The organism is Curtobacterium sp. BNK-1, from assembly GCF_048685235.1.
Classification (GTDB): domain Bacteria; phylum Pseudomonadota; class Gammaproteobacteria; order Enterobacterales; family Enterobacteriaceae; genus Pantoea; species Pantoea agglomerans.
This window is the reverse complement of sequence record NZ_JBLQTJ010000001.1, coordinates 3,034,311-3,090,397: the sequence shown is the minus strand read 5'-3', so window position 1 is coordinate 3,090,397 and position 56,087 is coordinate 3,034,311. Positions and strand designations below refer to the sequence as shown.

Below are 56,087 nucleotides of genomic sequence, written 5' to 3'. Positions count from 1 at the left end.
TGTTCCGCGCCGCGGAGTTCCCGCCGGTCAGGGTGAATCCGCAGGATGCGCATCAGGCTTATATTCGCGGCGAAGTGGAGCTGGTGCCGATAGCCGAAGCGCAAGGCCGGGTTGCCGCGGAAGGTGCACTGCCTTATCCACCGGGTGTGCTGTGCGTCGTCCCGGGGGAAGTCTGGGGCGGCGCGGTGCAGCGTTACTTCCTGGCGCTGGAAGAGGGGCTTAATCTGCTGCCTGGCTTCTCACCAGAGCTGCAGGGCGTTTACACCGAAGAGGATGACCAGGGACGGAAGTATCTGGTGGCCAATATGATAGTGGGGCGCTGAACTGAGCGTGGGCAGAGGCGGGTAGCGGCCCGCCTGCCTTTTTGTTCGCTGCGCGAACGGGCTATGAGAAGGTTTCATTCGCTTAGCAGCGGGCTAATACTGAGCGGGTTCCGCCCGCCAGGCGATGGGGAGTTTCAGGTTGCCTGAGCAGGCGGACGCGTCAAGGGGCGGACGCCCGCCCCTTAACAATCCCGGCGTCCGGCTGCCTGCGCGCCCCGCTGTGCGGGGTGCCTTCGTCACGCCCTGCGGCCGACGGACCGTCCGGACTCGCCATCCCTGGCTCGTACCGTCCTTTCGCCGACGTCCTGTCGGCTCATCCTGGCCTGCGGTTGTTCCTCAGCGCTTCGGACGCCTCTGGGAAACCCCCGCCTGTTATTTCTTTATGTTTTCTTTGGTGCACAGTTTTCTGGTGGTCTGAAAGCCAGTCTCAATTCCTGAAGTTCACCGCAACAATCTTAGTTACCTGAAAACGAGATAACAGCGGGTAGGGTTGAATGCCATTCTGTGTGCTGAGCCAAAAGTCAGAGGCAATCCCAAAAAAATACAGCGATAAAGTACCCGACATAACAAGATGAGATAACAGCGGGTGGGTTGAATAACATTCGGTCTGCTGAGCCAAAAGTCAGAGGCAATCCCAAAAAAACTACAGCGAAAAAGCACTCAACATAAAAGCAGAAATAACAGCGGGCGAGTTGAATGCCATTCTGTTTGCTGAGCCGAAAGTCAGAGGCAATCCCAAACTCACAGCGACAGCGAACCCAACATAAAAAGAAGAGATAACAGCGAGGGGGTGGGGAGGCCGTCAGAGCCGCTGAGCGGATGAGGGATTTCAGGACGAGCGACAGGGATGTCGCGAAGAGGCGGGTTCGCGCCAGGGATGGCGCGTCCCGCCGTTCCGTGAGAAATCCTGAAGTAGCGAAGGAACCGCGAAGCGGCGGTGAAGCAGGCCGGAGCCCGGGGTCAAGGGGGCGCGGCGACTGGCGCCCCCTTGTCGGTCGCCTGCAGAGGCGAATCTGAAACTGCCCGGCTTACCAGGCGAACGAAACCTTCTCATAGCCTGTTCGCGCAGCGAGCAATCCCAGCTTCAGCGTTGCACTCCTGATCGCCTGGCGGGCGGAACCCGCTCAGTGCATACCCGCGGCTAAGCGAACGAAACCTTCTCATAGCCTGTTCGCGCAGCGAACAATCCCAGCTTCAGGCGCTTCACTCCTGATCGCCTGGCGGGCGGAACCCGCTCGGTGCATACCCGCTGCTAAGCGAACGAAACCTTCTCATAGCCTGTTCGCGCAGCGAACAATCCCAGCTTCAGGCGCTGCACCCAAGCCTGTTCGCGCAGCGAACACTCCCCCCGGCTTTAGCGCTGAGCCAATCAGAATCCCCGATAACTCTTCTGCGCGGTACTCACCTTATAAAGATAACGACGCGATTCCGCCGATGGATGCTGGTTCGCCAGGGTCGAATAAACCTTGCTCGGTGACATGCCGTTAATCATCGAAAACGCTCGGTCTTTATCGCTGGAGAAGACGCGCAGCACGCTGCCTGCGCCGCCGTTATAGGCGGTGATCACCGCATAACGGCGTGACACCGGATCCTGAATGCCGCCCAGATAGCTACGCTGCAACAGCGACAGATAAGCGGTACCCGCATCAATATTGTTCTCTGGATCCAGCAGGTAGCTGCGGCTCGGCTTGCCCCATTTACCCTTCATGCGGAACACGTCAACACCGGCAGTATGCTGCACCACCTGCATCAGACCCAGCGCATCAGAATGGCTCACGGCGTAGGGGTTAAAGCTCGACTCGGTCTGCATAATCGCCAGAATCAACGAGGCATCAACACCATACTGATCGGCGGCTTTACGCACCATCGGCAGGTATTTGTGCGCACGCTTATCCAGGTGGTTCGGCACCATCGGAATCGAAATGGTGTAAATCACATGCAGACCCGAGGTGCGGCGCTGCAATTTATTCTGAATCAGATAGTCAGCAAAGGCTTCCGCGCGACCCTGCCAGCGAATCGGCTGACCGGTATTATCCAGCACCTGCCCATACAGCAACGGCTCTTTACTGATTTCAATATCGTTGGCGTCAGAGTAGAGATCGACATTACCCGGATCTTCACCAATCAACAGGGTGGTCACGATCGCCTGACGCAGGCTGGCCATAGGATCGGTGCCAGAAATCGTCTCGATGGTCAGCTTACCGCTTTCAAAGTTAATGTGGCTGCGGGTGTAATAGTTGTCGCTATATTTGACGTAATCTTTGGGTCCGGCGATCAGGACCTCATTGATACCCCAGATATTCTCAATATTATGAGCAAACTGCCCCATCAGAATATCAAAGGCGTTGGTATCTTTTACCCACTCCTCGTGGGACTGCTGTTTCTTTGACCCGGAACAGGAAACCAAAAGTGGTGCTATCACCAGCAGGGCGATTAATTTTTTATTCATTGGGAATGCAAGCCTGACCTGGATAACCGGCCTCAGCGATGAGGCCCGGAATGTTTACGCTTCTGGCGGTGTATAGCCTTCGATATGAACGTCTTTACCTTCGAACAGGAAATTGATCATCTCCTTCTCCAGCACTTTACGATCTTCGGGATTCATCATGTTGAGCTTCTTCTCGTTGATCAACATGGTCTGTTTCGTCATCCACTTCTGCCAGGCTTCTTTAGAAATGTCGTTGTAAATGCGCTTACCCAGATCGCCCGGGTAGAGCTGAAAATCCTGTCCTTCCGCGTCGCGCTGTAAAAAAGTACAAAAAATAGTGCGGCTCATTATTCTTCCTCATTAATCTCACAACTGTTCAAAGCCAGTTGTCGGGGATGGCGCAGCTCGTGTAACAGGCGCTCAACGGGTGCGGCTAATCCCACAGATGGTGGCAGCGCTAAGTTATACCAGAGACCGCCTGCTTCATCCATCGCCGCCCCGACAGAAGGCCACGTCAGCCACATTGGCACGATATCGAGATGGAAATGGCTGAAGGTGTGACGAAACGCAGTAAGCTGCTGCGGTTTTGCATGGATGCCGCGGGCCGCCAGCCAGTCGGTCATCGCCGCTTCCGTTGTGAACTGCGGGAAGCAGAACAGGCCGCCCCACAAGCCCACAGGCGGGCGCTGCTCCAGCCAGACATCATCACCATCCTGCATCATCAGGAACCAGCCGCTGCGCTCTGGCAGCACCTGCTTAGGCTTCTTACCGGGATAGCTCGCCCAGCTGCTGCTGGCATACGCCTCACAACCGCTGTTCAGCGGGCAGATTTCGCACTTCGGCTTCGATCGGGTACAGACGATAGCACCCAGATCCATCATCGCCTGATTAAACTGGCTGACGCCCTCGGCGGGTGTGACCTCTTCGCTGATCTGCCAGAGCCGCTTTTCGACCTCTTTCTTACCCGGCCAGCCGCTGACGGCATAGCAACGGGCCAGCACGCGCTTGACGTTGCCATCCAGAATCGGGAAATGCTGCCCCAGTGACAGCGACAGGATCGCGCCCGCCGTGGAGCGGCCTACGCCGGGCAGGGCAGAGACATCATCGAAATTACGCGGGAACTCGCCCTGATGAACCTCGACAATCTGCTTCGCGGCTTTATGCAGATTACGCGCACGGGCGTAGTAGCCGAGGCCGGTCCAGAGATGTAACACCTCATCCAGCGGAGCCGCAGCCAGATCGATGACCGTGGGGAAGCGCGCCATAAAGCGTTCAAAATAGGGAATAACCGTGGCAACCTGGGTTTGCTGTAGCATCACTTCGGAGAGCCACACCTTGTAAGGCGTTTTCTCCAGCTGCCACGGCAGGGTTTTGCGACCAAAGCGCTGATACCAGTCCAGCACCTGTTGCGCGAACTGCGGCGCTTGCATCATAAGAAGGAAATTTTCCGTGTTTACTCTACACTCAGGCAGGAATTCCAGCACATGCGCACCTGGGTGTAAACCGGAAGATTGCAAAGGCTTGCTTCTGCTTATGAACTTTGCATAATGCCCGTTTCCCGGAACAGGCTAACCAGCAGGCTTTTACATGATTAATGACGTCATCACCCCAGAATTTGATGAGAACGGGCGGCCATTACGCCGGATCCGCAGCTTTGTGCGCCGCCAGGGCCGCTTAACCAAAGGCCAGCAGCAGGCGCTGGACACCCTGTGGCCGGTCATGGGGGTGGAATATCAGCCGGAGCCTGTCGATCTGCCCGCGCTGTTTGGCCGCGAAGCCCCGGTGACGCTGGAAATTGGCTTTGGCATGGGCGCTTCGCTGGTAACGATGGCGCAGAACACGCCGCATCAGAACTTCCTGGGTATTGAAGTGCATGCGCCGGGCGTGGGTGCCTGTCTGGCCGCCGCCAAAGAAGCCGATGTGCAGAACCTTCGGGTGATGTGCCATGACGCGGTGGAAGTGCTGGAGAAGATGATTCCGGATAACTCGCTGCGCATGGTTCAGCTCTTCTTCCCCGATCCGTGGCATAAAGCGCGTCACAATAAACGCCGTATTGTCCAGGTGCCTTTTGCCGAGCTGGTGATGCGTAAACTGAAGCTGGGCGGCGTTTTCCACATGGCGACCGACTGGGAAGCCTACGCGGAGCATATGCTGGAAGTGATGAACAGCATCGATGGTTACCGCAACCAGTCAGAACAACAGAATTATGTGCCGCGTCCTGAGACGCGTCCACTGACCAAGTTTGAGCAGCGCGGGCAGCGTTTAGGCCACGGCGTATGGGATTTAATGTTTGAGAGGGTGAAATAATGGCCACACAACGCAGCCGCCGTTTACGTAAAAAACTGCACATCGATGAGTTTCAGGAACTGGGCTTCTCGGTTGCCTGGCGCTTCCCGGAAGGCACCAGCGAAAGCGAAATTGATGAGACGCTGAACCAGTTCATCAATGAAGCGATCGACCCTAACGGCCTGGCCTTCGATGGCAGCGGTTACCTGGTGTGGGAAGGTCTGGTTTGCCTGCAGAAAACCGGCAAATGCACCGATGAGCATCGTGCTCTGGTTCGTAAATGGCTGGAAGATCGCAAGCTGCAGGACGTTCAGATGACTGAACTCTTTGACGTCTGGTGGGACTAAGTCGTCACACAGTGTCGGGCTGAGGCCCGATCAAAGGGTTTAAGACCCGATCTTAGGGAGTAGATATGATGCGTAAAGCGCTTCTTGCTGTGCTGCTGGTAGCAGCAACCCAGGCTCAGGCAGCCTATGAATGCAGCGTTAAGCCGCAGGACGATGTGGTGATTAAGCCGCAGAGCGTGCAGGTGGTCGGTGCCAACGGCAATATGGAAATCTCGCCGCAGGGCGACGTGCAGTTCAATGGACAGAAGGTCACGCTCGATACGGCCGGACGCCAGAAAGCGATCGACTATCAGAACGCGCTGCGTCGCGATCTGCCGTGGATCGACAGTGGGGCGACATCACGTCTGGAGAAAGGGCGTGCGGCACTGGATCAGGTCATCGTCGAAAAACTGGGCACCGACAGCAACGTGCGTAATCGCCTGACCACGCTGAATGGTCAGCTGAAACAGCAGATGAACCGCATCATTGAACACCGTGAAGATGGGCTGACGTTCCACCATCAGGCGATTGATCAGGTTCGCGCCGAAGGTGAAAGGCTGGTGCAGTCGACCCTTGGCGGCGTGATGCAGGATAGCCTGAACGAGATGGGCAGTAAGCAGGGCAGCGGCGGCAGTAATCCGCTGCAGGCGATTATGGGTAATCTGGGCGGGTTGCAGCAGTCGATTCAGGCTGAGTGGAGCAAGCAGGAGCAGGATTTCCAGAACTTCGGTCACGAGGTGTGTAATCGCGTTATTTCGCTGGAAGATCAGCGTAAACAGCTTACCGGCGCACTGAAAAAATAGGTCAACGCCTCAGCCTGTCGGGCTGAGGCGCTTTTGTTACTCTTCCGCTAAGAACAGCTCCAGCAGCGAATTCAGGAACAGTTTCCCTTTCTCCGTAATCTGCCACTGCTCCGCGGTTTCAGTCACGTAACCCGCGGCAATCGCGGCATCCATCTGCGGACGGATCACCTGCTCTGATAAACCGGTATAGCGGCTGAACTCGTCGCGCGGCGCGGCTTCCAGCAGGCGAAAGCGGTTCATGAAATATTCAAACGGCTTGTCGCTATCGGCAACGTCATACTGCTTTTCGCGGTAGTTCCCCTGCATAAATCCACGCGGATGACGGGTTTTCACCGTGCGGACTATGCGGCCATCCGGTTGCGTCAGCTTGCCGTGTGCGCCACACCCAATCCCCAGATAGTCGCCAAAGCGCCAGTAATTGAGGTTGTGCTCACAGCGATAACCCGGCTTCGCGTAGGCAGAGGTCTCATACTGCTGATAACCGGCAGCCTGCAGCAGCTGATCGCCCTGTTCGAAAATATCCCATAGCGCATCATCATCCGGCAGCACCGGCGGGCGTGAGCCAAAAAGGGTGTTGGGTTCAATCGTGAGCTGATACCAGGAGAGATGCGGTGGATTAAGCGCAATCGCCTGACGTAAATCATCGAGCGCCTCTTCCAGCGACTGATCGGGCAGGCCATGCATCAGGTCAAGGTTAAAACTGCGCAGCGAGAGCGACTCGGCCAGTTCAGCGGCGCGGACCGCCTCTTCCGGGCCGTGAATGCGGCCAAGGCGCTGCAGCTTTTGCGGACTGAAACTCTGTACGCCAATCGAAATACGGTTGATACCGGCGCGCTGATAGGCGCTGAACCGGTCCGCTTCCACGGTGCCCGGATTGGCTTCCATGGTCACTTCCGCATCGGGCGAGAGCGTCAGACGCTCCCGCACACCATCCATCAGCATCTGCATCGCGCTGCTGCTCAGCAGGCTGGGCGTGCCGCCACCGATGAAGATCGTGCGCACTTCCCGGCCATTGATCAGCGGTAAATCGATCTCCAGATCGCGCAGCAGGTGCTGCACGTATTCAACGTGCGGCACCTCATCTTTCAGCGCGTGGGAATTAAAATCACAGTAGGGACATTTCTGTACGCACCACGGAATGTGGATATAGAGACTTAACGGCGGCAGATTAGGCATTACGCATCGCTTCCAGCAACAGCGTCAATGCTTTACCCCGGTGAGAAACTGCACCTTTTTCCGCTTTACTCAGTTCGGCCGCGGTTTTACCCAGTGCCGGGACAAAGAAAATCGGGTCGTAACCAAAACCACCGGCACCAGCGGCGGCGCGGGTGATCTCACCCTGCCAGCTGCCATGGAACACCAGCGGGGTCGGATCTTCCGCATGACGCAGATAGACCAGCACGCAGTGAAATTGTGCCTGGCGCTGACCGTCCGGCACGTTTTCCAGCGCCTGCAGCAGCTTCTCCAGGTTCTGTTGATCGCTGGCCTCTTCACCGGCGTAGCGCGCCGAGTAGATGCCGGGCGCGCCGCCCAGCGCATCCACGGCCAGGCCGGAATCATCGGCAATGGCCGGTAATCCGGTGATCTGTGCCGCGTGACGCGCCTTGAGAATCGCGTTCTCAATAAAGGTCAGGCCGGTCTCTTCCGCCGATTCAACCCCAAGGTCGGTCTGTGCGACGATATCCAGACCAAAGGCGGAGAGTAACTCCGCCAGTTCACGCACTTTGCCGGGATTGCCGGTTGCGAGGACAACTTTTTGCATAACAGTTCCAGTTTGATTCATTTACAGCAGATACCAGAGACCCGGGAACAGGTCCATGCCGAGAAAGTTCAGGGCATACAGCACCAGGATGACGATCATCGCTGAGAAATCGATGCCGCCCATCGCAGGCAGAATACGGCGAACAGGTGCCATCATCGGCTCGGTTAACTGCACCAGCAGATAGTCGACAGGCCCCCGGCCCTGGCTGATCCAGCTCATCAGGGAGCGAATAATAATCACCCAGAAGACCAGATAGCCGGCGGATTTAACCAGCGACAGCAGGCCGACCAGCAGATTGGTTGGGTCGACCGAGAAGACGCCCACCTGAATCAGCAATAAAATCGGGTATTTCAGCGTAGTCAGCACAAATGCCAGCAGCAGCGAGGCGGTATCAATCGGTCCCAGTGCCGGCAGTATACGGCGCAGCGGCTTAACAATCGGCTGTGTCACTTTTACGACAAACTGCGCCACTGGATTGTAAAAATCGCAGCGGGACCACTGCATCCAGATGCGTAACAGCAGCACCATGACGTAGAGATCGATCAGCGTTTTTACTAAAAACGTCAGTGTTAACATGAAGTTCCTCTGTTATTGTTGTGAGTTGTGCGCATAATCTCGTGCGCCAAAAATGGCGGTGCCGATACGCACCATCGTACTGCCTGCGGCGATTGCCGCCTCCATGTCATCGCTCATTCCCAGCGAAAGCGTGTCTGCATGCGGATAGTGCTGTTGCAGCTGCCGGAAGGCTTCCGCCATCTGCTGACACACCGCCAGCTGCCGCGCGTAATCACTCTCTGCTGCCGGAATCGCCATTAATCCGCGCAGCCGCAGTTGCGGCAGGGCAGCGATCTGCTCCGCCAGCCCGGAAACGGCCTCCAGCATGATGCCAGATTTGCTGTTCTCGTCACTGATATTTACCTGAATTAACACATTCAGTGGTGGCAGCGAAGCAGGCCGCTGATCGTTGAGCCGCTGCGCGATGCGCTGACGGTCAATGGTGTGACACCAGGCGAAATGTTCTGCCACCAGACGGCTTTTATTGGACTGCAGCGGGCCGATGAAGTGCCACTCCAGCTCAGGATGTGCGGCCAGTGCCTGGACCTTTTCAACCCCTTCCTGAACGTAATTTTCACCAAAGGCAATCTGGCCAGCGGCAAAGGCTTCTTCGACCGCGCTCGCAGGTTTGGTTTTACTGACTGCAAGCAGGGTAATTTCTTCTGGTGCGCGGCCGCAACTCGCGGCAGCAGCAGCGATTCGCTGCCGCACTTGCTGTAGGTTCTGCTGGATTGAGGTCATAGTCAGGAGAAATTATGAATCTGGATGAAATGGTGGGGCTTAGTGTAAAGCATAATGCCGCCGATCTGCACCTTTGCAGCGGACATTTGCCCTACTGGCGGCGGCAGGGAAGGCTGGAGGCGATGCCGCAGCAGTGCCCGCTTTCTGGCGCATGGATGGCGCAGTTTATGGCCCGCTGGCTCAGTGACCCGCAGCGTCAGGAGCTGGAGCGCGCAGGGCAGCTCGATTTCGCCCTGAGCCTGGCCGATGGTCAGCGTCTGCGCGCCAATCTCTTTATGCAGCGCAACGGCCTGTCACTGGCACTGCGCATCATCGCCACGGCATGTCCGACGCTTGCGAGCCTGCAACTGCCCGCCATTGTCCCGACGCTGCTGGAGCAGCAGGATGGGCTGATTCTGGTGACGGGTGCGACCGGCAGCGGTAAATCAACCACGCTGGCGGCGCTGGTCGATGCGCTGAACCGCCAGCAGGCGCGGCATATCATCACGCTGGAAGATCCGATTGAATTTATCCATCACAGCCAGCAGTCGCTGATACAGCAGCGGGAAATCGGCCTGCACTGCGGTTCGTTCTCGCTGGGGGTAAAGGCAGCACTGCGTGAAGATCCCGACGTCATCCTGCTGGGCGAACTGCGCGACAGCGACACTATTCGTCAGGCACTGACGGCTGCGGAGACCGGCCATCTGGTGCTGGCGACGCTGCACACGCGTGGCGCAGCGCAGGCGGTGGATCGGCTGGTTGATGTCTTTCCGGCAGAGGAGAAACAGCTGGTGCGTACTCAGCTGGCGGGCAGCCTGAAAGCGGTAATTGCACAGCGGCTGGTGCCATCAGTTGCCGGTTCGCGCATCGGACTGTTTGAGGTACTGATCGCCACACCGGGCATCACCAATCTGATCAGAGAAGGCAAGATGCACCAGATCCCTGCGCTGTTACAAACCGGCGCACAGGCCGGTATGCAGACGTTTGAGCAGAGCAGGCTGGCGCGTCAGGCAGCCGGACTGATTGAGTGAGGATGTCAGTAATGGTTTTCGAACCAGTCCTGCAAAATGATGGCAGCAGACTGTGAGTCGACCGATCCTTTATTGAGCGCGCGATAGCCGCCGCGTTCAAACAGGCCAGCACGCGCTTCTACCGTGCTGAGTCGTTCATCCTGCAGCTCCACGCGGATGCCAAAGCGCCCGTGCAGGCGGTTGGCAAATTTACGTGCGCGATCGGTCAGCGGCTGCTCGGTGCCATCCATATTCAGCGGTAATCCCACCACCACAAAATCGGGCTGCCACTCTTTCAGCAGTTTTTCAATTACCAGCCAGTCCGGGATGCCATCCTGCGCTTTCAGGGCGGTCAGCGGACGGGCGCTGCCAGTGAGTTGCTGACCTACGGCGACACCAATACTTTTGGTGCCGAAGTCGAATCCTAACAGAGTTTGAGTTGACATCAGGCGTGTCCGGCGTCGCTGGCCATGTTGTGAATATCGACGCCAATACTGCGCGCCGCTTCGCGCCAGCGCTCTGAAATCGGCGTCTGGAACAGGATGTTGCTGTTAGCGGGCGTGGTCAGCCAGGCATTTTCCATCAGCTCATTCTCCAGCTGATCTTTTTCCCAGGCGCAGTAACCCAGAGCAACCAGCACGTTAGTGGGCTGAGACGCCGTACCGATCGACTCCAGCACGTCACGGGACGTGGTGATGATCGTGTTATCTGAAACACGAATACTGGAGGTAAAGGTGCGTTGCGCGGAGTGCAGGATAAAGCCACGATCTTCCGCCAGCGGGCCGCCGGTAAACACCGGTTTATCCAGCTTGATCGCCGGATCGCGATCGTCAGCAGAGATTTTGAGCTTCTTCAGAATGCCTTCAACCGTCAGGTTTTCCATGGGTTTATTGATGATCAGTCCCATTGCACCCTCTTCATTATGTTCGCAGAGATAGACCACGGAACGTTTGAAGAAAGGATCCTGCAATGAAGGCATGGCAATCAAAAAGTGATGTTGTAAATTCATTCTCACACGATGTACCAAAAAAATAACCGGCACGCGACGGCCGCACCGGTATTGGGTTGATCACGGAGCTTCGCCCCGGCGTCATGCTCAGCCCAGGCGCTTCTCAATGGCATCCATCAACATGCCGGTGATGGAGATCGGGAACGCAGCCTCAATTTCACGAATGCAGGTTGGGCTGGTCACGTTAACTTCAGTCAGTTTATCACCGATGATGTCCAGACCGACAAAAATCAGCCCTTTTGCTTTCAGCGTCGGGCCAACACGGCGCGCGATTTCCCAGTCGCTTTCGCTCAGCGGACGCGCTTCACCGCGACCACCGGCAGCGAGGTTACCACGCGTTTCACCGCCCTGCGGGATACGCGCCAGGCAGTAAGGCACCGGCTCGCCATCGACGACCAGCACGCGTTTGTCACCCTCGGTGATCGCCGCAATATAATTCTGCGCCATGCAGAAACGGCTCTCATGCTCGGTCAGGGTTTCGGTAATCACGCCAAAGTTAGGATCATCTTTCTTCACGCGGAAAATCGACGCACCACCCATGCCATCCAGCGGCTTCATGATGATGTCGCCATGCTCCTGCCAGAAAGCGCGCAGCTGCGCTTTGCTGCGGGTCACCAGGGTGTCAGGCGTAAACTCGGCAAACCAGGCGGTGTAGAGCTTTTCGTTACAGTCACGCAGGCTCTGCGGTTTGTTCACGATCAGCGTCCCCAGCTCTTCAGCGCGCTCCAGAATATAGGTCGCATAGATGAACTCGGTATCGAATGGCGGATCTTTGCGCATCAGCACCACATTCAGGTCAGCCAGCGGGATCACCTGCTCGCTACCGAACTGATACCAGTTCTCAGGATTCTGCTCAACGGTCAGCAGGCGGGTGCGGGCAGAGGCCACGCCACCGCGCAGGGAGAGATCGTGCATCTCCATGTAGTGAATTTCATAACCACGGCGCTGTGCTTCCAGCAGCATAGCGAAGCTGGAGTCTTTTTTAATATTGATGGACGAAATAGGGTCCATCACGATGCCAAGTTTAATCATTATTATCTCCTCGGTGAGGCGGTATTTACCGCCTCGTCTGGTTCGGTCTGCAGTGGGCCGATCGGTCAGGACATCATGCCTGCTCTCTTTCCGCTGAAAGTATCGCTTAACCCAGGTCGCCAAACCTCACCTGAAGTGCCGTAATGGCCGTCAGCGCGGTAGTTTCGGTACGCAATACCCGTGGGCCAAGCAGAATGTCAGTAAAATCGTGCTGCGCCGTCATCGCAATCTCGTCCGCAGACAAACCGCCTTCAGGGCCAATCAGCAACCTTACCCGCTCAACAGGCTGGGGCAGCGTGTTGATGCTGTGGCTGGCGCGCGGATGCAGATTAAGCTTCAGACCGCTATCTGCTTCTGCGCACCAGGCTTCCAGCGTCATCGCTTCACGAATCTCCGGCACGCGATTACGGCCGCACTGCTCGCAGGCGGCAATAGCAATTTTCTGCCACTGCTGGATCTTCTTCGCCAGACGCTCAGCATCAAGCTTTACGCCACAGCGCTCGGAAAACAAGGGTGTAATGACATTCACGCCCAGTTCGATCGATTTCTGGATAGTGAATTCCATTTTTTCACCGCGCGACATCACCTGACCTAAATGCAGATGTAACGGTGACTCGCGATCGTCCGGCTGGCTCTCTGTGACCGATACTTTTACACGCTTTTTATCAACATGCGTGATCTCTGCTGCAAAAGTCAGATTAGTGCCATCAAAGAGTTCCAGACGCTGACCTGCCGTCATCCGGAGCACCCGGCCCACATGATTGGATGCATCTTCATCCAGGGTAATTTCACTGCCGATGCTTAATGGCCCGGCGTGATAGATGCGAGGTATACGCATAAGGTTCCTGAGACCGGACGCCGCGCTGCAGCGGCGTCATTGGAAAAAGAGCTAGTGTAGGGCAGGGATTTTAGCGCTGGCAAGCCTGCTGCACATAAGGATTGTGATTGCCCTGAACCTTTGCAATGCGCTGGTCGCGTTCGCACTCCCAAATTGTCACGGGATAGAGCTTGTTCCAGGCGGTAAACAGCTGCGTCTGCTGGCGCGAAATACGCAGATGATACTGGTCGCGCATATAGAAATAGGTGCGGGCAATGGCACCACGCGCCCGCGCAGGTGGCTCCGCCTGTTTGAGTTTAAAGTCGATCTTCATCTCACACTGGCCGTACTGCTGCTCGCTGCCGTTCCATTGACTGTAGGCGAAGTTGCCACGGTCGCCATTCACTTCACCCACCGCAGGCTGCAGGTTGTGCAGGTCGGTTTCGATGCGGCGGTAGTCGGGATCTTTGCTGCAGTTTTTACGACCGCCATCCTGCCAGCACTGACGCTGATGGCCAAACTCCCAGGCGGGCATCACATGTTCCCACTCAATGCGTGCGGCGCGATTGGCGTTTTTGCGCACCTGATAGCCACAGCTGTTGAGATCGGGAATCCCCTTTTTTCCCTGCCACTGAATCTTACAGCCACAGTAAAAAGAACCCGGCGCATCGGCGTTGATCGCCGCCGCAAAGGTTTTGGCCTGCTGAAAGTTATTTTGATGATAGTTATTCAGGTTAAGGGCGTCAGAGGCGGGCGCAAACAGCAGCGCAACCGCCAGACTTAGTATGCGAGACATATTCCAGATTTCTACTCAGTACGAAAAAGGGCGGCAGGGTAACAGAATGTGGAATAGGGCGGAATGGGGATTCTTCTCAGGACGCGACAAATTCACCCGCGGTCAGCAGGCTGCCACAGTGCACGCAGCGATATTCACTCTCTTTGCGCAGTATTCGATTGTGGCGGCGCACGGTCAGCTGATGCTGCTGGCACTGACAGCGGTAGGCAAAGGTGTTGCTGCGCACGGATGCGATCTCAAACTGGTGAGTACGCCGTGCCGGAACGCCTAGCACCTGCTCCATCATCCACTTCCACTCTTTGCCGTGCGGCGCGACGCGACCAAATTGCTTCCAGACCAGCAGATGCGCCAGCTCATGCGGCACCACTTCATCGATAAATGCCTGCTGGTTTTCCAGCAGCAGCACCGGATTGATGCGAATTTCCCAGGACGTCAGCCAGGCGGTGCCCGCCGCCGTACCACGCTGCTGGTAGAGCAGCTTCGGTTCCGGATAACGGGTTTTCAGCGCCTGATTCGCACGTTCAAGCGACTGGCGCAGCGAGCGCATTACGGCCTGCTGCAGGGCAATGGGGAGACGAGGCGTTTTCATGGCGCTCAGAATAATCGCCGCCGCGCAGGAACTCAACGTCGCCAGCGACAAGTGTGGTTCTGGCTGGGGGAAAATTTCTGGTTTAAATATTGTTATGGGCTTTTTTAGAATATTCTATTAATGACATTCACCGCAGAGTGGATGGATGAAAAGCGAACGGCACAGGGCATGGATAAACCAATGAAAAATAATGATAACGTCAGGAAACAACGGATTGTGCTGGTGACGGATCTGATGGCCGGTCGTGGTGGGATGGAAAATGTGACCGGTCAGTTGATCACGGCCCTGAATGCGGAACCCGGTACCGAAGCAGGGCTGTTTATTATCAACAGCGGAGAGGAGAGCCACTCCCGCGCCTGGACCGCCAATGCTGTTCTGGCTGAGAGCGTCTGCACGCTGCGGAATAAGAAAATAAAAAATCTTATTCATACGCTGAGAATGGCCGCCTTCTTTCGTCGTTATCAGCCCGATCATGTCCTGACCCTCAACACCATTCCCTGCCTGATGACGCGCCGGGCAATCACGCTTTCAGGACGTAAAATCGTGTTGTCGAGCTGGATGCACCTGCCTCCGCGTGAACGTTATCGTCCCCATTATCTGCTGCGGGCCGATCACCATTTTGCGATCAGTAATCAGATTAAAGAGCAGCTGGTGGAACTGGGCGCACGCGCCACTGACGTTGACGTGATCTATAACCCGATCAAACGCAATGACACGGTAATCGGCAGACCCCAGGCGCTGAAGTTTCTCTATATTGGTCGCGTCCATTATCAGCGGCAAAAACAGCTTAAAGATCTGTTTGATGCCCTGCAGCAACTGGATGCGCCCTGGACGCTGGAGATAGTGGGTGACGGGGAAGATCTGACGCAATGTCAGCACTACGTGACGCAACTCGGCATTCAGGATCGCATCACCTGGCATGGCTGGCAGGAGAATGCCTGGGAGTATGTCATCCGCCATATCAGACAGGTCACCTGCCTGGTCATGACCTCTAACTTCGAAGGCTTCCCGCTGATCCTGCTGGAGGCGATGTCGCGCGGCGTCTACTGTGTTTCATCCGACTGTATCAGCGGCCCGGCGGAAATTATTCAGAACGGTATTAATGGTCAGCTCTATCCCACCCATGACAGCATGGCGCTGGCCGCGATTCTCAACGCCATGAGCGGGGATTTCTACTTCCCCGATCATCAGGCTATTAAAGCGAGCATCACCGGTTTTTATGAGGAAAATTATATGAAGCACCTGATGAGTGTGTTTAACCGCCTTACTGAGGTTAAGCATGACGAATAAAATCAGTCGCAATGGATTAACGTTAATGGTTAATTTTTCAGTTATTGCGCTCTGCCTGGCGCTGTCGCTGAATATGTTTGTTACCGGCCTGCCGCAAAAAATATTCTATCTGGTCTCTTATCTCTCTGTCGCGTCCGTGCTGTATGGCCTGGTGCGCAGGCGGGTGGAGTTTAAAGAGAACGGTTTTTATATCGCCCTGTTTGCTGTGCTGATTATCTTTGCCCTGATTCGGCTGTTCTGGGCGATTCACGTGAAGGGGATCGAAACCGCGCCCTCAGGCGATGCCATCACTAATATGGGCAACTATCTGCTGGGCGCGAAGCGGCTGTTGATGGGTGCCTTTGTGCTGCTCAGTCTGGCTGTTTATGGGGATCGTGTCTCCCTGACTACGCTACGCGTCGGAAAAGGGCTCATCCTTCTTGGCCTGCTGATTACGCTGGGCTTTGGTATCCACGAGCATCTCTACACTGAGAATATCCGCATCAAGCTCACCACCGAAGCCGCCTCCATGTCTTCTTACATGATTCTGTTTATCTATTGTGCCTGGCTGTGGCTAAGCCGCTATGAGACGCACGCTTACTGGAAGGTGGCAGATATCGCTGTGCTGGCAGTGACCTTTGCCTTGCTCTACCTGTGCGGCACCCGTGTGACCCTGATTGCGCTGATTGCCGTGGGGCTGCTGTTCCTGGTGCAGACCTACCGGCTGTCGCTGCTGACCAACTGGCGGATTAGCGCTCTGCTGGTGGGCGTAATGGCGGTGCTGATTCTGATGACCAGCAACCGCTGGGTAGAGGGAGTGCAGGATATTGAGAACTTTGGTTCAAACAGTTCGACCTCGCTGGGCGCACGTGTCGCCATCTGGGGCGGGGCGGTCAACTTTATTGAGCACCATGGCGGTTTTGCGACGCCGGATGCGCGCACCACTGAGGCGCGTCAGTTCATCACTGCGCACTATCCTCTCAATGTTGAAGGCTTCACCAACGTTAAATACAACATGCACAATGAGTTCCTCGAAGTGACGTCATTGCAGGGCTGGCTGGGTACGGCGTCGCTGGCGCTGCTCTATCTGACGGTGCTGGCGGGCTGGCTGAAGAAGTGTGATCTGCGGGGCGTGGCACTGCCGATGGTGGCGCTATTTACCACCGGACTGACCGATTCGGTGCTGCCCTATAATCAGACCGCGACCATTTTCATTATGGCGCTGGCGCTCTGCTGCATACGGCGGCCCCTGCCGGTAACGCGGGTAACCACAGCGTAGTGGGGCGTTGAACAAATAAAAACGGCGGGGTTTCCAGAGAAACCCCGCCGTTTTTTTTACCGCGTTTTTTACCGGGTAAAATTAATCGCGTGAACCGATGTCGCGCAGTTTTTTACCTGCCATCAGGTTACGTTCGATGTGTTCCAGCGAAACGTTTTTGGTCTCAGGGATCAGCATCACCGTCAGCAGAATGAAGAACAGGTTAAGCAGTGCGTAGACCCAGAAGGTGTTCGCATTGCCCAGCGTATTCAGCATCGTCAGGAAGGTCGCACCTACGATCATGTTCGCGATCCAGTTGGTGGTGGTGGAGACAGTGATACCGAAATCGCGGCCTTTCAGCGGCTGAATTTCGGAACAGAGTACCCAGATCAACGGACCGGCTGACATCGCAAAACCGATGATGAACATCAGCAGCATACCTACCGCAAAGTACTGTGCGCCCGGCGAGTGAATGCCGAAGTGCAGCATCGTACCCAGAACGCCCATACCGGCTGCCATCACCATAAAGCCCAGAATCAGGGTAGGTTTACGACCCCAGCGATCCACCAGGCCAATGGCAATAAAGGTCGCCAGTACGTTAACCAGACCCACAATCACCGTGCCCCACATCTGCTGGGTGGTGTTGGTAAAGCCCGCGATTTCAAAGATTTTTGGCGCGTAGTACATGATGACGTTCATGCCGGTAAACTGCTGCATCACCTGCAGCAGGATGCCGAGATAGACCGCACGACGGAAGTGGCTGCTGCTGGTGAACAGACCCCAGCCAGACTGTTTGATCTTCAGGCTTTCACGGATCTCTTCCAGCTCACGTTTTGCCTGCTCGCTGGTGTCACGCAGACGATCCAGTACGCGTTGTGCATCGCGGAAGTTGCCTCGCGCCGCCAGCCAGCGTGGGCTGTTTGGCAGGAAGAAAACGCCGACCAGCAGCAACAGTGCCGGAATAGTGATGATGCCCAGCATCCAGCGCCAGTTGCCGGTAAAGCTGAACGCCGTATCGGACAGGTAAGCACCAAGAATACCGATGGTGATCATCAGCTGATAAAGCGAAATCATACTGCCGCGAATTTTTTCCGGAGCGATCTCAGAAAGATAAAGCGGGGCGGTATAAGAGGCGATACCGACTGCCAGACCCAGCAGAACGCGGGCGCTGATCAGCATTTCCGGGTTTGGCGACATCGCCGACCAGAGTGAACCGATAACGAACAGAATCGCACCGGCCATCAGGCTTTTTTTACGGCCCAGGCGGGATGACATCCAGCCGCTGCCGATAGCACCGACCGCCGCACCAAACATCATGGAACTGACGATCCACTCCTGCTGATGAGGGGTGACGTTAAAGTCCTTTGCGATAAACGGCAGAGCACCGGCGATAACGCCGATATCCAGACCGAACAGCAGACCCGCAAGTGCCGCCAGAAAGCAGACAAATAAGGTCATCGCCTTATTTGAAGTTCTGCTTTTGTGTGTATTGCCAGGCATTTTAGCCTCCAGGTTTATCCATCATTGTTTTTATCAATGTTAAAAAACCTTTTGCGGGAAAAAAGTGAGCCTGATCACATCAGTGTAATCGCTTACACACGCTGAAACCCTGAAATTCAGCATATTTTTCCCGGAAAGATTAATTAACCAGTGAGGTATAGCACTCATTAAGTTTCTGACAATGCTCTATTTACTGGCTATCAGACGACGCTGAAAATAACGCATTTTCAGCAGAATAACTACGTGCGTTAATTCCTAAATATCGGATAAACAAAGCATTTCAATTTGTAATCGTTAACATTTAGTCGTCAGAAAAAGCGAAAAGAAGTGTAGCTGAGAACTGAAAATTTGCTGCAGAGAGAAGAAGATGTCGGGCAGATGCGTTTTTTTTGTCGTCACGCGCTCACCAGAAATTGCGCTGGCCTGTCGTTCAGAAGGGTAGCGGGAGCAAAATTGCTCCGGTTAGCAATGGGGCTGAAAAGGCAATAAAAAACCCTGCCGCAGTGGCAGGGTTTTTATCAGCAGCCGGTAACCTTACAGGCCAGCCGCTTCACGCAGCAGGGCAGCTTTGTCGGTTTTTTCCCATGGGAAATGTTCACGACCAAAGTGACCGTAAGCTGCGGTCTCTTTATAGATTGGGTGCAGCAGATCCAGCATCTGGATCAGACCATATGGACGCAGGTCGAAGAACTCGCGCACCAGCAGCGTCAGCTGTTCGGTAGAGATTTTCTCGGTGCCGAAGGTTTCCACCATGATAGAAGTGGGTTCAGCCACGCCGATAGCGTAGGAGACCTGGATTTCACAACGGTCAGCCAGGCCGGCCGCTACGATGTTTTTCGCCACGTAACGCGCCGCATAGGCTGCAGAGCGGTCAACTTTAGATGGATCTTTACCCGAGAACGCACCGCCACCATGACGCGCCATGCCGCCGTAGGTGTCTACGATGATTTTACGACCGGTCAGACCGCAATCGCCCATCGGGCCGCCGATCACAAAGCGACCGGTTGGGTTGATGTGATATTTGGTCGAGGCGCTCAGCCACTCTGCAGGCAGAACCGGCTTGATGATCTCTTCCATCACCGCTTCCTGCAGATCTTTCTGGCTGATGGATTCAGCGTGCTGGGTAGAGAGCACAACTGCATCGATGCCCACGATTTTGCCATCGTCATACTGGAAAGTGACCTGGCTCTTGGCATCCGGGCGCAGCCACGGCAGGGTGCCGTTTTTACGCACTTCAGCCTGACGCTGTACCAGACGGTGCGCATAGGTCACCGGCGCAGGCATCAGCACGTCTGTTTCGTTGGTGGCATAGCCGAACATCAGGCCCTGGTCGCCCGCGCCCTGTTCAAGCGGATCGGTACGGTCAACGCCCTGATTGATATCCTGAGACTGTTTACCAATCGCGCTTAATACCGCGCAGGAGTTGGCGTCAAAGCCCATATCGGAATGGACATAGCCGATTTCACGTACGGTTTTACGGGTGATCTCTTCGATATCAACCCAGGCGCTGGTGGTGATTTCACCGCCAACCAGCACCATACCGGTTTTAACGTAGGTTTCGCAGGCCACGCGCGCTTTAGGATCCTGTTCAAGGATCGCATCCAGCACAGCATCGGAGATCTGGTCGGCGATTTTATCGGGATGTCCTTCTGATACAGACTCGGACGTAAAAAGGTGTTTAGCCATTCTGTTCTTTACCTTAAATATGGTTTGAGTACGACTGCATAGCGCCAGTGAGGTGGTCTGACCTGACGCCCCTTCAGGCAAAGCCGCGAGCAGTGAGGTTGTGTCAGCACAGCAGGCCAACACCGCCTGGATAGTAACCTGTTTAGATGGAAAACCATCTGGACGGCTATTTTAGGATAGAGGGTAAACCAATTACCAGCCCTTTTTCTGTTTCAGCCTTTAACCTGTCTCTGTTATCGGCATAATTTGCTGACGCTACACGCAATTCCCCGATAATATTTTTGCATTTTACGGCTGTAAACTGTATAAAACGCCGCTGCTTTGATAGCAGCAGCAAGGATGACGCCACTGTTTGCGTCGCGCCTGTCAGACTCTGGTCTGGCTTTCACCCAGGTTGTTTTCCATGTGCCCCTGGCATATGCGGAGGTGATACAAGTAATGAACCACGCTTTTTCTTCTTCCGGTTCTCTGCGCTGCGGCGCTGCGCTGGCTCTCTCCTGCCTCCCATCTGTTTCTCTTTCCTGCCGACGCGATGTCCGATGCGGTAATTTTACCGACACAGGCGCAGGCTAATCTTTATCTCTGCTCGATCGGTTTTGTCTCTTCTCTGCGTTCGCGCAGCGGAACGACGCAGGTTATCCATGGTCAATACAGATCAGTTAAATGTTCTCTGTTTAAACGGAGATGGCCCGGGTGTTTTACACTTAACTCTCATGCGTGAATCGCGCTGACGGCAACGTCAGGTGAACAGGACATTGCGTTTAATGTGGCAACAGGTTTTCAGATTAGCGGCCATAAAGCCGGTTAACAGTTTCATCTTTCAACGGAAAATTGAGGTTCGCGATGTCTGACGACATGAAGAATATCAAAGGTTCGTCAGCTGGCGAACAGGGTACACTCCGCTCCATGCAGGAGGTTGCAATGAACGATCAGGATGCGAGCAAAATGTTGCGTACTTACAACATCGCCTGGTGGGGCAACAACTATTACGACGTTAACGAACTGGGCCACATCAGTGTGTGTCCCGATCCGGATCGTCCTGATGTGCGCGTCGATTTAGCTCGTCTGGTCAAAGAGCGCGAAGCGCAGGGCCAGCGTCTGCCCGCTTTATTCTGCTTCCCGCAGATCCTGCAACACCGTCTGCGTTCCATTAACGCCGCCTTTAAACGTGCGCGTGAATCCTACGGTTACAAAGGCGACTACTTCCTGGTTTACCCGATTAAAGTTAACCAGCATAAACGCGTGATTGAGTCACTGATCCACTCCGGCGAACCGCTGGGACTGGAAGCGGGCTCAAAAGCCGAGCTGATGGCGGTGCTGGCGCACGCCGGTCAGACCCGTTCGGTGATCGTCTGTAACGGCTATAAAGATCGCGAATATATTCGTCTGGCGCTGATCGGTGAGAAGATGGGCCATAAGGTCTATCTGGTGCTGGAGAAGATGACCGAAGTGCGGCTGGTGCTGGAAGAAGCAGAGCGTCTGAATGTGGTGCCGCGTCTTGGTATCCGTGCACGTCTGGCTTCGCAGGGCTCCGGTAAATGGCAGTCGAGCGGCGGCGAAAAGTCGAAGTTTGGCCTGTCAGCCACCCAGGTGCTGAAACTGGTTGAGATCATGCGCGAAGCGGGTCGCATCGACAGCCTGCAGCTGCTGCATTTCCATCTGGGCTCGCAGATGTCCAACATCCGCGACATCGCTACCGGCGTGCGTGAGTCGGCGCGCTTCTATGTCGAACTGGCCAGGCTGGGCGTCAACATCAAATGTTTCGACGTCGGCGGCGGTCTGGGCGTCGATTACGAAGGAACGCGCTCGCAGTCTGACTGCTCGGTCAACTACGGCCTGAATGAGTACGCCAACAACGTAATCTGGGCGATTGGTGCTGCCTGTGATGAGCACGGTCTGGAGCATCCGACGGTGATCACCGAGTCGGGCCGTGCCGTAACCGCGCACCACACGGTGCTGGTCTCCAACATCATTGGGGTGGAGCGCAACGAGTTCAGCGAACCTGAAACGCCGGATGCGGATGCGCCGCGCCCGATCCTCAGCATGTGGGAAACCTGGCAGGAGATGCACGAGCCAAGTACCCGCCGTTCGCTGCGTGAATGGCTGCATGACAGCCAGATGGATCTGTTTGATATCCATACCGGCTACTCGTCAGGCACCTACGATCTCAAGCAGCGTTCATGGGCTGAGCAGCTCTATCTGAGCATCTGCCACTATATTCAGCAGCATCTCGATCCGAGCAACCGTGCACACCGTCCAATCATCGACGAACTGCAGGAGCGGATGGCGGATAAGATTTACGTTAACTTCTCGCTGTTCCAGTCAATGCCGGATGCGTGGGGTATCGATCAGCTGTTCCCGGTACTGCCGCTGGAAGGGCTGAACAAGAAGCCGGAGCGCCGTGCCGTGCTGCTCGACATCACCTGTGACTCCGATGGCACCATCGATCACTACGTGGATGGCGACGGTATCGCGACGACCATGCCGATGCCGGAATATGACCTTGATAACCCGCCAATGCTAGGCTTCTTTATGGTGGGCGCTTATCAGGAAATTCTGGGCAACATGCATAACCTGTTTGGTGACACCGAAGCGGTGGATGTCTACGCACGCGAAAATGGCGATGTGGAAGTGCAGCTCTCCGATGAAGGCGACACCGTGGCGGACATGCTGCGTTACGTGCAGCTTGATCCCAACGAGCTGATGGCGCTGTTCCGCAATCAGGTTCAGGCATCCGATCTCGACGAAGAGCTGCGCGCGCAGTTCCTGGAAGAGTTCGAGAGCGGCCTCTACGGCTATACCTATTTAGAAGATGAATAATCGATCCTGGCGACCGGTAATCGCATATTGCAGTTGCCGTTAACTATGTCGATAATCTGACTCACTCAATCCCTTCCTCGTCGGGCCTAACGACGCGGAGGGGATTTTTTTCATCTCAACCTTAATGGTTTGCGGGCTGGCCCGACTTACGCACATAGAGAGAGCAATTATGTATAACACGCTTGGCAATCAGTACGACAACTCCCTGGTTTCTAACGCCTTTGGTTTCATGCGTTTTCCGCTGAATTTTCAGCCTTACGACAGCGACGCCGAGTGGGTTATCACCGGCGTGCCGTTTGATGCCGCGACCTCGGGTCGTCCGGGCAGCCGCCTGGGTCCGGGCGCGATTCGCCAGATCTCCACCAATCTGGCCTGGGAAGGCTGCCGCTGGCCGTGGGATTTCGACCTGCGTCAGCGTCTGAACGTCGTCGATTGCGGCGATCTGGTTTACGCCTTCGGTGATTCGCAGGATCTCTCCGACAAATTGCAGGCCCATGCTGAAAAACTGCTGGCCAATGGCAAGCGCATGATGACCTTTGGCGGCGACCACTACGTCACACTGCCACTGCTGCGCGCCCATGCAAAACACTTCGGCAAGATGGCGCTGGTGCACTTTGATGCGCATACCGACACCTACTCCAACGGCCCGACCTTCGACCACGGCACCATGTTCTTTACCGCGCCGAAAGAGGGTCTGATCGATCCGCAGCACTCAGTGCAGATTGGTATCCGTACCGAATTCGACAAGAGCCTGGGCTTCAACGTGCTGGATGCGGCGCAGGTCAATGACCGCAGCGTTGACGATATCCTCGCCGAAGTGAAACGCACCGTCGGCGATCTGCCGGTCTATCTGACCTTCGATATCGACTGTCTGGATCCGGCGCATGCACCTGGCACCGGCACGCCGGTGATTGGCGGGCTGACCACCGATAAAGCGACCAAGCTGATCCGTGGCCTGCAGGGCATGAACATTGTCGGCATGGATCTGGTGGAAGTCGCACCGGGTTACGATCATGCTGATCTGACGGCACTGGCAGCGGCTACGCTGGCGCTGGATATGCTGCATGTTCAGGCTGTAAACAAAGGCTGATGCCTGCTGCCTGTCGGCTTCAGTCCGGCAGGCGCTGAACGCGGCGTCCTGTCCATCGGGCAGACGCCGCTGCTGTGATCTTCCTCTCTTTGCCGGATCCGATCGATTCCCTTCTGACCCCGACGGGTAACCGTCAGGCGCGAACCCCTATCTGCAACTAAACTTACAGCGTAAAAATGGCGTAGTGGAGATAATCATGGGCTTTCTTGATGAACTGGCTGGCGCACTGGATGGCAACCAGAGTGAAGGGCATCCGCCGGGACAGTTACAGGCTGTCTGGCATTGGGTGCAGGAGCAGGGCGGTATTGAAGTGCTGCTGCAAAAATTCCAGCAGGGCGGGCTGGGTGAGGTGTTTGGTTCCTGGATCGGCACCGGCGATAACCATCCGGTTGGCCACAGTGAGATTCAGTCTGCTTTTGGTCAGGATGAACTGCAGTCACTGGCCGACAAACTCGGCACCGATGTGAAAGGGGCATCGGGTACGCTGGCCGCGCTATTGCCGCAGCTGATTGATAAAATGTCGCCGCAGGGACACATGGATGAACAGGCGCTGCATGACAATAAGCTGGATCTGGGCTCGATGGTGGATCAGATATTTAAGCGCTAGCGGACTTCGCACGGCTAAGCGCGCACGCCGGATGCATGCGCGCTCAGAGGCGGAATTACTTGCTGTCGGCAGCAATTCGCTCACGAATATGCGCGGCGCGCGCTTCAGAGGCGGGATGCGAGTCAAACATCGAACTCTGACGTCCCTGTTCCATCTTCGCCAGCTTTTCAAAGCTGGTGGCCAGGCCCATTGGATCGATATTGCGCTTCTTCATCAGGTCGTAGGAGTAGTCATCCGCCTGTGATTCCTGCGTCTGGGAGAATTGCGCATTCACCAGTTTTTCACCCATTTCACCCAGCTGCGACTGCGACAGTGAACCAATCACGCCGCCAACCGAGGCGGCTGCGGTGCGGGCCGCAGTTGTGGCATATGCCAGCTGCATCGCCTTGCGCGTATGACCTAACGCGACGTGGCCCATCTCATGACCCAGTACGCCTTCCACTTCATTGTCAGTCATCATATCCATCAGACCGCTGTAAACACGAATACAGCCGTTTGCCATCGCCCAGGCGTTCACATCTTTGGTCTGATAAACCTTGTAGTTAGCCGGTACGCCGTTGATGTTATCGCCCAGCGCCGCCGCGATCTTGTTCAGACGCTGCTGATAATCACTGTTAGCAGGCGCAATCTGATTATCTTTGTCCATCTGCTCACAGGATTTATCGCTCAGCTGTTTTACCTGATCGTCGCTGAGGGTATAAGCCTGATACGCCTGCGCGCCCGACTGCATCAGCGCATTATTGTCTAAACCCTGACAGCCACTCAGCAGCGTCGTCAGTCCAAGCGCTAACACCATTTTTTTGATTTTCATGCTGTATCCCATTCATAACAAGGTAAGAAAAACAAACACCTGAAACTCAGACAGGTGAATAAACGATTTGGTTATAGCGTGCCAGTCTGCACTTTGCTAGCAGATATGGCTGGAAAAGCCATACGAAGCGGCTGCATTTAGCGTTTTACAGCATGTACTTTTGCCCCGTTTCTCATGTACATTGATGGGCAACTTTTTCCTTGTTTTGCCCGGTAACTCATTAATAACAATAAGTTAAGGTGCGAAGCATTAATCCGACCTGGAGTAGAAAATGCCCTCTCGTAAAGAGCTTGCCAACGCCATTCGTGCGTTAAGTATGGATGCAGTACAGAAAGCGAAATCGGGACATCCGGGTGCCCCAATGGGCATGGCGGACATCGCTGAAGTACTCTGGCGCGGCTACCTGAACCACAACCCAACCAACCCGCTGTGGGCTGACCGCGACCGTTTCGTGCTCTCTAACGGTCACGGCTCAATGCTGATCTATAGCCTGTTGCACCTGACCGGCTACGATCTGCCCCTGAGCGAACTGGAAAACTTCCGTCAGCTGCACTCAAAAACTCCAGGTCACCCGGAATATGGCTACACCGTGGGCGTTGAAACCACTACCGGTCCGCTGGGGCAGGGCATCGCTAACGCAGTAGGTTTTGCCATTGCTGAGCGCACGCTGGCAGCACAGTTCAACCGTCCGGGTCATGACATCGTAGACCACAACACCTATGTCTTCATGGGTGATGGCTGCATGATGGAAGGTATCTCGCACGAAGTCTGCTCACTGGCCGGTACGCTGAAGCTGGGCAAACTGGTGGCGTTTTATGATGACAACGGTATCTCTATCGACGGTCACATTGATGGCTGGTTCACCGACGACACCGCTAAGCGCTTTGAAGCTTATGGCTGGCACGTGGTGCGCGGCGTCGATGGTCACGATGCGGATGCGATTGCGAAAGCGATCGAAGAAGCGAAAAGCGTCAGCGACAAGCCTTCACTGCTGATGTGCAAAACCGTTATCGGTTTTGGTTCACCGAACAAAGCCGGTACCCATGATTCACACGGCGCACCGCTGGGTGATGATGAAGTGGCACTGACCCGCAAGCAGCTGGGCTGGAACCACGCGCCGTTCGTTATTCCTTCTGATATCTACGCTGAGTGGGACGCGAAAGAAGCGGGCCAGGCGAAAGAGTCTGCATGGAATGAGAAATTCGCCGCTTACGCACAGGCTCATCCTGAACTGGCTGCCGAGTTTAAACGCCGCGTCAGCAACGAACTGCCAGCTAACTGGCAGGAAGAGTCGCAGAAGTTCGTTGAGCAGCTGCAGGCGAACCCGGCGAAGATCGCCAGCCGTAAAGCCTCACAGAATGCTATTGAAGCTTTCGGTAAAATTCTGCCGGAATACCTGGGCGGCTCAGCCGATCTGGCACCCAGCAACCTGACAATCTGGTCTGGCTCTAAGCCGATTAACGAAGATGCTGCGGGTAACTACATCCACTACGGCGTGCGTGAGTTCGGTATGACCGCAATCGCCAATGGCCTGGCGCTGCATGGCGGCTTCCTGCCTTACACCGCGACCTTCCTGATGTTTGTTGAATATGCGCGTAACGCAGCGCGTATGGCGGCACTGATGAAGATCCGTCAGATCATGGTCTACACCCACGACTCTATCGGTCTGGGCGAAGATGGCCCGACGCACCAGCCGGTTGAACAGATGGCGAGCCTGCGCACCACGCCAAACATGAGCCTGTGGCGTCCATGTGACCAGGTTGAATCCGCGGTGGCGTGGAAATATGCCATTGAGCGTAAAGATGGCCCGACTGCGCTGATCTTCTCCCGTCAGAACCTGGCGCAGCAGGATCGTGACACGGCACAGCTGGCTAACGTAGCGCGCGGCGGTTACGTGCTGAAAGATTGCGATGGCACGCCTGAGCTGATCCTGATCGCCACCGGTTCCGAAGTTGAACTGGCTGTCGGTGCCTGGGACAAACTCACCAGCGAAGGCCGCAAAGTGCGCGTGGTCTCTATGCCATCAACGGATGCCTTCGACAAGCAGAGTGATGATTACCGTGAATCCGTGCTGCCAAAAGCGGTCAGCGCACGCGTCGCAATCGAAGCGGGCATCGCTGATTACTGGTTCAAATACACCGGCCTGAACGGCGCTATCGTGGGCATGACCAGCTTCGGCGAATCTGCACCTGCCGATCAGCTGTTCGAACTGTTTGGCTTTACCGTCGACAACGTTGTCGCGAAAGCGAAAGCGCTGCTGGCGTAAAACCGGTCAGGCGGGCCTGTTCCCGCCCGGCTGTAAAAACAGAGGGACGAAATTTTCGTCCCTTTTACTTTTTTATTCCTGCAGTAATAACCGCCTTTTGCTTTAATTTGTGACGCAGATCCAAATTTAAGCAGTCAGATTGATCACAATCATTCCTGTTATTCCTTCCTTCTATTATTGTAGCTGAACCGTTTCAGTCGCCAGGCAAATCGCCCTGGTTTCGGACAATGCCGGGTAAGAATCTCCTGTACAAAATGCAGTGAAACGCTCAGGCTAACGGCACGTTTTTTTCAGTCTGACGTGGCAGGAGAGAAATGACGGTACGGGTAGCGATAAATGGTTTTGGCCGGATTGGACGCAACGTCCTGCGCGCGCTGTATGAAACGGGCCGACGTGCAGAGATCACCGTGGTCGCGATTAACGAGCTGGCAGAAGCCACCGGTATGGCGCATCTGCTGAAATACGATACCAGCCATGGCCGTTTTGCTTTCGATGTCCGCCAGGAGCGCGATGTAATGTGGGTGGGTGGCGATACCCTGCGCATTTTGCACCGTGCAGCCATTGCCGATCTGCCGTGGCGTGAACTCGACGTGGATGTGGTGCTGGACTGCACCGGCGTCTATGGCTCACGCGCTGATGGCGAAGCGCATCTTCAGGCTGGCGCCAAAAAAGTGCTGTTCTCTCATCCCGGCGGAAACGATCTCGACGCCACAGTGGTGTATGGCGTTAACCAGCAGTTACTCACCGCCAGTGACCGCATCGTCTCCAACGCTTCCTGTACCACTAACTGCATTATCCCGGTGATTAAACTGCTGGATGATGCGTTTGGTATCGAATCCGGCACCGTCACCACGATCCACTCGGCGATGCACGATCAGCAGGTGATCGACGCCTATCACAGCGATCTGCGCCGTACGCGTGCAGCCAGTCAGTCGATCATCCCGGTGGACACTCGCCTGGCGGCAGGCATTACCCGTATTTTTCCGAAATTCAACGATCGCTTCGAGGCGATAGCCGTTCGCGTTCCGACGATTAACGTGACGGCCATTGATCTCAGCGTTTCTGTGCATCAGGCGGTGACGGCGTGTGAAGTTAACACCCTGTTGCGAAGCGCGGCAGAAGGGACATTTCGTGGTATAGTTGACTATACGGAATTACCGTTAGTCTCAGTAGATTTTAACCATGATCCGCACAGTGCCATTGTGGACGGAACACAAACGCGGGTCAGCGGTCAACACCTTATCAAGACCCTGGTCTGGTGTGACAACGAATGGGGCTTTGCTAACCGAATGCTCGACACGACGTTAGCGATGGCCGCAAGCGGTTTCAGGTAAGACGCGGTATGCGTCTGGCAAAACTTATGAGAATCAACGAGAGGATTCACCATGTCTGTAATTAAGATGACCGATCTGGATCTGGCTGGTAAACGCGTTCTGATCCGTGCCGATCTGAACGTACCGGTTAAAGAAGGTAAAGTGACGTCTGATGCACGTATCCGTGCTTCTCTGCCAACCATTGAAGCGGCGTTGAAACAGGGCGCGAAAGTAATGGTTACCTCTCACCTGGGTCGTCCGACCGAAGGTGAATACAATGAAGAGTTCTCGCTGCTGCCGGTAGTTAACTACCTGAAAGACAAGCTTAGCGGCACCACCGTGACCCTGGCAAAAGATTACCTCGATGGCGTTGAAGTCGGCGCTGGCGAACTGGTTGTGCTGGAAAACGTTCGCTTTAACAAAGGCGAAAAGAAAGATGACGAAGCGCTGTCTAAAAAATATGCTGCTCTGTGCGACGTATTTGTGATGGACGCCTTTGGTACCGCGCACCGCGCGCAGGCTTCTACCCACGGCGTCGGCAAATTTGCCCCTATCGCCTGTGCTGGCCCGCTGCTCTCTGCAGAACTGGAAGCGCTGGGTAAAGTCATGAGCAACCCGGAGCGTCCGCTGGTGGCTGTGGTAGGGGGCTCTAAAGTCTCTACCAAATTTGACGTGCTGCAATCTCTGGTCAAAATCGCGGACACCGTGATTGTGGGCGGCGGCATTGCCAACACCTTCGTCGCTATCGACAACAACGTCGGCAAATCTCTGTATGAGCCAGACTTCGTTGAAGCGGCTAAAGGCCTGCGCGATCAGCACGGTATTCCGGTTCCAACTGACTCACGTGTCGGCACAGAATTCTCTGAAACTGCGACCGCTACCGTGAAAAAGGTTTCTGAAGTTGCGGATAACGAAGAGATTATGGACTTTGGTGATGAAACCGCACAGGCGATGGCTGCCATCCTGAAGGATGCTAAAACCATCCTGTGGAACGGCCCGGTGGGCGTGTTTGAGTTCCCTAATTTCCGTAAAGGCACCGAGATCGTGGCTAACGCCATTGCAGACAGCGATGCCTTCTCTGTTGCAGGCGGCGGCGATACCTTAGCGGCTATCGACCTGTTCGGCATCGAAGACAAAATTTCCTACATCTCTACCGGCGGCGGCGCGTTCCTTGAGTTCGTGGAAGGCAAAAAACTGCCTGCAGTTGCCATGCTGGAAGAGCGTGCGAAGCAGTAATCCTTTGGGGGCGATGCCTGGCGGCATCGCCTGAAGTCTTGCCCGTCTGGGCGTTTAAATCGACGTTCCTCAAGGGGAACAACGGTCACGAAACAGGACACAATCATGTCTAAAATTTTTGATTTCGTAAAACCCGGCGTTGTCACTGGTGATGACGTACAGAAGATCTTCAAAGTTGCGAAAGAGAACAAATTCGCACTGCCAGCCGTAAACTGCGTCGGCACCGACTCCATCAATGCGGCACTGGAAGCAGCGGCGAAAGTTAAAGCGCCAATCATCATCCAGTTCTCTAACGGCGGTGCTGCATTTATCGCGGGTAAAGGCTTCAAGACGGACAAACCACAGGGCGCGGCAATTTTCGGCGCTATCGCGGGTGCACACCATGTTCACCTGATGGCTGAGCAGTATGGCGTGCCGGTTATCCTGCACACTGACCACTGTGCCAAGAAACTGCTGCCATGGATCGACGGTCTGCTGGACGCAGGTGAAGAGTACTTCCAGAAAAACGGTAAGCCACTCTTCTCTTCTCACATGATCGACCTGTCAGAAGAGTCACTGGAAGAGAACATCGAGATCAGCAGCAAATATCTGGCGCGCATGGCGAAACTCGACATGACGCTGGAAATCGAACTGGGCTGCACCGGTGGTGAAGAAGATGGCGTTGATAACAGCCACATGGACGCATCTGCACTGTACACCCAGCCAGAAGATGTGAACTACGCGTACGAAAAACTGAATGCTATCAGCCCGCGCTTCACCATTGCGGCTTCATTCGGTAACGTACATGGCGTTTACAAGCCAGGTAACGTGAAACTGACTCCGACCATTCTGCGCGATTCGCAGAAATATGTGTGTGAAAAACATGGCCTGCCGCACAACGCGCTGGACTTCGTTTTCCACGGCGGTTCAGGTTCTTCTGCTGCAGAAATCGAAGAGTCTATCAGCTACGGCGTGATCAAGATGAACATCGATACCGATACCCAATGGGCAACCTGGGACGGCATCCTCCAGTACTACAAAAAGAACGAAGGCTATCTGCAGTCGCAGCTGGGTAACCCGGAAGGCGCTGACAAGCCAAACAAAAAATACTACGACCCACGCGTCTGGCTGCGTTCAGCCCAGGCCTCTATGGTAGTGCGTCTGGAGCAGGCTTTCAAAGAGCTTAACGCTGTCGACGTGCTGTAACTGAAGAGTCGTTACCGTACAAAAAAGGCCCGAAAGGGCCTTTTTTTATGCACAATTTCTGGAAAAACAGGGTTAAACGCCGGTCGGTTTGGCGCTTAAGGAGATAATTGATTACCCTTGATGGCAGGGTGTCGGATGTCATCTGGCAGTTTTTTCATTCCCGGTGGGAATCTAACAACAGGGCTTATTAATGGAAGAGTTACACGTCGTCGACGGCTTAAACAACGCAGGTAACTGGCTGGTTCGCAATCAGGCGCTGATCATCAGCTATGCCGTAAATATCGTTGCAGCTATTGCCATCATTATTATCGGGATGATTATCGCCCGTATCATTTCTAATGCCGTAAATCGCCTGCTGCGCGCCCGTCACATAGACGCTACCGTGGCGGACTTCCTCTCCGCACTGGTGCGCTATGGGGTTATCGCCTTCACCGTTATCGCAGCGCTGGGACGCATCGGTGTGCAGACCGCCTCGGTGATTGCCGTGCTGGGTGCTGCGGGTCTGGCCGTGGGTCTGGCGCTGCAGGGGTCACTCTCTAACCTTGCTGCAGGCGTTCTGCTGGTCACTTTCCGTCCGTTTCGCACCGGCGAGTTCGTCGATCTGGGCGGCGTTATGGGAACCGTGCTGCATGTGCAGATTTTCTCCACCACGCTGAGAACGGCAGACGGCAAAATCGTGGTGGTGCCAAACGGCAAGATCATCAGCGGGAACATCGTCAACTTCTCGCGTGAACCGGTTCGCCGTAATGAATTTATCATTGGCGTGGCTTACGAGGCGGATGTGGATGAAGTGATCGCCTTACTGCAACAGGTTGTAGAAGCGGATAGCCGCGTGCTGAAAGATAAAGGTATTCAGATCGGTCTTAACGAATTGGCAGCCTCCTCTATGAACTTTGTGGTGCGTTGCTGGAGCAACAGCGGCGACCTGCAGGACGTTTACTGGGATCTGCTGAAGAACTTTAAGCGTGCGCTGGATGGAAAAGGGATTGGTATTCCTTATCCGCAGATGGATGTGCATCTGCATCAGAAGCCGGCGCCTGAAGCAGAAGCAACCCAGGTTCAGCCACAGTAATCTTTCAGTGGGCGGCGTCTGTCGCCCATTCATTTTGCTAATCGCAGATTAATTCTTTCAATTTCCGCTAATCATCCTCTCTCTTTATACTTCTCCTCCTCTAACGATGTGAGGAAATAATCCTGTGTTATCTCTCTATTTTCAGGGGCTTGCCCTGGGCGCCGCGCTGATTCTGCCGCTGGGACCGCAGAACGCTTTTGTCATGAATCAGGGCGTAAAGCGTCAGTATCATCTGATGACGGCGGCCCTCTGCTCGCTGAGTGATATTCTGCTGATCTGCGGTGGGATCTTTGGCGGCAGTGCCTTGCTGAGCCAGTCTCCACTGCTGCTGATGGTGATCACCTGGGCGGGCGTAGCCTTTCTGTTGTGGTATGGCTGGGGCGCACTGCGTAGCGCTTTTCGCGGCGACGCCGATCTGGCGGATGGTGAGCCATTAAAGCAGAGCAGGGGACGCATTATCGCGACGCTGCTGGCAGTGACCTGGCTCAATCCGCACGTCTATCTCGATACCTTTGTGGTGCTGGGCAGTCTTGGCGGTCAGTTGCCGACCACCACCGCGCGTCAGTGGTTTGCGCTGGGCACCATCAGTGCGTCGATCCTGTGGTTCTTTGGTCTGGCGCTGCTGGCCGCCTGGCTGTCACCACGCCTGCGCACCGCCAAAGCCCAGCGCATCATTAACCTGCTGGTAGGCGCGGTGATGTGGTTTATCGCCCTGCAACTGGCGCGCCAGGGCATTGCCGGATTTTGATCCCAACGTCGATCCGGTGCGGTTATTGCCGCGCGGAGGCCGAACTTTTGCCATAATGACCACTCAAAGCATGGCGCATACCGATGCGCTGTTGGGCTTCGCCGGTTGGAAGCCGTCATAGTACCTTTTCAAGGAGGACTTTCATGAAACTGAAAGCATTGGCTCTGGCCGCAATCATGAGCGCCGGGGCATTGCCTGGCGTACACGCTGATGAGTTACCGAACGGGCCACACGTGGTGACCTCAGGCAAGGCAACGGTCGATGCCCGTCCCGATATCGCCACGCTCTCTATCGTGGTGAACGTGTCGTCAAAAGATGCCGCAGATGCGAAAAAGCAGGCGGATAGCCGGGTTGCACAATATTTCGATTTTCTGCAAAAAAACGGCATTGAGAAGAAAGATATTGATGCGGCAAACCTGAGCACCCAGCCTGAGTACGATTACACCAAAGAGGGTAAATCAGTCCTGAAAGGCTACCGTGCGGTGCGTCAGGTGCAGGTAACCCTGCGTCAGCTGGACAAGCTGAATGATCTGCTGGACGGGGCGCTGAAGTCCGGTCTGAATGAGGTGCGTAGCGTCGAGTTAGGCGTGGCAAATCCGGAGAGCTACAAAGAGCAGGCGCGTAAAGCAGCGATTAAAAATGCGACTCAGCAGGCATCACAGCTGGCTGAAGGCTTTAACGCGAAGCTGGGATCGATCTACAGCATTCGTTATCAGGTCGCTAACTATCAGCCGATGCCGATGAACCGTATGTATAAAGCGGCTGCAGCGGCAGATACCTCGGCGCAGGAGACCTACGATCAGCAGAGCATCAACTTTGACGATCAGGTTGATGTGGTGTTTGAGATCAAGCCCAATACGCCATAGTGCAAAATGGGGCTGATGCCCCGTTAAGACTGCCGATGAATCTCAGGATCTGACCGCAATGAATAAATTCAAAGCGAAGGGAACATGGTCAGAGGAGGAAAGCGTCCCGCGCCATGGACGGCGCGGGCCGAGCGGCCAGGGATTGGCTTAAGCGCCTTTCCGATCTGACCTTGTTCCCTGAGCCAATCCATCCTTACAGCCGTTCGGGGCATAATTTGTCAGCAGTAAAAACGGGGCTTTCGCCCCGTTTTTGTTTTCAGGCTGCGACGTCATCCTGACGCAGTACCCGATGTCCATGCGCAATCAGCGCATCGGTCACCCGACGCATTAACCGGCTTTCCGGCGCAAAACGATGCCAGTAGAGCATCCGGCGCTGACACAAGCCTGGCGTCAGATCTATTAACTCACCGCTCGCCAGCTCACGCTCAATCTGCAGATGCGGGATCATACAGCAGGTCGAACCCTGTCGCGCCATCTGCACAAAGGCTTCAGAGGAGTTCACGATGTGGCAGGGCACACTGCCCGGTGAGAGATCAAAGTTCTGTTGCAGGAAGGCCTGATGCATATCATCAAGATGGTCAAACGCCACCGCAGGCGCTTTCAGCAGGGCAGAGCGGGTGACGCCGTTGGGGAAGAAGCGATCGGCAAAGTCGCGCGATGCCACAAACAGGTAGTCGAGCGCACCGAGCTGATCCACCAGGCAACTGGGCAGCGGCTGCGGCTGAATACTCACCGCACCCACCACTTCACCACGACGCAGACGCTCCTGGGTGCGGGTTTCATCTTCGACCTGCAGATTCAGGCGTACGGGTGAATCTGCCAGCACATCCTTCAGCGCAGGCAGCAGCCAGGTCGCCAGACTGTCGGCATTGACCGCCAGCGACAGCAGCAGTGGCGTGGTGCCACTGTTCTCATCGCCCAGCCACTCCTCTTCCAGCAGTTCCACCTGGTGCAGCAACGCCAGCAGTTTCTGACCCTGTTCGGTCGGACGTGGTGGCACGGTTCGCACCAGCAGCGGCTGACCAAACAGATTCTCCAGCTGCTTGATACGCTGTGAAACCGCTGACTGGGTGATACATAATTTTTGAGCGGCACGCTCAAATCCGCGTTCGCGGATCACTGAATCCAGCGCCTGAAGCGTTCGATAATCCGGGCGTTTCATTATTCTTCTCTCTCCTTCAGGATGGATGTCACTATGCCACAAAAGTATCACCTGTGATGGCTCTCTTGTTTTTTGTGGGCTGGCTTCCAAAGCGATAAATCCACGTCGGTCAGCCGAGCATTTTCAGCAAGCCTTGTTTTATACTACGCGCACTTCGTTGTCGCACAGGTTTTAAACATACCATGACCCAGGATGAACTGAAAAAAGCCGTTGGCTGGGCTGCACTTGAGTACGTGCAGCCGGGCACCGTTGTTGGTGTGGGCACCGGATCCACCGCTGCCCACTTTATCGATGCGCTTGCCACGGTCAGGCATCAGATTGAAGGTGCCGTCTCCAGCTCGGATGCCTCAACCCAGAAGCTGAAGAGCCTGGGTATTCAGGTGTTCGACCTGAACGAGATTGACCTGCTGTCGGTGTACGTAGATGGCGCGGATGAGATCAACCCACAGATGCAGATGATCAAAGGCGGCGGCGCGGCGCTGACGCGCGAAAAGATCGTGGCCGCCGTGGCTGAAACCTTTATCTGTATCGCTGACGCTTCAAAAGAGGTCGATGTGCTGGGCCGTTTCCCGCTGCCGGTCGAGGTGATCCCGATGGCGCGCAGTTATGTGGCGCGTCAGCTGGTGAAAATGGGCGGTTTGCCTGAGTATCGTCAGAACGTGGTCACCGATAACGGCAACATTATTCTCGATGTGCATAATCTGCGCATTCTCGATCCCATTGAGCTGGAAAAAACCATCAACGCCTTGCCTGGCGTCGTTACCGTGGGCCTTTTTGCCGCGCGTGGTGCCGATATTGCACTGATTGGCGGGCCTGATGGCGTGAAAACCATCAAAAAATGATCTGTCCGGCGTCGATGCGGCGTCGGTTATTTCTGCCTGCAAATCATCTTTTCTCGCTGCGGTGAAATTTGGTGACTTATGTCACATAACCGTCATCGGCAGCGGGTTCGTTCTCTCTTCCAGTCCGACCTCCTTATTTTGTCCGGCAATGTGCTGCCGTCAGCCGCTGCCGTGCTGGCGGCCGGGCAATCGTTTGTATTGCCCGACGCGATTTTTTTGATATTTTGACAGAAGGCTGGCTTATGGTAGTCCTCATTGAATGCTGAATAGGATCGGGAAATGGCAAAGGTATCACTGGAAAAAGATAAGATTAAGTTCCTGCTGGTGGAAGGTGTCCATCAGAGCGCGCTGGAGAACCTGCGGGCTGCAGGCTATACCAACATCGAATTCCATAAGGGCGCACTGGATTCCGACGCGTTAAAAGCATCGATCCGTGATGCACACTTTATTGGTATCCGTTCCCGCTCCCAGCTCACTGAAGAGATTTTTGCGGCGGCTGAAAAGCTGGTCGCCGTTGGCTGTTTCTGTATCGGCACCAACCAGGTTGATCTGCAGGCGGCTGCCAGCCGGGGTATTCCCGTGTTCAATGCGCCGTTCTCAAATACCCGCTCGGTTGCGGAGCTGGTGATTGGTGAGATGCTGCTGATGCTGCGTGGCATCCCGGAAGCGAATGCGAAAGCACACCGTGGCATCTGGAATAAGATTGCCAAAGGCTCATTTGAAGCGCGTGGCAAAAAACTGGGTATTATCGGTTACGGCCACATCGGAATGCAGCTGGGCGTGCTGGCAGAAAGCCTGGGTATGCATGTTTTCTTCTACGACATTGAAAACAAGCTGCCGCTGGGTAATGCCACGCAGGTACGCCATCTGGCCGATCTCCTCAACATGAGCGATGTGGTCAGCCTGCACGTGCCGGAAACCGTCTCTACACAGGATATGATTGGTGCAGAGCAGCTGGCGCAGATGAAGCCTGGCGCGCTGCTGATTAACGCCTCACGCGGCACGGTGGTGGATATCCCGGCGCTGTGCGATGCGCTGGCCAGCAAGCATGTGGGTGGCGCAGCCATCGACGTCTTCCCGAGCGAGCCAGCTACCAACAGCGAGCCGTTTATCTCTCCACTGAGTGAGTTCGACAACGTGATTCTGACGCCGCACATTGGCGGCTCGACGGAAGAAGCGCAGGAGAACATCGGCATTGAAGTGGCGGGCAAGCTGGCGAAATACTCCGATAACGGCTCGACTCTCTCGGCTGTTAACTTCCCCGAAGTGTCACTGCCGATTCACGGTATCAGCGCCAGTCGTCTGCTGCATATCCATGAGAACCGCCCTGGCGTGCTGACGGCCATCAACCAGATTTTTGCCGAGCAGGGCATCAACATCGCCGCCCAGTATCTGCAAACCTCGCCGTTTATGGGCTATGTGGTGATCGACATTGATGCAGAGCCGGAAGTGGCTGAGAACGCGCTGCAACTGATGAAGGCGATTCCGGGTACTATCCGCGCCCGTCTGCTTTACTAAGCGCTACCAACCTGAACAGGCGCTTAGTCGCGTCTCTTCAGGTAGTTAATACAGGCTGTCCCGATTTGCTGTAAGACCGAGACTGCGAAGAGAACACGGTCAGATCGGAAAGATGCAAAAGCCGCCATCCATGGCATGCCCGTCCCGCGCGATTACGCACCTCATCCCTGAGGTGCGCCCGTAACCGGGCCAACGCGTTGCGTTGTTTAAAAACGCTCCCGGCGTTTTTATCCGGGCGGCGGGACGCTTTCCTCTTCTGACCATGTTCCCTGCGCGTTAAGCTATTTCATTGCTGCCAGATGCGCCCAGGTATGGGTTTTCACTTGTCTGCAAAAGCGACTCTTCTACTCCCACTGCCAGAGTTTTGATGGCGTCATTACCGCCGGCAAAGGCACATCCCATTCTGCCACCGGCAGGCTATCGACCTGCTGACAATCGTGTGCCAGGCCCACCGGCAAAAAACCGTGCTGCCGCCAGTTCTGCAGGGTGCGATCATAAAAGCCGCCGCCCATCCCCAGACGCTGTCCATGCTGATCAAACGCCACCAGCGGCACCATCATCAGATCCAGTTGATCAAGGGTAATCACCTGCCGGATATCCAGCGGCGGTTCAGGAATGCGCAGCTTATTTTTGAGCAATGGAGTATCGGGCGAGTAGCGCAGAAACAACAAATTACCGGGGGAGAAGGGGTGTAAAACCGGCAGACAGACCGTTTTCTTCAGATGCCAGAGGCGGGCAATCAGCGGGCGGGTATTCAGTTCGCCATCCACCGACAGAAACAGGGCGATATTGCGCGCTTCAGTCACCGGGGCGTAGTTGAGCGCATGTTCAGCGAGCTGCTCAGCGGCCTGCGTTTGCTGCTCATCGGTAAGTGCCCGTCGCAGATGTCGCACATGCTGGCGAATCGCCTGACGCTGGGTCATTGAAGGTTCAGACATGGAAGGTTCAGACATGATTTCCCCGCCGGATAAGTCGCTGTTGAGCGACTATAACATGTCAGTCAGGGGAAAAAAGCAGGACTACAGGAAGAGAGATCTCCGAGATGCCGCCGTAGGCTGTAACCCTTGAACCCTTGGTTCAAGGTGAACATGCCGTCATAACCATCAGGCTTCTCGGACGAACCGAGCATGCACACAGGTTACGAGCGTCACATTCTGTTTTTTCGAAATATCGGCTCAGGGGACTGGCCCACATGCAAACATCTCAGAGAAAATTTACCTCACCGTTACTTAAGTATAGCAACCATGAAGTTTTATTCGAACTTCGCACCCTCACGCTCAGAGATGCGACCCTGCTCAACTAATGCCTGTTCAATCGTCTGCTGCAACATACGGATACGCTGTTCCATATTAGCAGCATAATCGCGCGTTTTCACTTTCTCTTGCGCCAGCTCGTGGCAGACGTTTAACGCGGCGATGAACACCAGTTGTTCTGTATTGGTGACTCTAGTGCGAACTTTTAGATCTTGCAACCGTTGATTGAGATCTTCAGCCGCGCTATTGAGCGCATCTTGCTGCTCTGGCGGACAATTTACTCTCAACGAACGACCAAAAATTTGTAAATCTACCGGTTGTGCAGACATGCCACCTTCCTGACTGATTACTTCGCTCGCAACTCCCTTAGCAGTCAATGGCTTGGGAGGCGGGCAACTATATAGACCCACGAAATAAGATACAACCCCTTTTCTGGAAACCTTGAGGCAGCTAGTGGTAGCATAACACGAACTTATTCTGCCAACGACGATGAAAACTTATGTCCTTACAGAACGCAACCCCCGATTACAACGCGCTCGCGGCGGTGCTCTCACAGCAGGGCGTTGGAATGACGCCCGCGGAAATGCATGGCCTGCTGAGCGGCATCCTCTGCGGTGGTAACCAGGACACCAGCTGGAAGACGCTGGTACACGATCTGGCTAACGAAGGCATGGCGTTTTCACACACTCTTGCCGTGCCGCTGGCGGAACTACACGAGCATACGGCGACCACGCTGGAAGATGAAGGCTTCCTGTTTCAGCTGCTGCTGCCTGCTGACGACGACATCACTGTATTTGATCGTGCCGACGCGCTGGCGGGCTGGGTTAACCATTTTCTGCTCGGCCTGGGCGTAACACAGCCTAAACTGGATAAAGTCACCGGCGAAACCGGCGAAGCAATCGATGATCTGCGCACCATCGCACAGCTCGGTTACGAAGAAGATGAAGACCAGGAGGAGCTGGAGCAGTCGCTGGAGGAGGTGATTGAGTATGTACGTGTCGCCGCGCTGCTGTGCCACGATACGTTCACCCGCCCGCAGCCAACCGCGCCAGAAGTGCAAAAACCGACGCTACACTAATTTCAGGTCAACGAGTTTAACCGGTCAGTTTACAGGGAGTGCAGAGATGATTTCACTGGAACGATTCCTGCAGCGTCGTCAGGCGCTGCTGGCGAAGATGGTGCCTGGCAGCGCAGCGTTAATCTTTGCTGCGCCAGAAGTGATGCGCAGTAATGACACCGAATATCCGTTCCGCCAGAGCAGCGACTTCTGGTATTTCACCGGTTTTAACGAGCCGCAGGCGTTGCTGGTGCTGATCAAAAGCGATGAGAATCATAACCACAGCGTGTTGTTTAACCGCGTGCGCGATCCTGCGGCGGAAACCTGGTCTGGCCGTCGCCTGGGTCAGGAGGCCGCACCCGACAAACTGGGCGTCGATCGCGCTTTACCCTGGAATGATATTGGTGACCAGCTGCACCTGCTGCTGAATGGCCTGGATGTGGTTTACCATGCGCAGGGCGAATATGCCCACGCGGACACACTGGTGTTCAGCGCGCTGGATAAGCTGCGTCGCGGCTTCCGCCAGCATCTCAGTGCGCCCGATACCCTCACTGACTGGCGTCCCTGGGTGCATGAGATGCGCCTGTTTAAAGATGCGGATGAGATTGAACTGTTACGTCGCGCCGGGAAAATCAGTGCACTGGCGCATACCCGCGCCATGCAAGCCTGTCGGCCAGGCCTGTTCGAGTATCAGCTCGAAGGGGAAATTCAGCACGAATTTAACCGTCACGGCGCGCGTTTTCCCTCCTATAACACCATTGTGGGTGCCGGAGTTAACGGCTGCATTCTGCACTACACCGAAAACGAAAGCGAAATGCGCGACGGCGATCTGGTGCTGATCGATGCAGGCTGTGAGTTCCACGGCTATGCAGGCGATATCACCCGCACCTTCCCGGTTAACGGCAAATTCAGCCCGGCGCAGCGCGCGATTTATGACATCGTGCTGGCTTGCCTCAACCGCTCGCTTGAACTGTTCCGGCCAGGCATCAGCATTCGTGAAGTGAATGATGAAGTGGTGCGCATCATGGTCACCGGGCTGGTGGAGCTGGGCATCCTGGAGGGCGACGTCGATACATTGATCGCCGAGGAAGTCCATCGTCAGTTCTATATGCATGGCCTGGGCCACTGGCTGGGGCTGGATGTGCATGATGTCGGCCACTACGGCACCCCGAGCCGCGACCGCGTACTGGAGCCTGGCATGGTGTTAACCGTCGAGCCGGGTCTTTATATCGCACCGGATGCCGACGTGCCCGCGCAGTATCGCGGCATTGGTATCCGAATCGAAGATGACATTGTGATCACTGAAGATGGCATTGAAAATCTCACCGACAGCGTCGTGAAAGAGGCGGATGAGATTGAAGCATTGATGGCGGCGGCAAAACAGGCATGACGATTCTGATTGCCGGTGGCGGCATGACCGGGGCGACGCTGGCGCTGGCGATCTCCCATCTGACCCAGGGCACACTGCCGGTAACGCTGATAGAGAGCAGCGAGCCTGGCAGCCGGGCGCATCCCGGTTTCGATGGCCGCGCTATTGCGCTCTCTGCCGGTACCTGCCAGCAGCTTGCGGACATCAATCTGTGGCAGCACATCGCCCGTTGTGCCACGCCGATTACCGACATTCATGTCTCCGATCGCGGTCACGCCGGTTTTGTGTCGCTGGCGGCGGCTGACTACGCTATTCCGGCGCTGGGACAGGTTGTCGAGCTGTTTGACGTCGGTCAGCGTCTGTTTGCGGAACTGAAAAAAGCACCCGGCGTAACGCTGCGCTGTCCGGCTCGTGTCATCCAGGCTAACCGCCATGAGCAGCAGGTTGAGGTGACGCTGGACAGTGGCGAACCACTCAGCGGCAAACTGCTGGTGGCGGCGGATGGCACGCGCTCTGCACTGGCGGCTTCGTGCGGCATTCAGTGGCAAAGAGACGACTATGAACAGCTTGCCGTGATTGCCAATGTCTCCACCGCGCTGCCTCATCAGGGCATGGCATTTGAACGTTTTACCGAACATGGCCCACTGGCGCTGTTGCCGATGTCCGGCAATCGCCTGTCGCTGGTCTGGTGTCATCCGGTTTCGCAGCGTGAACGCATTGAGCAGTGGAGCGATGCCGAATTCCTCCGCCAGCTGCAGCGTGCCTTTGGCTGGCGGCTGGGTAAATTTACCCACACCGGCCAGCGTGAGTATTACCCGCTGGCGCTGCACCGGGCGATGTCGCCAGTGACGCATCGCGTGGCGGTGGTGGGCAATGCGGCGCAGACGCTGCATCCGATTGCCGGGCAGGGCTTCAACCTGGGCCTGCGAGATGTGATGTCGCTGGCTGAAACGCTGGCAGCCGCCCATCGGCAGCAGCAGGACCCCGGCAGCTATGCGGTGCTGCATCATTACCAGCAGCGTCGTCAGCCCGACCGCGCCGCCACCATCGGTATCACCGACGGACTGGTTCGCGTCTTTGCGAATCGCTATGGCCCGCTGGTGGCAGGACGTAACCTGGGCCTGCTGGCGATGGATCATCTGCCGTGGTTAAGAAATCAACTGGCTGAGCGCACGCTTGGCTGGGTTAAGCGTTAATAAAGAGGCTCAGATGCAAACTTTTGATGTGGTGATTGCCGGTGGCGGTATGGTGGGACTGGCGGTGGCCTGCGGCTTGCAGGGCAGCGGACTGCGCATCGCCGTACTGGAAAAATCACCGGAGCCACCGCTGGCGCTGAGTGCGTCACCGTCAGTTCGCGTGTCGGCAATCAATGCCGCCAGCGAACGGCTGCTGCAGAAGCTGGATGTCTGGTCGACCATTCTCTCGCTGCGCGCCAGCGCTTATCACGGTATGGAAGTGTGGGATAAGGACAGTTTCGGCTCCATCGCCTTTGATGATGAGCAGCAGGGCCTGTCGCATCTGGGACATATCATCGAAAACCCGGTGATCCACAATGCGCTCTGGCAACGTGCCAGCGCCTGCAGCGACGTGACGATAATGGCACCTTCGCAGTTACAGCAGGTCGCGTTTGGTGACAACGAAGCCTTTGTTACCCTGCAGGATGGCAGCATGTTAAGTGCGCGATTAATGATTGCCGCTGACGGCGCTAACTCCTGGCTGCGCAACAAAGCCGATATTCCGCTGACCTTCTGGGATTACGATCACCATGCGTTAGTGGCTAATGTCCGCACTGAGAAGCCGCACGACGCAGTAGCGCGCCAGGTGTTCCACGGCGACGGCATTCTGGCTTTCCTGCCGATGCAGGATCCGCATCTCAGTTCCATCGTCTGGTCGCTCTCGCCGCAGGAAGCGAGCCGTCTGGAAACCATGCCGGAAGCGCTGTTCAATCAGCAGCTCTCGGTGGCGTTTGATATGCGGCTCGGCCTGTGCCAGCTGGAAAGCGAGCGCAAATCGTTTCCGCTGGTGGCGCGCTATGCCCGCAACTTCGCGGCACACCGTCTGGCGCTGGTGGGCGATGCGGCTCACACCATTCATCCGCTGGCGGGTCAGGGCGTTAACCTTGGGTTTATGGATGCCGCCGAGCTGATCGGTGAGATTCGCCGCCTGCATCAGCAGGGCAAAGATATTGGTCAGCACCTCTATCTGCGACGCTATGAGCGCAGCCGTAAGCACAGCGCCGCAATGATGCTGGCGGGAATGCAGGGCTTCCGTGAAATGTTCGCAGGCAATAACCCGGCGAAAAAATTGCTGCGCGACGTGGGTCTGAAACTGGCTGACCGTCTGCCGGGTGTCAAACCCATGATGCTGAAGCAGGCGATGGGCCTGAATGATCTGCCCGCCTGGCTACGCTAAATCCGCCCTTCTGATAAGCCAGCTTCTGCTGGCTTTTTTTATGCCTGACACCGCTCTGCACCACAAAAAGGCAACGCTGCACCAGCACAGGTCTTCGTTTGATTTATTCTAATTTTGCGGGCTAATTTGCATTACTTTTTCTCATTCTTCTGTCCGCTGGGCGCGGGATTTTTTTAACATCCTGAACGCCATCCCGCATAAATTTGCTGCGTATATTTAAAATCCCTGCATTTATTGCGCGATTAATCACAAAATTGCAGTTTTATATCCTGTTGGCAGCCGTTCCTGGTTAGGCTGTGCCTCTGCTTTCGACCCCGGTTTGCTTATGGTTAATCGTCAGATTCGGTGGTAACGTCAGCCATAAGAGAACGTTTGCGTCGGCACTGAATTCCGGCGCACTTTTGCACTTACTCGCTTCTGCACAGGATGGTTATGACTCAGCAAACACCTCTGTTTGAACAGCATCAGGCCTGCGGTGCCCGCATGGTGGATTTTCATGGCTGGATGATGCCGCTGCACTATGGCTCCCAGATGGATGAACATCATGTGGTGCGCACCGACGCCGGTATGTTTGATGTCTCTCACATGACCATCGTCGACCTGACAGGCCCGCGTACCCGTGAATTCCTGCGCTACCTGCTGGCAAATGATGTGGCAAAACTGACCCAGCCAGGCAAAGCGCTCTACACCGGGATGCTGAATGCCTCGGGTGGCGTCATTGACGATTTGATTGTTTACTTTATGAGCGAAGAGTTCTTCCGGCTGGTGGTGAACTCTGCCACCCGTGAAAACGATCTCGCCTGGATCACGCAACACGCGCAGGGCTATGGCATTACGCTGACGGAGCGCGACGACCTGGCGCTGATTGCCGTGCAGGGTCCGCAGGTGCAGCAGAAGGCTCAGACGCTGTTCAGCGAGGAGCAGCGTCAGGCTGTTGCCGGCATGAAGCCATTTTTCGGCGTGCAGTCAGGCGACCTGTTTATCGCCACCACCGGCTATACCGGCGAAGCGGGATATGAGATTGCTATGCCCGCAGAGGAGGCGGCCGATTTCTGGCAGCGTCTGCTGGCCGCTGGCGTAAAACCTGCCGGACTGGGCGCACGTGACACTCTGCGTCTGGAAGCGGGTATGAATCTGTATGGTCAGGAGATGGATGAAGGCGTTTCACCGCTGGCTGCCAACATGGGCTGGACGGTCTGCTGGGAACCTGCTGACCGCGATTTCATCGGCCGGGAAGCGCTGGAACTGCAGCGTGAACGCGGTACCGAAAAGCTGGTAGGACTCATCCTCACAGAAAAAGGGGTGCTGCGTAACGGCTTGCCGGTGCGTTTCACCGATGACCAGGGGCAGCCGCAGGAGGGGATCATCACCAGTGGCTCTTTCTCTCCGACGCTGGGTTGCAGCATCGCCCTGGCGCGCGTACCGGCCTCAGTCGGCAGCACCGCCATCGTTGAGATCCGTAACCGCCAGATGCCGGTCCAGGTTACCCGTCCCGTTTTTGTCCGCGCCGGTAAACCGGTCGCTCAGTAAATTTTATTCAGGAGAAATGGCCAATGAGCAATGTGCCGAATACGTTGAAGTACCGCGACAGCCACGAGTGGGTGCGCAAAGAAGAAGATGGCAGCTACACCGTGGGTATCACTGAACACGCGCAGGAGTTACTGGGCGACATGGTGTTTGTCGATCTGCCGGAAGTGGGCGCGACGTTTGCCGCCGGTGAAGAGTGCGCGGTCGCGGAATCCGTTAAAGCGGCTTCAGATATCTATGCGCCGATCAGCGGTGAGATTGTGGCGGTCAACGAAGCACTGACTGACTCACCGGAGCAGGTCAACAGCGAGCCTTATGAAGGCGGCTGGTTATTCAAAATCAAAGCCAGCAACGCGTCTGAAATCGACACGCTGCTGGATGCGGATGCTTACAAAGCCTCCATCGACGAGTAGTCGTCAGGCGGCCTCACAAAGAGGCCGCAGATTTATGTTTGCTCTCCGGTTCCCCCAGCCCGATTCAGGATTTACTGCTAATGACTCAGACTCTCAGCCAGCTTGAACACAACGGTGCATTCATTGAGCGCCATATCGGTCCTTCACCTGAGCAGCAGGCGCAGATGCTTGACGCTATTGGTGCCCGTTCGCTGGAAGCGTTAATCAGCACGATTGTGCCGGCAGACATTCAGCTGCCTGGCCCGCCAGCGGTTGGCGAAGCCGCCACTGAACAGCAGGCTCTGGCCGAACTGAAAGCGATTGCCAGCCAGAATCTGCGTTACAAATCCTGGATCGGTATGGGATACAGCGCGGTGATCACCCCGCCGGTCATCCTGCGTAATATGCTGGAGAATCCGGGCTGGTACACCGCCTATACCCCGTATCAGCCTGAGGTCTCCCAGGGCCGTCTGGAAGCGCTGTTGAACTTCCAGCAGCTGACGCTGGATCTTACCGGCATGGATATCGCGTCCGCCTCACTGCTGGACGAAGCAACTGCTGCCGCTGAAGCGATGGCGATGGCAAAACGCGTCAGTAAACTCAAAAATGCCAATAAATTCTTCATTGCCGATGATATCCATCCGCAGACGCTGGATGTGGTCCGCACCCGTGCGGAGACGTTCGGTTTCGAACTGATTATTGATAGCGCGGACAAAGCACCCGATCATGACGACCTGTTTGGTGTGCTGCTGCAACAGGTGGGCACCACCGGCGAAGCGCACGATTACAGCGCGCTGATTGCCGGACTGAAAGCCCGCAAAGTGGTGGTCAGCGTGGCGGCGGACTTTATGTCGCTGGTGTTACTGGAAGCGCCAGGCAAACAGGGTGCAGACATTGTCTTTGGTTCAGCTCAGCGCTTCGGCGTGCCAATGGGCTACGGCGGCCCTCACGCGGCATTCTTCGCCAGCCGCGACGAGCATAAACGCTCTATGCCAGGCCGTATCATTGGTGTTTCACGTGATGCGGCGGGCAACACAGCGCTGCGTATGGCGATGCAGACCCGTGAACAACATATCCGGCGTGAAAAGGCCAACTCCAACATCTGTACGTCGCAGGTGCTGCTGGCAAACATCGCCGGTCTCTATGCGGTATTCCACGGCCCGGCGGGCCTGAAGCGCATTGCCTCACGCATTCATCGCTTCACCAACATTCTGGCGGCGGGACTGCAACAGGGCGGCCTGAAGCTGCGCCATCAGCACTGGTTCGATACGCTGACGGTGGAAGTGGCGGATAAAGCCGCCGTGCTGAACCGCGCCCTGAGCTTTGGCGTTAACCTGCGTAGCGACATCCATAATGCCGTGGGTATCACGCTGGATGAAACCACCTGCCGCGAAGATATTCTGGCGTTGTTCGCCATTCTGCTGGGTGATGAACACGGCCAGGACCTGGAAAAGCTCGACAGCGAAGTGGCCAGCGAAAGCCATGCAATTCCTGCTGGCCTGCAACGCCACAGCGAGATCCTGACCCATCCGGTGTTCAACCGTCATCACAGCGAAACCGAGATGATGCGCTACATGCACAGCCTGGAGAAAAAGGATCTGGCGCTGAATCAGGCGATGATCCCGCTGGGCTCCTGCACCATGAAGCTCAATGCCGCGGCAGAAATGATCCCGATCACCTGGCCGGAATTTGCGGAGCTGCATCCATTCTGCCCGGCTGAACAGGCTTCCGGCTATCTGCAGATGATTGGCCAGCTTTCGCAGTGGCTGGTGCAGCTCACCGGCTATGATGCACTCTGTATGCAGCCAAACTCCGGCGCGCAGGGTGAATATGCCGGACTGCTGGCGATCCGCCGCTATCACGAAAGCCGTGGCGAGGGCGATCGTCATCTCTGCCTGATCCCGAGCTCGGCGCACGGTACTAACCCGGCCTCAGCCCAGATGGCGGGCATGGACGTGGTAGTAGTGGCCTGCGATAAACAGGGCAACATCGACCTTGGCGATCTGCGCGAGAAAGCGGCTCAGGCGGGCGACAGGCTCTCCTGCATCATGGTGACTTACCCGTCAACTCATGGCGTTTATGAAGAGACCATCCGCGAAGTGTGCCAGATCGTGCATCAGTATGGCGGTCAGGTCTATCTGGATGGCGCGAACATGAATGCGCAGGTCGGCATCACCACGCCTGGCTATATCGGCGCGGATGTCTCGCACCTGAATCTGCATAAAACCTTCTGCATTCCGCACGGCGGCGGCGGTCCGGGTATGGGACCGATTGGCGTCAAAGCGCACCTGGCCCCGTTTGTGCCGGGACACAGCGTGGTGCAGATTGACGGTGTGCTGACGCAGCAGGGCGCCGTATCCGCAGCGCCGTTTGGCAGTGCATCCATTCTGCCAATCAGCTGGATGTACATTCGCATGATGGGCGCGGAAGGGCTGAAACAGGCCAGCTCGGTCGCGATTCTGAATGCCAACTACATTGCCCGCCGGCTGCAGTCTGCCTATCCGGTGCTCTACACCGGCCGTGACGGTCGTGTGGCGCACGAATGTATTCTCGACATCCGTCCGCTGAAAGAGCAGACCGGCATCAGTGAGCTGGATATTGCTAAGCGCCTGATCGATTACGGATTCCACGCACCAACGATGTCCTTCCCGGTGGCGGGCACCCTGATGGTGGAGCCGACCGAATCGGAGAGCAAAATCGAACTGGATCGCTTTATCGACGCGATGCTGGCGATCCGCATGGAGATTGATCGGGTGACGTCAGGTGAATGGCCGCTGGATGACAATCCACTGGTTAATGCGCCGCATACTCAGCTGGAAATCGTCAGTGAGTGGTCACATCCTTATAGCCGCGAACTTGCAGTCTTCCCGGCGGGCAGCCACAACAAATACTGGCCGACGGTAAAACGTCTGGATGATGTGTTTGGCGACCGTAATCTCTTCTGCTCCTGCGTGCCGATGAGCGACTATCAGTAATTTTCCCGCAGGCAAACGTTAATCATAAAGGGCCGATTCGTCGGCCCTTTGTACTGGAGAATCAGCATGAAACTGGCACTGGTTACGGGTGGCAGCCGCGGTATCGGGCGGGCCACAGCGCTGTTACTGGCCGCCCGGGGTTATCGGGTTGCGGTGAACTACCGTCAGCGCGAAGCGGAAGCTCAACAGGTGGTGGCGCAGATCCGGCAGCAGGGCGGTGAAGCCTTTGCTGTTCAGGCGGATATCAGTGATGAAGCCCAGGTGATGGCGATGTTTGCGCAGCTCGATCAGCAGTCCGAACCGCTGACGTTGCTGGTGAACAACGCCGGGATTTTGTTTCAGCAGTGTCGCACCGAGCAGCTGGATGCGGCACGCCTGCACAAGGTCTTTGCCACCAACGTGATTGGGTCTTTTCTCTGCTGTCGTGAGGCGGTTAAGCGGATGGGCACACATCACGGCGGTCAGGGCGGCTCCATCGTCAACGTCTCATCAGCAGCGTCGCGTACCGGTGCGCCTGGCGAATATGTCGATTACGCCGCTTCAAAAGGGGCGATGGACACGCTGACCAGAGGATTGTCGCTGGAAGTGGCGCAGCAGGGGATTCGGGTCAACGGCGTGCGTCCGGGATTTATCTATACAGAGATGCATGCCGATGGCGGAGAGCCAGGCAGAGTAGACAGGCTTGCCAGCGTGATCCCGATGGGACGCGGCGGTGAAGCAGAAGAGGTGGCGGAAGCGATCGTCTGGCTGGCCAGCGACGCGGCCTCTTATGTCACCGGCAGCATCATTGACGCTGCCGGTGGGCGTTAACTCACTTCACCACTGATGCGGCGTGATGACTTAAAGGTTTTCGCCGTTACTGGCGATAACCTGCTGATACCAGCTGAAACTCTTCTTCTTCCCACGAGAAAAATCGCCGCTGCCATCATCGTTTTTATTCACATGAATAAAACCGTAACGTTTATCGTACTGGCCGGTGGTAAACGAGACGCAATCGAGGCAGCCCCACGGCGTATAGCCCATTAATTCAACACCATCGTACGCCACAGCTTTCTTCATCTCTTCGATATGCGCACGCAGATAGTCGATGCGGTAATCATCTTCAATCACGCCATTGGCGTTTGGCTTATCGATAGCACCAAAGCCGTTTTCAACAATAAACAGCGGCTTCTGGTAACGCTCATACAGCTCGTTCATCGCATAGCGCAGGCCAACCGGATCGATCTGCCAGCCCCAGTCTGACGCTTTCACATGCGGGTTTTTCACCACACCTTCAAAGCCGGTGATCGGATCGTCAACGCCGCTGGCATCGGTCTTCACTGCGTTGCTCATGTAGTAGCTGAAACCCACATAGTCTGCACAGCCCTGGCGCAGCGTCTCGGCATCATCCGCTTCCATCTGAATGTCGTAACCCTTGCGCGCCCACTCTTTCAGGGTGTAGGCCGGATAGTAGCCGCGCATCTGCACGTCACTGAACACATAGCGCTGATGCATCGATTCCTGCGCCAGCACCACATCGTCCGGGTGGCAGGAGAAGGGATAGACCGGCACCATGGCGATCATGCAGCCAATCTGAAAGTCAGGATTGATGTCGTGGCCGAGTTTCACCACTTTTGCACTGGCAACAAACTGGTGGTGCATCACCTGATACATCGCCTGTTCAGGTTTCTCATGTTCGGTAAAGATCACGCCTGAACAGCAGTAACCAAACAGCGGATACTGCCAGTTACGCTGGTTGTTGATCTCATTGAAGGTCATCCAGTATTTCACTTTGCTTTTATAACGGTTCAGCACCACTTCGCTGAAGCGCACAAAGAAGTCGACCACTTTGCGGTTGTGCCAGCCGCCATACTCTTTGACCAGGTGATAAGGCATTTCGAAGTGCGAAAGGGTGATGACCGGTTCAATGCCATACTTCAGCAGTTCATCAAACAGGTCGTCATAGAATTGCAGGCCCGCTTCGTTGGGCTGTTGCTCGTCACCGTTAGGGAAGATACGGGTCCAGGCAATCGAGGTTCGGAAACATTTGAAGCCCATCTCGGCAAACAGCGCGACATCCTGTTTGTAGTGGGAGTAAAACTCCACACCCTTGTGGTTCGGGTAGAAATGACCCGGCTGCACGCCGTCGGTGATCACCCGGTCAACGCCGTGTGAACCGCCAGTCATCACGTCAGCAATGCTGACGCCTTTGCCGCCCTGATCCCAGCCGCCTTCAACCTGATGCGCTGCCACCGCTCCGCCCCAAAGAAAGCCTTTTGGTAACTGCAATTCTGCACTCATGCTTCACCCCATTACGGATATTGAAATTGAGCTGAGTGTAGCAAGGCAATAATGAAAGTCACGATATAACAGCGCGGCAATAATTACGTTTGTTACATCCAAAAAACAGGCTGTTTTATTTCCCCAGCTGGCGGCCGATTGCTTCAATAATATAGGTCACTGGCACCTGAGTCGTAATGTCGGAATTGTCCGCCATACGGATGATGGGCACATGGTAGCAGAGGTTGAAATCACCGATCTTCGCCAGCGAGCAGCTTTCCGTGTTGGTTATCGCAATGATTTTGCACTTATTCAGGCTGAACTGGCTGGCAATGCGCAGGATCTCTTCCGTTTCGCCGGAGACCGATAAAATAATGGCAATGGCGTTTTCATAGAGATCGGGACTGACCGGATAATAGGGATCGTCAATCGCGTGGCTGAATTTACCGAGGTTAGAGAAAAAGCGTGCGCCATATTTTGCCAGGCTGCCGGAGGTGCCGACGCCAATAAAGAAGACCCGCTCAGCCTGATTAATCTTCTGCGCGGCCTCAGCGATGAGCTGTTCAAACTCCGGATTATTGATGCTCTTAAAAAAGCTCAGCATTTCACTGACGCCCGCCGTGTTGAGCATTGGCGCACTCTGCTGTTCGTTTAAACGCAGGCGGATGCGGAATTCCGACCAGCCTTCACAGCCCATCTTGCGACAGAAACGCAGCACGGTGGTGGTGGAGACACCAGCCTGCTCAGCCAGCTCGCGGATCGTCATGTAGCTGACGCCTTCGCGGTGCTTAATGATGAACTGATAGACCTGCATTTCCAGATCGTTAAGGCGGGCGAGATCGCTATGCGAAAACATGAATGACTCATTGAACAGTTGACTGGCGGCCAGTTTACCAGATTCATCACCCGGTTTAAGGGATAGTGAATTTCACCAGGATAATTTTAGCGTACAAGTGTACACTGAAAAAATTGTTGGCTACGCTGGATAACGATATCACTGCTATGGAGCTGATCAGGAATCTGTTATGACTCCCACACTCTCTCACAAACATCAACACGCTGCGGGCTATTCGTTTGTCGAGGAAATTGCCAACAGTATCAGTCACGGTCTTGGCTGCCTGTTCGGCATCGTCGGACTGATACTGATGCTCAATCAGGCAACGGAGAGGCAGGCCGACACCATCACTTTTATCAGTTACAGCCTCTATGGTGGCAGCATGATCCTGCTGTTTCTGGCCTCGACGCTCTATCACGCTATTCCGGCTGGCCCGGCCAGACCCTGGCTGAAAAAGTTCGATCATTGCGCCATCTATCTGCTGATTGCCGGCACCTATACGCCGTTTCTGCTGGTCGCGCTGAGGACGCCGCTGGCGTATGGACTGATGGCGGTGATCTGGGGGCTGGCGCTGGCCGGTATCCTGTTCAAGCTCACGATTGCGCATCGCTTTAAAGCGCTGTCGCTGGTGACTTATCTCTGTATGGGGTGGCTGTCGCTGATTGTGGTTTATCAGCTGGCGATGATCCTGCCGCCGGGCTGCATCTGGCTGCTTGCCGCAGGCGGGATTATCTATTCGCTGGGGGTGATTTTCTATGTGGCGCGCCGTATTCCGTTTAACCACGCCATCTGGCATCTGTTCGTGCTGGGTGGGAGTCTCTGCCACTTCTGCGCTATCTACTTTTATGTGCGCTAAATTGAGCCTGCTCTGAATTGTGGCACTGGCCCTTCCCTTAGCGGAAGGGCCATACGCTCAATCAGCTTTCATCCAGCGAGTAGGGCAGTGGCTGAATGGTCAGATGTCCGCCTTCATCGCCTTCCACCCGCAGCACGCTGTCCGGCTCCAGATCGTTATTCATCACGACCTGAATCCAGCTAATCCCGTCATCTAACTGCACCGCAGCCAGCACGCTGCCGGTTCGACGCCAGCGTTCACCCATCTGCAACTCCAGCGGGGCATTGGCTTCGGGCAGATGACTTGCCTGACCCGCCAGCCAGTAGAGCGCGCGTTTATTGGCGCCGCGATATTTCGCCCGTGCCACCATCTCCTGACCGGCATAACACCCTTTTTTAAAACTGATAGCATCCAGCGCCTGCAGGTTGGTGGCCTGCGGAATAAACTGCACGCTGGTGGCGGGATCAATCACCGGAATGCCCGCTTCAATATCCAGCGCCAGCCACTGCTGACTGTCATTAAACTGTGCATCGTCATTGAGCTTCTGCTTCAGCGCTTCTGCCTGGGCCAGCGAAGTGACAATCAGAAAACGTTCGGCCGGATGGGCAAACCACAGCAGCGTGGTTTCTCCCTGCTGCACCACCGGTTTTTCGCTGTCGGGCAGGCTATCAAACAGATTTGCCAGCGCGGCGCGCGCCTGAAAACCGGCCACGCCCAGCAATACTGACTCATCATCAGCCACCATCGACACTTTCGAAAACACGGCGTATTTCTTTAACTCGGGCAACTGGGTGTCGCGCAGCTCACGACGGATCAGATAAGCATAGCCTTCACCGCGATGGAACAGGCGCATATTGCTCCACATTTTGCCTTTAGCATCGCAGTGTGCGGCGAGCGAATGGTGGTCGGCATCCAGCGCGGCGACATCCAGCGTTAACTGACCCTGCAGGTAAGAGGTGCTGTCGGCACCAGTAATGGAAACCAGCGCCCAGCTATCCAGTGACATCAGGGTTAACGGCAGACGAGACGACGCGGCAGGCTGGCGCGGCGGTAAAGTAAATGTGGGCATGGAGATATCCTGTATAAGAAGGTTCATCCGGAATAATATCTTCAATGTTAAAAGAGCCGACTGGCAATGCAACCTGTTTACGGAAAACGGCGCACAAAAGGCGTGATAACCCTGAAAAGATCCAGCCTGAAATGTGGCAGGTTGCACAGCATGCGACGCTGCGCCTGCGAGCCGCATTAAACCAGGTTACACTAGGCGCCACGTTGTGGATTGTGGAAATTGATGCATGGATATTAATGATAAATCACGCATTCAGTGGGCCTGCCGTCGCGGCATGCTGGAACTGGATGTGGCTATTATGCCGTTCTTCAAATTTGAGTATGAGACGCTGAGCGACACCGATAAGCAGGTCTTTGTGGATTTGCTAAAGAGTGACGATCCCGATCTGTTTAACTGGCTGATGAATCACGGTGAGCCAAAGGATCCGGAGCTTAAGCGGATGGTGAACCTGATCCAGCAGCGTAACCATGCTCGCGGCCCGGTGGCAATGTAAGCTGCGGCCCTCTCGTCTGGCGTGCGGGTTAGTCTGCGCCTGGCTGATAGCAGCCGTGACTGGCGTGGTGCTGATGACGCTGCCTGCAGGCGGCTGGCTGGTTAAAGCGCCGATTATTCTGCTGTTGCTGGCTGAGGGCTGGCGCAGCGTTTGGCGATTGATTCAACGGCACGGTACGTTACAGCGGGAAAGCGTCCATTGCTGGATCTGGCAGGGAAAACGCTGGCGGCCAACTCAGCCACTACGCTGGTTACCCGTTGGCGTGCTGCTGGTGGCGAAGAGCGAACAGGGTGCCACGCTGCGCTGGTGGCTGATGCAGGACAATATGCAGCCTGGCGAATGGCGGGCGTTACGCGCCTGCTGCTTCAGCCCGGCGCGGCATTAATGGCAGCAGTGCAGGCAAGAGCGTCTGAAGCCGTTCATCTGCCTGCACTGCGGTTCAATAATGACAGGCAAGAGCGATTAAAGCCGCTCACCTGTTCAGGCTACGGTTCGACACCGGCAGAAGGGCCGTCAGAGCAGTCCGGCGGTTTCGGTTAACACCTGCTCGCACCACTGCTCAACGCGCTCATCGGTGACCTCAAACTGATTCACATCATCAAGCGCCAGACCCACAAACTGTGAGCCATCGGCACTCAGCGGTTTCGGGCTGGTGAACTCATAGCCTTCAAGCGGCCAGTAGCCAACAAAACGTACTCCCATCGGCTGCAACAAATCGTGCAGCATGCCGAGCGCATCTAAAAACCACTCGCCATAGCCAATCTGATCGCCCATGCCATACAGTGCGACAATCTTGTTTTGCAGATTCAGCGCGGGCAACTGCGGCCATATCGCCTCCCAGTCCTCCTGCAACTCACCGAAATCCCAGGTCGGGATGCCCATGATCAGCAAGTCGTACTGCTCCATCAGGCGTGGGTCGTCATCTTTCACGTTATGCAGCGTCACTAACTCTTCGCCAATAAAATCGCGAATTTTCTCCGCTACGATTTCGGTGTAACAGGTACTGGAACCGTAAAAAAGACCGATTTTCATGCAGATAACACTCTGTAAATACTGACTTTGGCGCAATTGTACCAGAAGCGCTGCTGAATCAGGCATAATGAGCATGATTTTACACCAGACGGCGGAGATAACGTGCAGGACAGCGATCTGACAGAACAGTTTCTTGATGCGCTCTGGATTGAACGCAATCTGGCGCAGAACACTCTCTCCTCTTATCGCCAGGACCTCCAGACGCTGACCGGATGGCTGGCGCATCATCAGCTGACGCTGCTTAGCGTGGCGCCGCTGGATCTGCAGCAGTTTCTGGCTGAACGGCTGGAGGGAGGCTACAAGGCGACCAGCTCAGCGCGGCTGCTCAGCGCCATGCGTCGCCTGTTCCAGTATCTTTACCGCGAAAAGCTGCGCCCGGACGATCCCAGCGCGCTGCTGTCAGCACCAAAACTGCCGCAGCGTTTACCGAAAGATCTCAGTGAGGCGCAGGTCGAGCGACTGTTGCAGGCGCCGAATATCGATATCCCGCTGGAGCTGCGCGACAAAGCGATGCTGGAGCTGCTCTACGCCACGGGCCTGCGCGTCTCCGAACTGATTGGCCTGACGCTCAGCGACATCAGCCTGCGCCAGGGCGTTGTCCGGGTTATCGGTAAAGGGGATAAAGAGCGGCTGGTGCCTTTAGGTGAAGAAGCGGTTTACTGGCTGGAGCAATATATGGAACATGGTCGTCCGTGGCTGCTCAACGGTCAGACGCTGGACGTGATGTTTCCCAGTAATCGGGCGCAGCAGATGACGCGCCAGACCTTCTGGCATCGCATCAAGCATTACGCCACGCTGGCGGGGATTGACAGCGAAAAGTTATCACCGCATGTGATGCGCCATGCCTTTGCGACCCATCTGCTGAACCACGGTG

At 55.7% G+C, this 56,087-nt stretch carries 55 protein-coding genes and 1 other RNA gene (2 of these 56 cut by a window edge); 32 read left to right on the top strand and 24 right to left on the bottom strand.

Annotated features, from left to right (window positions below; all coding sequences use genetic code 11):
• Nucleotides 1-323 carry the 3' end of an ornithine decarboxylase gene (locus tag ACMGGP_RS14595; protein ID WP_010671074.1) on the top strand. The gene continues 1,831 nt to the left of window position 1, outside the view, so 323 of the gene's 2,154 nt are visible here — the last part of the coding sequence; its start codon lies off the left edge, out of view; it ends in the stop codon at nt 321-323.
• A 1,369-nt stretch (nt 324-1,692) separates the two neighbouring features.
• On the opposite strand, the gene mltC is transcribed toward ACMGGP_RS14595, so the two are convergent.
• The 3 genes from mltC to mutY are packed head-to-tail and all read right to left on the bottom strand — an operon-like array spanning nt 1,693 to nt 4,184.
• Nucleotides 1,693-2,772, bottom strand: coding sequence for a membrane-bound lytic murein transglycosylase MltC (gene mltC, locus ACMGGP_RS14590; RefSeq protein WP_010248892.1), 1,080 nt, complete (start codon nt 2,770-2,772; stop codon nt 1,693-1,695).
• A 54-nt stretch (nt 2,773-2,826) separates the two neighbouring features.
• Complete coding sequence (locus ACMGGP_RS14585) at nt 2,827-3,099, bottom strand: oxidative damage protection protein (protein WP_498798586.1); 273 nt, start codon at nt 3,097-3,099, stop codon at nt 2,827-2,829.
• Nucleotides 3,099-4,184: an A/G-specific adenine glycosylase gene (mutY, locus tag ACMGGP_RS14580; RefSeq protein WP_045139639.1), complete on the bottom strand. Its 1,086-nt coding sequence runs from the start codon at nt 4,182-4,184 to the stop codon at nt 3,099-3,101. Before mutY ends, ACMGGP_RS14585 begins: the two co-directional genes overlap by 1 nt.
• Before the next feature lie 154 nt (nt 4,185-4,338).
• Between mutY and trmB the strand changes: the two genes are divergently transcribed.
• The 3 genes from trmB (at nt 4,339) to ACMGGP_RS14565 (ending at nt 6,166) form a co-directional block, all read left to right on the top strand.
• Nucleotides 4,339-5,058, top strand: a complete 720-nt coding sequence (trmB, locus tag ACMGGP_RS14575) for a tRNA (guanosine(46)-N7)-methyltransferase TrmB (RefSeq protein ID WP_010248887.1) — start codon at nt 4,339-4,341, stop codon at nt 5,056-5,058.
• Nucleotides 5,058-5,384, top strand: a complete 327-nt coding sequence (locus ACMGGP_RS14570) for a YggL family protein (protein ID WP_003853403.1) — start codon at nt 5,058-5,060, stop codon at nt 5,382-5,384. The genes trmB and ACMGGP_RS14570 overlap by 1 nt, the downstream gene beginning before the upstream one ends.
• Nucleotides 5,385-5,449: 65 nt before the next feature.
• Nucleotides 5,450-6,166 carry a YggN family protein gene (locus ACMGGP_RS14565; protein ID WP_010248885.1) on the top strand — a complete coding sequence of 239 codons (717 nt, stop codon included), beginning with the start codon at nt 5,450-5,452 and terminating at the stop codon, nt 6,164-6,166.
• Between the two features lie 36 nt (nt 6,167-6,202).
• Here ACMGGP_RS14565 and hemW read toward each other — a convergent pair whose 3' ends face one another.
• From hemW to ACMGGP_RS14545, 4 genes are read right to left on the bottom strand one after another with little or no spacing between them, the layout of a single operon-like run.
• Complete coding sequence (hemW, locus tag ACMGGP_RS14560; RefSeq protein WP_010248883.1) at nt 6,203-7,342, bottom strand: radical SAM family heme chaperone HemW; 1,140 nt, start codon at nt 7,340-7,342, stop codon at nt 6,203-6,205.
• Nucleotides 7,335-7,928 (bottom strand): XTP/dITP diphosphatase, encoded by a 594-nt coding sequence (locus tag ACMGGP_RS14555; protein ID WP_010671072.1) that lies wholly within the window; start codon nt 7,926-7,928, stop codon nt 7,335-7,337. Before ACMGGP_RS14555 ends, hemW begins: the two co-directional genes overlap by 8 nt.
• A 21-nt stretch (nt 7,929-7,949) precedes the next feature.
• Nucleotides 7,950-8,504: a YggT family protein gene (locus ACMGGP_RS14550; protein WP_010248879.1), complete on the bottom strand. Its 555-nt coding sequence runs from the start codon at nt 8,502-8,504 to the stop codon at nt 7,950-7,952.
• Between the two features lie 12 nt (nt 8,505-8,516).
• Nucleotides 8,517-9,224 (bottom strand): YggS family pyridoxal phosphate-dependent enzyme, encoded by a 708-nt coding sequence (locus tag ACMGGP_RS14545; RefSeq protein ID WP_010671071.1) that lies wholly within the window; start codon nt 9,222-9,224, stop codon nt 8,517-8,519.
• A 14-nt stretch (nt 9,225-9,238) separates the two neighbouring features.
• On the opposite strand from ACMGGP_RS14545, the gene ACMGGP_RS14540 reads away from it, so the two are divergent.
• Nucleotides 9,239-10,234: a type IV pilus twitching motility protein PilT gene (locus ACMGGP_RS14540; protein ID WP_033780717.1), complete on the top strand. Its 996-nt coding sequence runs from the start codon at nt 9,239-9,241 to the stop codon at nt 10,232-10,234.
• A gap of 5 nt (nt 10,235-10,239) precedes the next feature.
• Here the strand turns inward: ACMGGP_RS14540 and ruvX are convergent, their stop codons facing one another.
• The 6 genes from ruvX to ACMGGP_RS14510 form a co-directional block, all read right to left on the bottom strand.
• Nucleotides 10,240-10,659 carry a Holliday junction resolvase RuvX gene (gene ruvX / locus ACMGGP_RS14535; protein ID WP_003853387.1) on the bottom strand — a complete coding sequence of 140 codons (420 nt, stop codon included), beginning with the start codon at nt 10,657-10,659 and terminating at the stop codon, nt 10,240-10,242.
• A complete protein-coding gene (locus ACMGGP_RS14530) occupies nt 10,659-11,222 on the bottom strand; it encodes a YqgE/AlgH family protein (protein WP_010248870.1) in 564 nt (187 codons plus the stop codon). Before ACMGGP_RS14530 ends, ruvX begins: the two co-directional genes overlap by 1 nt.
• Before the next feature lie 87 nt (nt 11,223-11,309).
• Nucleotides 11,310-12,254 (bottom strand): glutathione synthase, encoded by a 945-nt coding sequence (gene gshB, locus ACMGGP_RS14525; protein ID WP_010248868.1) that lies wholly within the window; start codon nt 12,252-12,254, stop codon nt 11,310-11,312.
• Between the two features lie 106 nt (nt 12,255-12,360).
• Entirely contained in the window at nt 12,361-13,092 is a 732-nt protein-coding gene (gene rsmE / locus ACMGGP_RS14520) for a 16S rRNA (uracil(1498)-N(3))-methyltransferase (RefSeq protein WP_010248866.1), read from the bottom strand.
• A 70-nt stretch (nt 13,093-13,162) separates the two neighbouring features.
• Nucleotides 13,163-13,867 (bottom strand): deoxyribonuclease I, encoded by a 705-nt coding sequence (endA, locus tag ACMGGP_RS14515; protein ID WP_346541674.1) that lies wholly within the window; start codon nt 13,865-13,867, stop codon nt 13,163-13,165.
• 76 nt (nt 13,868-13,943) lie between these two features.
• Nucleotides 13,944-14,456, bottom strand: coding sequence for a SprT family zinc-dependent metalloprotease (locus ACMGGP_RS14510; protein WP_489378171.1), 513 nt, complete (start codon nt 14,454-14,456; stop codon nt 13,944-13,946).
• On the opposite strand from ACMGGP_RS14510, the gene ACMGGP_RS14505 reads away from it, so the two are divergent.
• The 3 genes from ACMGGP_RS14505 to ACMGGP_RS14495 are packed head-to-tail and all read left to right on the top strand — an operon-like array spanning nt 14,455 to nt 17,004.
• A complete protein-coding gene (locus tag ACMGGP_RS14505; RefSeq protein ID WP_259393884.1) occupies nt 14,455-14,577 on the top strand; it encodes a hypothetical protein in 123 nt (40 codons plus the stop codon). The two genes, ACMGGP_RS14510 and ACMGGP_RS14505, sit on opposite strands and share 2 nt — an antisense overlap.
• Nucleotides 14,578-14,636: 59 nt before the next feature.
• Nucleotides 14,637-15,746 (top strand): glycosyltransferase, encoded by a 1,110-nt coding sequence (locus ACMGGP_RS14500; RefSeq protein ID WP_498798585.1) that lies wholly within the window; start codon nt 14,637-14,639, stop codon nt 15,744-15,746.
• A 25-nt stretch (nt 15,747-15,771) separates the two neighbouring features.
• Nucleotides 15,772-17,004 carry an O-antigen ligase family protein gene (locus tag ACMGGP_RS14495; RefSeq protein WP_157353660.1) on the top strand — a complete coding sequence of 411 codons (1,233 nt, stop codon included), beginning with the start codon at nt 15,772-15,774 and terminating at the stop codon, nt 17,002-17,004.
• A gap of 81 nt (nt 17,005-17,085) precedes the next feature.
• On the opposite strand, the gene ACMGGP_RS14490 is transcribed toward ACMGGP_RS14495, so the two are convergent.
• Both ACMGGP_RS14490 and metK read right to left on the bottom strand, forming a co-directional pair.
• The gene (locus tag ACMGGP_RS14490) at nt 17,086-18,483 is read right to left on the bottom strand and encodes a sugar porter family MFS transporter (RefSeq protein ID WP_010248855.1); all 1,398 of its coding nucleotides are present in this window, start codon (nt 18,481-18,483) and stop codon (nt 17,086-17,088) included.
• A 534-nt stretch (nt 18,484-19,017) separates the two neighbouring features.
• The gene (gene metK / locus ACMGGP_RS14485; protein WP_010248851.1) at nt 19,018-20,169 is read right to left on the bottom strand and encodes a methionine adenosyltransferase; all 1,152 of its coding nucleotides are present in this window, start codon (nt 20,167-20,169) and stop codon (nt 19,018-19,020) included.
• Nucleotides 20,170-21,090: 921 nt separating this feature from the next.
• On the opposite strand from metK, the gene speA reads away from it, so the two are divergent.
• The 3 genes from speA (at nt 21,091) to ACMGGP_RS14470 (ending at nt 24,686) form a co-directional block, all read left to right on the top strand.
• Nucleotides 21,091-22,989: a biosynthetic arginine decarboxylase gene (gene speA, locus ACMGGP_RS14480; protein WP_498798584.1), complete on the top strand. Its 1,899-nt coding sequence runs from the start codon at nt 21,091-21,093 to the stop codon at nt 22,987-22,989.
• A 169-nt stretch (nt 22,990-23,158) separates the two neighbouring features.
• Nucleotides 23,159-24,079: an agmatinase gene (speB, locus tag ACMGGP_RS14475; protein WP_010248847.1), complete on the top strand. Its 921-nt coding sequence runs from the start codon at nt 23,159-23,161 to the stop codon at nt 24,077-24,079.
• A gap of 196 nt (nt 24,080-24,275) precedes the next feature.
• Nucleotides 24,276-24,686 (top strand): YidB family protein, encoded by a 411-nt coding sequence (locus tag ACMGGP_RS14470; RefSeq protein ID WP_010248845.1) that lies wholly within the window; start codon nt 24,276-24,278, stop codon nt 24,684-24,686.
• A 55-nt stretch (nt 24,687-24,741) separates the two neighbouring features.
• Here ACMGGP_RS14470 and loiP read toward each other — a convergent pair whose 3' ends face one another.
• Nucleotides 24,742-25,497, bottom strand: a complete 756-nt coding sequence (gene loiP, locus ACMGGP_RS14465; RefSeq protein WP_031592558.1) for a metalloprotease LoiP — start codon at nt 25,495-25,497, stop codon at nt 24,742-24,744.
• A gap of 271 nt (nt 25,498-25,768) precedes the next feature.
• Between loiP and tkt the strand changes: the two genes are divergently transcribed.
• The 7 genes from tkt to ACMGGP_RS14430 all read left to right on the top strand — a co-directional run bounded on the left by tkt (nt 25,769) and on the right by ACMGGP_RS14430 (nt 34,183).
• Nucleotides 25,769-27,763: a transketolase gene (gene tkt, locus ACMGGP_RS14460; protein WP_033772545.1), complete on the top strand. Its 1,995-nt coding sequence runs from the start codon at nt 25,769-25,771 to the stop codon at nt 27,761-27,763.
• Nucleotides 27,764-28,077: 314 nt separating this feature from the next.
• Nucleotides 28,078-29,097: an erythrose-4-phosphate dehydrogenase gene (epd, locus tag ACMGGP_RS14455; protein WP_010248839.1), complete on the top strand. Its 1,020-nt coding sequence runs from the start codon at nt 28,078-28,080 to the stop codon at nt 29,095-29,097.
• Between the two features lie 51 nt (nt 29,098-29,148).
• Nucleotides 29,149-30,312, top strand: a complete 1,164-nt coding sequence (gene pgk, locus ACMGGP_RS14450) for a phosphoglycerate kinase (protein WP_010248837.1) — start codon at nt 29,149-29,151, stop codon at nt 30,310-30,312.
• A 105-nt stretch (nt 30,313-30,417) separates the two neighbouring features.
• Nucleotides 30,418-31,497 (top strand): class II fructose-bisphosphate aldolase, encoded by a 1,080-nt coding sequence (gene fbaA / locus ACMGGP_RS14445; protein ID WP_010248835.1) that lies wholly within the window; start codon nt 30,418-30,420, stop codon nt 31,495-31,497.
• A 190-nt stretch (nt 31,498-31,687) separates the two neighbouring features.
• Nucleotides 31,688-32,569, top strand: coding sequence for a small-conductance mechanosensitive channel MscS (mscS, locus tag ACMGGP_RS14440; RefSeq protein WP_010248833.1), 882 nt, complete (start codon nt 31,688-31,690; stop codon nt 32,567-32,569).
• Nucleotides 32,570-32,693: 124 nt separating this feature from the next.
• On the top strand, nt 32,694-33,317 hold the full coding sequence (gene argO / locus ACMGGP_RS14435; RefSeq protein WP_010671062.1) for an arginine exporter ArgO: 624 nt from the start codon (nt 32,694-32,696) through the stop codon (nt 33,315-33,317).
• Between the two features lie 143 nt (nt 33,318-33,460).
• A complete protein-coding gene (locus ACMGGP_RS14430; protein ID WP_010248826.1) occupies nt 33,461-34,183 on the top strand; it encodes an oxidative stress defense protein in 723 nt (240 codons plus the stop codon).
• 256 nt (nt 34,184-34,439) lie between these two features.
• Here the strand turns inward: ACMGGP_RS14430 and ACMGGP_RS14425 are convergent, their stop codons facing one another.
• On the bottom strand, nt 34,440-35,345 hold the full coding sequence (locus tag ACMGGP_RS14425; protein ID WP_010248822.1) for a LysR family transcriptional regulator ArgP: 906 nt from the start codon (nt 35,343-35,345) through the stop codon (nt 34,440-34,442).
• 182 nt (nt 35,346-35,527) lie between these two features.
• Here ACMGGP_RS14425 and rpiA point away from each other — a divergent pair, with 182 nt between their 5' ends.
• Together rpiA and serA are read left to right on the top strand one after the other, a co-directional pair.
• A complete protein-coding gene (gene rpiA, locus ACMGGP_RS14420; RefSeq protein WP_010248819.1) occupies nt 35,528-36,187 on the top strand; it encodes a ribose-5-phosphate isomerase RpiA in 660 nt (219 codons plus the stop codon).
• 279 nt (nt 36,188-36,466) lie between these two features.
• Entirely contained in the window at nt 36,467-37,705 is a 1,239-nt protein-coding gene (gene serA, locus ACMGGP_RS14415) for a phosphoglycerate dehydrogenase (protein WP_010248817.1), read from the top strand.
• A gap of 344 nt (nt 37,706-38,049) precedes the next feature.
• On the opposite strand, the gene ACMGGP_RS14410 is transcribed toward serA, so the two are convergent.
• The 3 genes from ACMGGP_RS14410 to zapA form a co-directional block, all read right to left on the bottom strand.
• Nucleotides 38,050-38,658: a 5-formyltetrahydrofolate cyclo-ligase gene (locus ACMGGP_RS14410; RefSeq protein ID WP_250488836.1), complete on the bottom strand. Its 609-nt coding sequence runs from the start codon at nt 38,656-38,658 to the stop codon at nt 38,050-38,052.
• A gap of 77 nt (nt 38,659-38,735) precedes the next feature.
• Nucleotides 38,736-38,918, bottom strand: a non-coding RNA gene (gene ssrS / locus ACMGGP_RS14405) — 6S RNA.
• A 39-nt stretch (nt 38,919-38,957) separates the two neighbouring features.
• Nucleotides 38,958-39,287, bottom strand: a complete 330-nt coding sequence (gene zapA / locus ACMGGP_RS14400; RefSeq protein WP_008925677.1) for a cell division protein ZapA — start codon at nt 39,285-39,287, stop codon at nt 38,958-38,960.
• A 170-nt stretch (nt 39,288-39,457) separates the two neighbouring features.
• Here zapA and ACMGGP_RS14395 point away from each other — a divergent pair, with 170 nt between their 5' ends.
• The 8 genes from ACMGGP_RS14395 to ACMGGP_RS14360 all read left to right on the top strand — a co-directional run bounded on the left by ACMGGP_RS14395 (nt 39,458) and on the right by ACMGGP_RS14360 (nt 49,500).
• Nucleotides 39,458-40,036 (top strand): YecA/YgfB family protein, encoded by a 579-nt coding sequence (locus ACMGGP_RS14395; RefSeq protein WP_022623836.1) that lies wholly within the window; start codon nt 39,458-39,460, stop codon nt 40,034-40,036.
• A gap of 46 nt (nt 40,037-40,082) precedes the next feature.
• Entirely contained in the window at nt 40,083-41,405 is a 1,323-nt protein-coding gene (gene pepP, locus ACMGGP_RS14390; protein ID WP_080694246.1) for a Xaa-Pro aminopeptidase, read from the top strand.
• Nucleotides 41,402-42,580, top strand: a complete 1,179-nt coding sequence (gene ubiH / locus ACMGGP_RS14385; RefSeq protein ID WP_498798583.1) for a 2-octaprenyl-6-methoxyphenyl hydroxylase — start codon at nt 41,402-41,404, stop codon at nt 42,578-42,580. The genes pepP and ubiH overlap by 4 nt, the downstream gene beginning before the upstream one ends.
• Before the next feature lie 13 nt (nt 42,581-42,593).
• On the top strand, nt 42,594-43,796 hold the full coding sequence (gene ubiI / locus ACMGGP_RS14380; RefSeq protein WP_010671056.1) for an FAD-dependent 2-octaprenylphenol hydroxylase: 1,203 nt from the start codon (nt 42,594-42,596) through the stop codon (nt 43,794-43,796).
• A gap of 432 nt (nt 43,797-44,228) precedes the next feature.
• Nucleotides 44,229-45,326, top strand: coding sequence for a glycine cleavage system aminomethyltransferase GcvT (gene gcvT, locus ACMGGP_RS14375; RefSeq protein WP_498798582.1), 1,098 nt, complete (start codon nt 44,229-44,231; stop codon nt 45,324-45,326).
• A gap of 23 nt (nt 45,327-45,349) precedes the next feature.
• Complete coding sequence (gene gcvH / locus ACMGGP_RS14370; RefSeq protein WP_061703079.1) at nt 45,350-45,736, top strand: glycine cleavage system protein GcvH; 387 nt, start codon at nt 45,350-45,352, stop codon at nt 45,734-45,736.
• 80 nt (nt 45,737-45,816) lie between these two features.
• A complete protein-coding gene (gene gcvP / locus ACMGGP_RS14365; RefSeq protein WP_158149016.1) occupies nt 45,817-48,690 on the top strand; it encodes an aminomethyl-transferring glycine dehydrogenase in 2,874 nt (957 codons plus the stop codon).
• Nucleotides 48,691-48,756: 66 nt separating this feature from the next.
• Entirely contained in the window at nt 48,757-49,500 is a 744-nt protein-coding gene (locus ACMGGP_RS14360; RefSeq protein WP_256844501.1) for an SDR family oxidoreductase, read from the top strand.
• A 30-nt stretch (nt 49,501-49,530) separates the two neighbouring features.
• Here ACMGGP_RS14360 and ACMGGP_RS14355 read toward each other — a convergent pair whose 3' ends face one another.
• Both ACMGGP_RS14355 and ACMGGP_RS14350 read right to left on the bottom strand, forming a co-directional pair.
• The gene (locus ACMGGP_RS14355; RefSeq protein ID WP_029519408.1) at nt 49,531-50,970 is read right to left on the bottom strand and encodes a 6-phospho-beta-glucosidase; all 1,440 of its coding nucleotides are present in this window, start codon (nt 50,968-50,970) and stop codon (nt 49,531-49,533) included.
• Between the two features lie 115 nt (nt 50,971-51,085).
• Nucleotides 51,086-51,805: a MurR/RpiR family transcriptional regulator gene (locus tag ACMGGP_RS14350; protein ID WP_010248792.1), complete on the bottom strand. Its 720-nt coding sequence runs from the start codon at nt 51,803-51,805 to the stop codon at nt 51,086-51,088.
• Nucleotides 51,806-51,974: 169 nt separating this feature from the next.
• Between ACMGGP_RS14350 and trhA the strand changes: the two genes are divergently transcribed.
• Nucleotides 51,975-52,640, top strand: a complete 666-nt coding sequence (trhA, locus tag ACMGGP_RS14345) for a PAQR family membrane homeostasis protein TrhA (protein WP_132499420.1) — start codon at nt 51,975-51,977, stop codon at nt 52,638-52,640.
• A gap of 61 nt (nt 52,641-52,701) precedes the next feature.
• Here trhA and ygfZ read toward each other — a convergent pair whose 3' ends face one another.
• Complete coding sequence (gene ygfZ, locus ACMGGP_RS14340; protein WP_010248786.1) at nt 52,702-53,688, bottom strand: tRNA-modifying protein YgfZ; 987 nt, start codon at nt 53,686-53,688, stop codon at nt 52,702-52,704.
• Nucleotides 53,689-53,914: 226 nt separating this feature from the next.
• Between ygfZ and sdhE the strand changes: the two genes are divergently transcribed.
• Both sdhE and ACMGGP_RS14330 read left to right on the top strand, forming a co-directional pair.
• Complete coding sequence (gene sdhE, locus ACMGGP_RS14335) at nt 53,915-54,181, top strand: FAD assembly factor SdhE (protein WP_010248781.1); 267 nt, start codon at nt 53,915-53,917, stop codon at nt 54,179-54,181.
• A complete protein-coding gene (locus ACMGGP_RS14330) occupies nt 54,156-54,566 on the top strand; it encodes a protein YgfX (protein ID WP_010671050.1) in 411 nt (136 codons plus the stop codon). Before sdhE ends, ACMGGP_RS14330 begins: the two co-directional genes overlap by 26 nt.
• A gap of 128 nt (nt 54,567-54,694) precedes the next feature.
• Here ACMGGP_RS14330 and fldB read toward each other — a convergent pair whose 3' ends face one another.
• Nucleotides 54,695-55,213: a flavodoxin FldB gene (fldB, locus tag ACMGGP_RS14325; RefSeq protein ID WP_010248777.1), complete on the bottom strand. Its 519-nt coding sequence runs from the start codon at nt 55,211-55,213 to the stop codon at nt 54,695-54,697.
• A 102-nt stretch (nt 55,214-55,315) separates the two neighbouring features.
• Here fldB and xerD point away from each other — a divergent pair, with 102 nt between their 5' ends.
• On the top strand, nt 55,316-56,087 hold the 5' portion of the coding sequence (gene xerD, locus ACMGGP_RS14320; protein ID WP_010248689.1) for a site-specific tyrosine recombinase XerD. It continues 122 nt past the right edge of the window; only the first 772 of its 894 coding nucleotides appear in the window; it begins with the start codon at nt 55,316-55,318; its stop codon lies beyond the right edge, outside the window.

Excerpts from the sequence above, each read along its gene's own strand:
- ACMGGP_RS14505 (WP_259393884.1), top strand. The coding sequence starts at position 14,455 with ATGGCGCTCAGAATAATCGCCGCCGCGCAGGAACTCAACGTCGCCAGC.
- ACMGGP_RS14470 (WP_010248845.1), top strand. The coding sequence starts at position 24,276 with ATGGGCTTTCTTGATGAACTGGCTGGCGCACTGGATGGCAACCAGAGT.
- ruvX (WP_003853387.1), bottom strand. The coding sequence starts at position 10,659 with ATGTCAACTCAAACTCTGTTAGGATTCGACTTCGGCACCAAAAGTATT.
- ACMGGP_RS14495 (WP_157353660.1), top strand. The coding sequence starts at position 15,772 with ATGGTTAATTTTTCAGTTATTGCGCTCTGCCTGGCGCTGTCGCTGAAT.
- mscS (WP_010248833.1), top strand. The coding sequence starts at position 31,688 with ATGGAAGAGTTACACGTCGTCGACGGCTTAAACAACGCAGGTAACTGG.
- ACMGGP_RS14360 (WP_256844501.1), top strand. The coding sequence starts at position 48,757 with ATGAAACTGGCACTGGTTACGGGTGGCAGCCGCGGTATCGGGCGGGCC.
- ACMGGP_RS14350 (WP_010248792.1), bottom strand. The coding sequence starts at position 51,805 with ATGTTTTCGCATAGCGATCTCGCCCGCCTTAACGATCTGGAAATGCAG.
- pgk (WP_010248837.1), top strand. The coding sequence starts at position 29,149 with ATGTCTGTAATTAAGATGACCGATCTGGATCTGGCTGGTAAACGCGTT.
- ACMGGP_RS14430 (WP_010248826.1), top strand. The coding sequence starts at position 33,461 with ATGAAACTGAAAGCATTGGCTCTGGCCGCAATCATGAGCGCCGGGGCA.
- ACMGGP_RS14490 (WP_010248855.1), bottom strand. The coding sequence starts at position 18,483 with ATGCCTGGCAATACACACAAAAGCAGAACTTCAAATAAGGCGATGACC.
- speA (WP_498798584.1), top strand. The coding sequence starts at position 21,091 with ATGAACGATCAGGATGCGAGCAAAATGTTGCGTACTTACAACATCGCC.
- tkt (WP_033772545.1), top strand. The coding sequence starts at position 25,769 with ATGCCCTCTCGTAAAGAGCTTGCCAACGCCATTCGTGCGTTAAGTATG.
- ACMGGP_RS14510 (WP_489378171.1), bottom strand. The coding sequence starts at position 14,456 with ATGAAAACGCCTCGTCTCCCCATTGCCCTGCAGCAGGCCGTAATGCGC.
- ACMGGP_RS14395 (WP_022623836.1), top strand. The coding sequence starts at position 39,458 with ATGTCCTTACAGAACGCAACCCCCGATTACAACGCGCTCGCGGCGGTG.
- rpiA (WP_010248819.1), top strand. The coding sequence starts at position 35,528 with ATGACCCAGGATGAACTGAAAAAAGCCGTTGGCTGGGCTGCACTTGAG.
- ubiH (WP_498798583.1), top strand. The coding sequence starts at position 41,402 with ATGACGATTCTGATTGCCGGTGGCGGCATGACCGGGGCGACGCTGGCG.
- serA (WP_010248817.1), top strand. The coding sequence starts at position 36,467 with ATGGCAAAGGTATCACTGGAAAAAGATAAGATTAAGTTCCTGCTGGTG.
- loiP (WP_031592558.1), bottom strand. The coding sequence starts at position 25,497 with ATGAAAATCAAAAAAATGGTGTTAGCGCTTGGACTGACGACGCTGCTG.
- gcvH (WP_061703079.1), top strand. The coding sequence starts at position 45,350 with ATGAGCAATGTGCCGAATACGTTGAAGTACCGCGACAGCCACGAGTGG.
- ACMGGP_RS14500 (WP_498798585.1), top strand. The coding sequence starts at position 14,637 with ATGAAAAATAATGATAACGTCAGGAAACAACGGATTGTGCTGGTGACG.
- trhA (WP_132499420.1), top strand. The coding sequence starts at position 51,975 with ATGACTCCCACACTCTCTCACAAACATCAACACGCTGCGGGCTATTCG.
- ACMGGP_RS14555 (WP_010671072.1), bottom strand. The coding sequence starts at position 7,928 with ATGCAAAAAGTTGTCCTCGCAACCGGCAATCCCGGCAAAGTGCGTGAA.
- zapA (WP_008925677.1), bottom strand. The coding sequence starts at position 39,287 with ATGTCTGCACAACCGGTAGATTTACAAATTTTTGGTCGTTCGTTGAGA.
- ACMGGP_RS14330 (WP_010671050.1), top strand. The coding sequence starts at position 54,156 with ATGCTCGCGGCCCGGTGGCAATGTAAGCTGCGGCCCTCTCGTCTGGCG.
- ACMGGP_RS14355 (WP_029519408.1), bottom strand. The coding sequence starts at position 50,970 with ATGAGTGCAGAATTGCAGTTACCAAAAGGCTTTCTTTGGGGCGGAGCG.
- epd (WP_010248839.1), top strand. The coding sequence starts at position 28,078 with ATGACGGTACGGGTAGCGATAAATGGTTTTGGCCGGATTGGACGCAAC.
- gcvP (WP_158149016.1), top strand. The coding sequence starts at position 45,817 with ATGACTCAGACTCTCAGCCAGCTTGAACACAACGGTGCATTCATTGAG.
- ACMGGP_RS14545 (WP_010671071.1), bottom strand. The coding sequence starts at position 9,224 with ATGACCTCAATCCAGCAGAACCTACAGCAAGTGCGGCAGCGAATCGCT.
- ACMGGP_RS14410 (WP_250488836.1), bottom strand. The coding sequence starts at position 38,658 with ATGTCTGAACCTTCCATGTCTGAACCTTCAATGACCCAGCGTCAGGCG.
- fbaA (WP_010248835.1), top strand. The coding sequence starts at position 30,418 with ATGTCTAAAATTTTTGATTTCGTAAAACCCGGCGTTGTCACTGGTGAT.
- ACMGGP_RS14540 (WP_033780717.1), top strand. The coding sequence starts at position 9,239 with ATGAATCTGGATGAAATGGTGGGGCTTAGTGTAAAGCATAATGCCGCC.
- ubiI (WP_010671056.1), top strand. The coding sequence starts at position 42,594 with ATGCAAACTTTTGATGTGGTGATTGCCGGTGGCGGTATGGTGGGACTG.
- gcvT (WP_498798582.1), top strand. The coding sequence starts at position 44,229 with ATGACTCAGCAAACACCTCTGTTTGAACAGCATCAGGCCTGCGGTGCC.
- mutY (WP_045139639.1), bottom strand. The coding sequence starts at position 4,184 with ATGATGCAAGCGCCGCAGTTCGCGCAACAGGTGCTGGACTGGTATCAG.
- hemW (WP_010248883.1), bottom strand. The coding sequence starts at position 7,342 with ATGCCTAATCTGCCGCCGTTAAGTCTCTATATCCACATTCCGTGGTGC.
- pepP (WP_080694246.1), top strand. The coding sequence starts at position 40,083 with ATGATTTCACTGGAACGATTCCTGCAGCGTCGTCAGGCGCTGCTGGCG.
- endA (WP_346541674.1), bottom strand. The coding sequence starts at position 13,867 with ATGTCTCGCATACTAAGTCTGGCGGTTGCGCTGCTGTTTGCGCCCGCC.
- speB (WP_010248847.1), top strand. The coding sequence starts at position 23,159 with ATGTATAACACGCTTGGCAATCAGTACGACAACTCCCTGGTTTCTAAC.
- ACMGGP_RS14570 (WP_003853403.1), top strand. The coding sequence starts at position 5,058 with ATGGCCACACAACGCAGCCGCCGTTTACGTAAAAAACTGCACATCGAT.
- fldB (WP_010248777.1), bottom strand. The coding sequence starts at position 55,213 with ATGAAAATCGGTCTTTTTTACGGTTCCAGTACCTGTTACACCGAAATC.
- mltC (WP_010248892.1), bottom strand. The coding sequence starts at position 2,772 with ATGAATAAAAAATTAATCGCCCTGCTGGTGATAGCACCACTTTTGGTT.
- trmB (WP_010248887.1), top strand. The coding sequence starts at position 4,339 with ATGATTAATGACGTCATCACCCCAGAATTTGATGAGAACGGGCGGCCA.
- ygfZ (WP_010248786.1), bottom strand. The coding sequence starts at position 53,688 with ATGCCCACATTTACTTTACCGCCGCGCCAGCCTGCCGCGTCGTCTCGT.
- sdhE (WP_010248781.1), top strand. The coding sequence starts at position 53,915 with ATGGATATTAATGATAAATCACGCATTCAGTGGGCCTGCCGTCGCGGC.
- ACMGGP_RS14550 (WP_010248879.1), bottom strand. The coding sequence starts at position 8,504 with ATGTTAACACTGACGTTTTTAGTAAAAACGCTGATCGATCTCTACGTC.
- ACMGGP_RS14425 (WP_010248822.1), bottom strand. The coding sequence starts at position 35,345 with ATGAAACGCCCGGATTATCGAACGCTTCAGGCGCTGGATTCAGTGATC.
- ACMGGP_RS14530 (WP_010248870.1), bottom strand. The coding sequence starts at position 11,222 with ATGAATTTACAACATCACTTTTTGATTGCCATGCCTTCATTGCAGGAT.
- gshB (WP_010248868.1), bottom strand. The coding sequence starts at position 12,254 with ATGATTAAACTTGGCATCGTGATGGACCCTATTTCGTCCATCAATATT.
- ACMGGP_RS14585 (WP_498798586.1), bottom strand. The coding sequence starts at position 3,099 with ATGAGCCGCACTATTTTTTGTACTTTTTTACAGCGCGACGCGGAAGGA.
- metK (WP_010248851.1), bottom strand. The coding sequence starts at position 20,169 with ATGGCTAAACACCTTTTTACGTCCGAGTCTGTATCAGAAGGACATCCC.
- rsmE (WP_010248866.1), bottom strand. The coding sequence starts at position 13,092 with ATGCGTATACCTCGCATCTATCACGCCGGGCCATTAAGCATCGGCAGT.
- ACMGGP_RS14565 (WP_010248885.1), top strand. The coding sequence starts at position 5,450 with ATGATGCGTAAAGCGCTTCTTGCTGTGCTGCTGGTAGCAGCAACCCAG.